Raw genomic sequence first — 57,671 nt, forward strand, 5'->3', positions numbered from 1 at the left:
CAGGCTTTCCTCCGGGCTTTTCCCTTCGGTCTTGCGTTTCCGACTCTATCAGACTCTTTCGTGTCCGATTCCCGGTCGAAGCGGGTTCGCCTTCCGGGTCCCACGCTTTCGCGCTTTTCCCTTTCGGCGGTTCCGACTCTATCAGATCCTTTCGGGCCTGATTCCCAGTCAGCGGGATTCGCCTTCCCGGCCGTTGGGCCGTTCCGACGCCGAAACTCTAGCGGATTTTCCCGGCGACTCATAATCGAGTCCTCGAAATTAATTTCGGCATGCCGAAATTGCCCCGAGTGGGAGATCGTGCTGGGTTTTGATTGCCGCGTCCGCGGCGGGATCGGTTGTCGCAGAACCGTTCCGGCCCCGTGACAACTCGAAGAACCTTACGGACCGAGGTGGAGCGTGTCAACCCCACCAGGTCAAGCGGTTTCCGGGCGGCCGGCCGGGCCGACGGTCGTCGGACCGGCCGCCGGGTCAGTCCAGATCGGTGAGGCGGCCGCCGGCGTCCGGCTGGGCGTGCTCCACCCGGCGCAGGACGCGGATCAGCATGTCGCCGAGGGCGCCCCGCTCCTCCGCCGTGAAGTCCTGGAGCAGGTCCTCCTCGAAGGCGGTGGCCATGCGCATCGCCTCCAGCCATTTCGTACGGCCCTCGTCGGTCACCTCGACGATCACGCGCACCCGGTTGCTCTCGTCACGGTCGCGGGTGACCAGGCCCTCGGCCGCCATGCGGTCGATCCGGTGGGTCATCGCGGCCGGGGTGAGGCCGAGGCGCTTCGCGAGCTCGCCCGGGCCCAGACGGTAGGGAGAGCCGGCCAGCACCAGGGTCTTGAGGACCTCCCACTCGGCGTTGCTGATGCCGAGGGCGGCCAGCTGGCGTCCGTACGCCACGTTCATCCGGCGGTTCAGTCGGCCGAGGGCCGAGACGACCTGTTCGACCTGTGGGTCGAGGTCGCGGAACTCCCGCTGATACGCGGCGATCTGCTCGTCGAGGCTCGGCTCCTGCGGGCCGGGCTGCTCGGTGGTGTCAGACATGGCGGGCAGTATGGCACGCCCGCCAAAGCCATCGAAGTCCTTCGGCCTGAATTGTTGACCTTCTAACTTTAGTGCTAAAGTCTTCGGGTTCGAGTCGTTGGTATGGCCCGGCATGTCGGCATGCCGGTTCGAGAGCTTGAGGCAGGTGAGTGTGACCAGGGAGATGGGGGCAGCGCTGCGGCGGATCCAGCTGGGAAGCGCGTTGAGCGCGTTCGGGCTGGGGTTCACCGTTCCGTACCTGTACGTCTACGTGGCGCAGGTGCGGGATCTGGGTGCGGGTACGGCGGGAGTCGTGCTGGCGGTCTTCGCCATGGCGGCGCTGGCCGTTCTGCCGTTCACGGGCCGTGCCATCGACCGGCGCGGGCCGTTGCCGGTACTGGTCGTCGCCTCGGCCGTCGCCTCTCTGGGCGCGGTGGCGCTCGGTCTGTCGTCCGGTGTGACCGCGTCCGTGCTGTCGGCCGCGGTCCTGGGCGCGGGTACGGCGGTCATGCAGCCGGCGCTCGCCACGATGCTCGTGTGGTGCTCCAGCACCGCCTCCCGCACGCGTGCCTTCGCCATGCAGTTCTTCCTGCAGAACCTCGGGCTCGGCATCGGCGGGCTGGTCGGCGGGCAGATCGTGGACACGTCCCGGCCGGGGACCTTCACCCTGCTGTTCCTCATCGAGGCCGCGATGTTCGTGGTGCTGGGTGTCATCACCTGCACCGTGCGGCTGCCCCGTACGCCGTCCTTCTCGGACGCCCGGCCCACCGACGGGTCCGGGTCGACGGGCGGGCTGCGGGCGCTGCTGTCGCACCGGGCCATGGTGCAGCTGTGCGTGCTGGGCTTCGTGCTGTTCTTCGCCTGCTACGGGCAGTTCGAGTCGGGTCTCGCGGCGTACGGCACCGAGGCCGCCGGGATCCAGCCCTCGACCCTCGGTGTCGCGCTGGCCGCCAACACCGCCGTCATCGTCGTGGCGCAGTTCGTCGTGCTGCGCATGGTGGAGCGTCGCCGCCGCAGCCGGGTCATCGCGCTGGTCGGCCTGATCTGGGCGTTCGCCTGGGTCGTGGCGGGCTTCGCGGGCCTCGGGCACGGCAGCCAGACCATGGCGACTGCCGCGATGATCTCCACGTACGCCCTCTTCGGGCTCGGTGAGTCGATGCTGTCGCCGACCGTCGCGCCGCTGGTCGCCGATCTCGCTCCGGAGTCGATGGTCGGGCAGTACAACTCCGCGTTCGCCCTGTGCAAGCAGCTCGCGCTGGCGGTCGGTCCGGCCGTGGGCGGGCCGATGGGGGCCACGCTGCACGGCCCGTACATCGTGACGTTCGTGCTGTTCTCACTGGGCATCACGGTGCTGGCGCTGCGGCTGGGCCGACGGCTCACCCCGGCGCAGGACCAGCCGTCGGCCGAGGTCACGCCGTCCCGGGTGGTGGCCGTCTCGCGACCGGAGCCCGAGCCCGCGCCCAGCTGCCACTGATTCACCGGGCCGGCCCATCGGGAGCGGACCGGACGCGCTGGACTGGAACGGAGGGGCCCTGTTGCGCACAGGGCCCCTCTGTTCGTGCTCACCTCTCCTGCGGCAGGTCTGTGCTCACCGCTCCCGCGGCAGGGTGAATTCGCACCAGACCGCCTTGCCTCCGCCCGGCCTGCGACGGCAGCCCCAGGACGTGGCGATCGTCGCGACGATGGAGATGCCGCGCCCCGATTCGTCCGCCGGATCGGCGCGACGGCGGCGGGGCAGGTGGTCGTCGCCGTCGGTCACCTCGATGATCAGGCGGCGGTCGGTGCGGCGCAGTCCCAGGCGCATCGGCGGCGTGCCGTGCTTGAGGGAGTTCGCGACGAGTTCGCCCGCGGCCAGGACGCCCAGGTCGCGGAGTTCGGCCGGGAACCGCCACGACGTCAGCACGCCGGTCGCGAAGGCGCGGGCGCGCGGGGCGGCCTCGATGCCGCCGAGGAGGTCGAGCGAGGCGTTGTGGAACAGCTCCGCGTCGGCCCCGGTCCGGGCGGGGTGCTGGACCACCAGCACCGCCACGTCGTCGTCGTGCTCCGCGGTGACGCCGAGGGAACGGATCAGCCGGTCGCAGACGACCTGGGGCGAGCCCTTGGCGCCCGAGAGGGCACGCTCCAGCGCGGCGACACCCTCGTCGATGTCCTCGCTGCGGCGCTCGACCAGGCCGTCCGTGTAGAAGACCGCGGTGGAACCGGGCGGCAGCTCGATCGTGCCCGACGTGTGGATCCAGCCGCCGGTGCCGAGCGGCGGTCCGGTCGGGTCCTCGGCACGGTGGACCGTGCCGTCCTCGTGGCACACCAGGATCGGCAGGTGCCCGGCGGAGGCGTAGACGAGCCGGCCCTCGTTCGGATCGTGGACCGCGTAGGCGCAGGTGGCGATCTGGCTGGCGTCGATCTCGGCGGCTAGACCGTCGAGGAGCTGGAGCACCTCGTGCGGCGGGAGGTCGAGCCGGGCATAGGCGCGTACGGCCGTGCGGAGCTGTCCCATGACGGCGGCGGCGCGCACCCCGCGGCCCATCACGTCGCCGATGACCAGGGCGGTGCGACCGGCGCCGAGCGTGATGACGTCGTACCAGTCGCCGCCGACCGCCGCGTCCGTGCCGCCGGGCTGGTAGGTGGCGGCGATCCGCAGGTCGTCGGGCTGCTCCAGTTCCTGCGGGAGCAGCGAGCGCTGGAGGGTGACGGCCGTTTCGCGGTGGCGGCGCTCGCTGGCGCGGAGCCGTTCGGCCGCTTCGGCGTGGTCGGTGACGTCGGCGGCGTACACGAGCACTCCGCGCCCGGCGTCGTCGCCCGCGCTCCCGTTCCTGCTTCCGGCCCTGCCTCGGTTCGTGCCCCTGTCCTTGTCCTTCCTCCGGTTCCTGCCCGGGGTCCTGCTCGCGTCGTCGGCCGTTCCGGAGTCGCCGTCCCGGTGCACGGGAGTACAGGTCACGGTGTACGAATTGCCGTTGCGGACCTTGCGGGACTTGACCGTGCGGGGCGTGCCGCTGCGCAGGACCTGGTCCATGAGGGGCAGCAGGCTGAGTTCGGCGAGTTCGGGCATGGCCTCGGCGGCGGTGGCGCCGATCGGGCGCGGGCCGAAGGCGGCGACGTAGGCGTCGTTGACGTACTCGATCCGGTGGTCGGGGCCGTGCACCAGGGCCACGAGAGCGGGCAGCCTGCCCAGCAGGTCCCGCGCGGAGAGGTCCTCCAGGGCGGGGCCGCCGGTCCCGGCGGGACGGCCGTCGTGCGCGTCGTCCCGCGTCTCGTCGCCCACACCGTCGCACGTCCCGTCCTGTCCGCCGTCGGGCAGGACGCCGGACGGGCCGTCGGGCGTGACCGTGCCCGGGTCGTCGTCCGGCGGGCGGGGTCCGGACTCGGGGCGCCCGTACTCGGCGCGCGCCGGGGGTACGGAGCTGCGGTCGTCCCGAGCGGCGGCGCGGCGCTGCGTTCCGGGTAGGCGGGCGCTCCAACGCGTGAAGTTCACGGAATTTCTGGCCTCGTGTGTCGGTGTGGTCCGCTCGGGCGGGCTGATTCCTCTGCCGGTCCCGGTTCCCCCTGCCGGATCCGGCCGTCCCGGCCGGATCCGTGGGATCCGGTGGTTCCGTCGGTTCGGGCGGATCGGGTGGTTCCGGTGGTGCCGGCGGTTCTGTCGGGGGCCGGACCCGGGAGAGCGCAGCCGGGCCTCATCGCGCTGATCGTGCCTTCGCGGCGTCAGAGGTGTCCGGCGCCCGTGACGCGCCCGGTTCCCCCGGCGCATCACACGCGTGTGATGCCTCTGGTGCTTCTGATACCTCTGACGTCTCTGATGCGTCTCGGACATCGGGGATGTCGCTGCTGTTCACTGTCTCGTCGCTGCCGGCCGGGGTCACTCTGCGCAGGTGTGGGCCCACCTATGGTCACACGTCCAGTGTGGCGGACCGTACTGACAGTTGTCGGTACGGCGATGCCGCGGTCGGGTGAGGCTGCGGGTCGACGGCCGGTCAGCGTCCGTGCCCCGGTGGGCCGTCGGGTCCGGCGGGGCGGCGGGGGCCCGGTGGACCGCCCGGCCCCGTGGGCCGACCAGGCCCCGGCGGGCCTCCGGTGGTCGGCGGGCCGCCCGGTCCGGGCCGTCCGCCTCCCGCGGCACGTTCGAATTCGGCCCGCGGATGTTCCAGTGAGCCGAGGGAGACGACCTCGCGTCTGAAAAGACCGGCGAGCGTCCATTCCGCCAGGACCCGGGCCTTCCGGTTCAGCGTCGGGACGCGGCTGAGGTGGTATGTGCGGTGCAGCAGCCACGCCGGACACCCCTTGAGCGCGCGACCGCGGACCTGGGCCACGCCCTTGTGGAGGCCCAGCGAGGCGACGGAGCCCATGGAGGCGTGGCGGTACTCCTCGAGGGGGCCGCCGTCGAGCGACGCGAGGACGTTCCCGGCGAGGACCTTGGCCTGGCGCACGGCGTGCTGGGCGTTGGGGGCGGTGCTGACGCCCTTCTCGGAGGCCGTCAGGTCGGGTACGGCCGCGGCGTCCCCGGCCGCCCAGGCGTGCTCGACGCCCTCGACGGCGAGTTCCGCCGTGCATCTGAGCCGGCCGCGCTCGTCGAGCGGCAGATCGGTGGCGGCGAGGACCCGTGCCGGTTTGACGCCCGCGGTCCACACGAGGGTGCGGGTCGGGATGCGGGAACCGTCGCTCAGCACGGCGACGCGGTGCTCGCAGGACTCCAGCCGGGTGTCGAGGCGCACGTCGATGTTGCGGCCGCGCAGCTCGCGGATCACGTACAGCCCGAGCACCTCGCCGACCTCGGGAAGGATGCGGCCGGACGCCTCGACGAGGATCCACTTCATGTCCTCCGCCTTGATGTTGCGGTAGTACCGCGAGGCGTGACGGGCCATGTCCTCCAGCTCGGCCAGCGCCTCGACGCCCGCGTAGCCGCCGCCGACGAAGACGAAGGTGAGGGCGGCGGCGCGAAGGGCCGGGTCGCGGGTGGTCGAGGCGATGTCCATCTGCTCGATGACGTGGTTGCGCAGCCCGATGGCCTCTTCGACGGTCCTGAAGCCGATGCCGTGGTCGGCGAGGCCGGGGACCGGGAGGGTGCGCGAGACTGAACCGGGCGCGAGGACGAGTTCGTCGTACGGGATCTCGACGGCGCCCGTGCCGTCCTCCATGGTGGCGAGCGTGGCCACGGTGGCCGTGCGCCTGGAGTGGTCGATGTGCCGCGCCTCGCCGATCACGATCCGGCAGTGCGCCAGGACCCGGCGGAGCGGCACGACGACATGGCGCGGCGAGATCGAGCCGGCGGCCGCCTCGGGCAGAAACGGCTGGTACGTCATATAGGGCTCGGGGGTGACGACGACGATCTCGGCCCGGCCTTCCCTGAGCCGCTGTTTCAGCTTCCGCTGGAGACGCAGCGACGTGTACATCCCGACGTAGCCGCCGCCGACGACGAGAATGCGTACGCACGCCGGGGGGCCGGGGGGTGTTCCCCCGGAATCTGAAGCCATCACCACCCCATGACGCAACGGGCTCAAGGGTTTGTCCACAGCCCCGGCAAATTGTGTGACCGGAGATCTCGGGCGGGGCGGCGCCGCCGGTGGCCGCGATGTCGAGTCAGCCGCGCAGGTCAGGGGCCGGGGTGGGGCGGCGGGCCGGGGTCGCCCGGACGGTCGGCCGGTCCTCGCACCGATCGGAGACGCTCCGTGCGGAACTACCCTCTTCTGAATTGACGCAGGCTCAACTATGTTCGTATGTCGTCGGAGTGCCGGGTCGGGACCAAGATCCACTCTCTGGCTCAGACTGCGGGAAGTCTCCGGGGGGAGACGTCATTACCGGGGGAACATCATGCATATTCAGGATCCTCATTGGCAGACCGCTGCGGCGGTTACGCCTCATTCGTCCGTTGGAAACGGCCGAGGCGGCGCCGTCGGAACCGTGGGGACGGTCGACGAGGTGACGCCGGTCGGCACGACGGGGACGACCACGACGGGCGTGACGAACGGGGGGATCGGGGCGAACGGGACGAACGGCCGGTCGACCCCTCTCCGTGTGGACGCCCAGCGCAATCTGGAACACGTGCTGCGCGCCGCGCGCGAGGTGTTCGGCGAGCTGGGGTACGGGGCCCCGATGGAGGACGTGGCGCGTCGCGCCAGGGTCGGCGTCGGCACGGTGTACCGACGGTTCCCGAGCAAGGACGTGCTGGTCCGGCGGATAGCCGAGGAGGAGACCGCCCGGCTGACGGACCAGGCGCGGACCGCTCTGGGGCAGGAGGAGGAGCCGTGGTCGGCGCTGTCGCGCTTCCTGCGCACGTCCGTCGCCTCGGGCGCGGGCCGGCTGCTGCCGCCGCAGGTGCTCCGGGTCGGCGTCGACGCGGACGCGGTCGTCGGCACCGACGCCGGTTCGGGGGCCGAGTCCGCGGCTGCCGGGGCGGAGGCCGGTTCCGGGGCCGGGAACGCGGGCGCGGACGGCTCGGCGCCGATCGGGGAGACGGGGGCCGTCGCGGCGATCCTGCCGGGCTCGGGCACCACGCGAGTGCCCCAGCAGCGGCAGGGCACGGGTCCGGACGACCTCCGGCCGGCCGAGGCGCGTGCCGTTCCGGAGGCCGGGCACGGCGGCATGGACGACACCGGGGCCGGTGAGCTGCTGGAGGTCGTCGGCCGACTCGTGGACCGGGCGCGTGCGGCCGGTGAGCTGCGCCGCGACGTGACGGTGGCGGATGTGCTGCTGGTCATCGCGACGGCGGCGCCTTCGCTGCCCGACGCGGCTCAGCAGGCGGCGGCTTCGAGCCGGCTGCTGGACATCCTGCTGGAGGGGCTGCGCTCCCGGCCTGCCGCCTGAGCCGGGGCCGCCCCGGTCCGTCGGAGGGCGGGGGCGGCCGGAGGTCCGGGCAGCCGTCCGAGGTCGGCTCGCGCTCCGGGGATCGGGAGCGATGAGGCGCCGCCCTGCCGTTCCCAGTCCTTCCACAACGGACCCACCGCCGGTCCGTGGCCCAGCCGCGGCCGATCCACTACCGATCCACCAGCGCTCCACTACCGGTCCACTACGGATGCGCCACCCGTCCACGGCAGTTCCGCCGACGTTCCACGATGGCTCCGCCGCCGATCCGCGGTGCTTCCGCAGCCGATCCGCGGTCGTCGCACGGCCGTTCCCGGCTCGTCGCACGGCTTTTCCGGAGCCCGTCGCACGGTCGGTCCACGGCTGACCGACGGCTCGTCCGTGGCCGAATTCCGTTTGGGCCGCGACCATTTCACGGCCGAATCCTGGCCGAATCTCGATCGAATCCTGGCGTTCCCCGGTGGTTCCGCATCGCCGTACGGGCCCGAACGGCCCTCGTCGACGGGGCCTTTGCCCGATGCCCGCCCTGCCCAGGTGAAATGGCGCTCGGATACTCTTCCCCGCATGAGCGGCGATCAGAGCTCATATTCGAGAGAACACCCCGGATGAGTGGTTGCCGGGGCTGAGGGTCCGGCGTGATTGCGCCATGTGGCACGCTTGCCCGGTGTTCGGGTCCGACAGCGCATACGGGGGCTATCGCGATGAGCGGTGACGGGCAGCAGGAAGAGCCCTTCGACGACGTCGCCGCCGCGGGCGGTGTGGCGGAGGCCGATGGTCCGTTCTCCCGCCAGGTGCCGCATCAGGGCGGCCCGGGACGATCGGGGGGCGGCGCCGATGCCGGCACCGTCCTGCCGGGCCCGTGGCCGGGGGCGCGAGACACCGGCGTCCACGCGGGCGTCGAGGCCGCGGTGCCGATGCAGCGGGAGGGCGGCAGCGCCACCGACGGTGCCGGTTCCGACGCCGATCTGATCAGGCAGATGCGGAACGGCGACAACCACGCGTACGCGGAGCTGTTCCGACGGCACTCGGACGCGGTGCGCCGCTACGCGCGCAGTTGCTGCCGGGACGCGCACACCGCCGACGACCTGACGGCCGAGGTCTTCGCGCGCACGCTGCAGGCGGTACGGAGGGGCAAGGGTCCCGAGGAGGCGGTGCGGGCCTACCTCATGACGGCCGTCCGGCATGTCGCGGCCGCCTGGACCAAGACCGCGAAGCGGGAGCAACTGGTCGAGGACTTCGCCGTGTTCGCCACGCAGGCCGCCGAGTCCTCGCAGGTGTCGGACATGGAGACGCTCGACCTCGGCGCGGATGTGCACGCGATGCACGAGGCCGAGCGTTCGATGGCGATGCGGGCCTTCCGCAGCCTGCCGGAGCGCTGGCAGGCGGTGCTGTGGCACACCACCGTCGAGGAGGAGTCGCCCAGCGAGATCGCCCCGTTGTTCGGGCTGACCGCCAACGCCACCGCGGTCCTGGCCAGTCGGGCCCGCGAGGGGCTCAAGCAGGCGTACCTCCAGGCCCATGTCAGCCAGGCGCTCACCTCCGGCGGCGACTGCGCACGCTACGCCGACCGGCTCGGGGCGTATGCCAGGGGCGGGCTCCGGATGCGGGCCGAGCGCGGACTGCGCGGACATCTCGAAGAGTGCGCGAAGTGCAGGCTCGCGGCGGGCGAACTGGCCCATGTCAATGCCGGGATTCCGGCGCTGCTGCCCGTCGCGGTCATCGGCTGGATCGCTGCCGGGTACTCGCTCAAGGCCGCCGGGATCGCCGCCGGTGGCGCTGCCGGTGCGGCCGGCGCGGGAGCCGCCGCGGCGGCGACCGGCGGGAGCTCCTCCGGGGGCGCGGGCGGCGGTGGCGCGTTCTCGGAAGGGCTCGGCACACCGGTGAAGGCCGGCATCGTGACGGCGGTCGTCGTGGCCGCGGCGGCCGGGCTGGCCTGGGCCATGGTCGGCAGCGACCAGCCGGGGCCCGACACCGGGCACGCCAACCAGCCCGCCGTCGCGGCACCCGCGGTGCCGCCGCCCGCCCCGCCGAATCCGACATCGTCCTCGCGTTCCAAGCCGCCGGCGCCCCCCGCACCGGTGCCGCCCGCCGCCGCGTCGTCCGACGCGACCCCGTCGGCGGCGGCGCCCTCGGCCCCGGCGCCGAATCCCCCGCCGAAGCCCACGTCCAAGCCCACGTCCGAGCCGACCACGACGACGGCTCCGGACCCCACGCGTCCGCCGACCGCGCCGCCTCCCGCGCCCGGACCGACGGCGACAGCGACCACGACCGGGAAGCCCAAGCCGACCGACCCCGGGTCGCCCCCCGACCCGACCCCCACCCCCACCCCGCCCACCGTCTACCGGCTCAGCGAGCTGCGCTACTCGACGACCGGCGACCACACCGAGCCCGAAGTGGTGGTGAACGAGAGCAACTGGCTCTGGCAGCGTTCCGGCCTGTGGATCGGCGGCAGGCAGTACGCCCACGGCGTGACCGTTCACAGCAAGTCCTCGGTCACGATCCAGTTGAACCGGCAGTGCTCGCGGTACGAGGCCGTGGTCGGGCTCGACGACATGTCACTGGGGCTGGGCGCGGTGCGCTTCTCCGTCCTCGGCGGTGACGGGTCGCTGCTGTGGCGGTCACCGGTGCTGCACGGCGGCGACCCGGCCGTACCCGTCGATGTCGGCATCGCCGGTCAGACCAGGATCCGGCTCGTCGTCGAGCGGATGCAGCACGGCAGCGGCGCGGCACTCGCCGACTGGGCGGATTCGGGCCTCAACTGCCGCTGAGACGGTCGCCCCGGAGCTTCGTCGAGGTGTCCGGGAGCTCCGCGCAGACACGGGTCAGCAGGTCGATGACGTCGTCGACCGTCAGCGTCCGGCCGCCGTCGTGCTCCGACTCGTACGCCTCAACTCCCAGTTCCGCGCGGGCCGACCGCTCGGCCTCGTCCGCCTCTGCCCGTTGCGCACCGGTCCGGGTGTCGGTGGGCCGCCAGCTGTCGGCCGCCGCCCGTATCCGTACGGCTTCGCCGTGGCGGCCCAGCTTCGGCAGCACCGCCGCCACTCCGTCCACCAGGTGTCCGGTGACGAGTTCGGCGCACTGGGCGTCCCGCGCCTCGCGCAGTGCCTGTGTCAGGCCGCGTATCCCGGCCTCCGGACCGCGCCCCGGCCCGTCCTCGTGCACCGAGATCCGCGAGTCCAGTCCCTTGATCACCGCCGTGAAGTGCGACGGCGGGCTGCCCCGTCCGGCCGCCGCCTCCACCTCCGTGATCAGCCGTCGCGCCTCCGCGATCTCACCGCGGTCCAGGGCCAGGGTGGCGCGCAGGAAGCGGGCGTAGGCGCGGGCGTCGTGCACCTGGAGGCGCTCCGCCCCGGTCTCGGCCTCGGCGAGCAGCCGTTCGAAGCCGGCCATGTCACCGGTCCGGTGGGCGAGTTCGGCGAGCCGGGCGAGCAGGAACGGCACCTCGGCGTGCGCCCCGACCTCGCGGGCGAGCGTCAGCGCCTCCTCGTACGCCGCGGCCGCCTCCTCGTACCGACCGCGCATGACGCCCGCCTCGGCGGTGGCGCTCGCGACCTGGGCGCGCAGCCAGCGGTCGCCGACCCGATGGGCCAGCTCGCGCAGCTCGGCGAGATCGTCGTCGACCCCGGGCATGCCGCCCGGCATGTCCACGGTCATGTGGGTGCGGAACATCAGCATGACGCCGTACTCCCAGGCGCCCCCATGGACCCGGGCGTTGGCGACCGCCGCCTCGACCCTGGCACGCGTTTCGGCGGTGGTGCGGGTCACGAACGCGGTCATCGGCCAGAGCAGCCCCGGGAAGCGGGCGCCCTGCGGGCCGGAGGACATGAAGACGTCGGCCACCCGCTCCGTCAGCTCCCACCACCCGTCGGCATGGTCGAAGTCGTCGGCCGGACCGTTCTCCACCGTGAGGAAGAACCTCAGCATCTGCAGCCGCATGCGCGGCCAGAAGCGGGGATCGCCGTCGTGCCGCGGCTCCGGTCCGAGCGTCATGGCCCGCTCGCACCAGCTCAGGCCCTCGGTGCGATGGTTGCGCAGCCACCAGAACCACCCCATGCCGAGGACCAGTCGCACCGCGTCCGCCTCCGACGGCTCGGTGACGACGCTGCGGGTGAGGGCGGCCCGGATGTTGTCCAGGTCGGTCTCCAGGCGTGCGATCCAGTGCAGTTGCTCGCCGGAACGCAGGCGGGGATCGGCCTCCTCGACGAGCGCGGCGAAGTAGGCGGTGTGCGCGTTCGCCGCGGCGGCCCGCAGAGCGGGGGTCTCGGCCGCACGCTCGTCGGCGTACTCGTGGATGGTCTCCAGGAGGCGGTAGCGCATCCCACCGGTGGCGGTCGGCGCGGCGACGACGAGGGACTTGTCGACGAGCGAGCCGATCAACGCAGCGGTCGAACCGGCCGACGCGGCGGTCGAACCGGCCGAAGGACCGGCCGAGCCGACCGACGAAGCGGTCGAACCGATCGGTTCCGCGGCGTCCGCCGCCACGTCCGGGCGCTCGACGACGCCTGCCGTCGCGGCCGGGCTCTCGGCGACGGCTTCCGCCGCGGCCAGGTCCCAGCCGCCCGCGAAGACCGAGATCTGCCGCAGCAGGGTGCGTTCGTCCTCGTCGAGCAGGTCCCAGGACCAGTCGACGACGGCACGCAGCGTCTGCTGACGCGGCAGGGCGGTCCTGGCTCCGCCGGTGAGCAGACGGAACCGGTCGTCGAGGCGGTCCGCGATCTGGCGCGGGCCGAGCATCCTCAGCCGGGCGGCGGCGAGTTCGATGGCGAGCGGCTGGCCGTCGAGCCGTCGGCAGATCTCCGCCACCGCGTCGGGGTCGCGCGCGGACTCCCGTACGAGGTCGAAGTCGGGGCGTACGGCTCGGGCGCGCTCGGCGAACAGCCGGTGGGCGGGGTCGGCCGGGAGCGGCCCGACCGGGCGTATCGATTCTCCGGGGACGCCGAGGGGTTCGCGGCTGGTGGCGAGGACACGCAGCCGCGGACAGCGGGTGAGCAGCGTTTCGGCGAGCGTGGCGGCCGCGTCGACGACGTGCTCGCAGTTGTCCAGGATCAGCAGGACGGGACCGACGCGGGAGCGGTGCGCCAGATGGTCGACGAGGATCTCGGCCGGGTCCCTGCGCGGCGGCTGCCCGTCGCGGGCGTTGTCCAGCAGAAGTGTCGTGCCGCGCAGCCCGAGGGCGGAGAGCACGGCTCCGGGGACATCGGCCGGGTCGTCCACGGGAGCCAGCTCGGCGATCCATGCCTCCGGGGGCGGGGGGCCCGGGAGCGAGCGGCCGGGGAGCCGCCGATCGGGCCCCGACAGGCTCGACCGGATCGCGGCCTCCTCGGCGAGACGGGTCTTCCCGGAGCCTCCGGGGCCGGTCAGGGTCACCAGCCGGGACCGGTTCAACTCCTCGCGTATGGATCGCAGTTCCGGCTCACGACCGACGAACGAGGTGAGCCGCGGACGGATGTTGCCCGGGACCGGCGCGGGACCGGAAGCGGCGGGAGTTCGTACCGGGTCCGGCGAGACGTCCGGAGGTCGGAGCAACTCCCGGTGCAGGGAGCGGAGTTCCGGACCGGGTTCGGCACCGAGCCCCTCGGCGAGAGCGCGGCGGGTCTCCTCGTACGCGGCCAGCGCGTCGGCCCTGCGACCCTCGGCACACAGGGCACGGATCAGCTGCCCCCGGAAGCGCTCGTCGTACGGGTGGGCGACGCTCAGCTCCCTCAGCTCCGGTACGAGAGCGCCGGGTCCCTGCCCCGGCCCGGATCCGGGACCCGGGCCGAGGTCCTGGCCCGGGCCTGAAGCGGACCCGTCGTCGAAAGCCGCGTCGCCGTCCCCGGCCACGCCAACTGTCCCGGCCCCGGTCGCGGCCGCGCCACCGTCCCCGGTGGCGCACCGCAGGTCGGCCTCGATACGGCGTTCCAGCGCGGTCAGGCGGTGGGCCTCCGGGCGCAGTCCGTACCCGTGGCCCCCCTCCGGCAGGTCGGCCAGGACGGGGCCGCGCCACAGCGCGAGGGCGGTGCGCAGCGTCCGGGCGGCCGCGACGGGGTCCCCCGCGTCGAGCTCCTCGGCACCCTGACGGGACAGCCGCTCGAACCTGTGCAGGTCGACCTCGTCGGACGCCGCCTCCAAGCGGTAGCCGCCCCGGGTACGGGTGATCGTGTCCCTGCCCAGCGCCCGGCGCAGCCGGCCCACGAGCGCCTGGAGCGCGGCGGGGGCGTCGGACGGGGGCTCACCGCCCCAGATGTCGTCGACGAGGACGTCCACGGGTACGGGCCGCCCGGCGCGCAGGGCGAGGGCGGCGAGGAGCGCGCGCAGCCGCGCACCGCCCACGGGCAGCACGTCGCCGTTCGTGTCTCGCGCTTCGGTGACGCCCAGGATCGAGTACCGCACCGGGCCATTCTGGCCCCGGGCCGGCCGAGGACCGGCACCGAAGAGGCACCGGACACGCCGGACGGCAGAATCCCCACCGCGCCCCGAGGCGATCCGGAGGCCGCAACCCCGGCCTTCGGGGCGGACCGGCCCCGGCCGCCCCGAGCTTCACGGCGGACCGGAGCCCCCGCCGCCCCGCTACGGCCGCAGGCTCCGCCGCGCCGGGACGACACCGTGCGCGACCGCGCGACGGCGAGGCGCCTCCGTACCCGTCCAGCAGGTGCCGCGCCGCGACACGAGGCGGCGCAGCCAGAGTTCCATGGACGCCAGATGGGCCAGGCCGTCCAGCGGGAGCGGTTCGCCGTCGGCGGCGGCGCGCAGGGCCTTGTGCACGACGCGGGCCTCGACCAGACCGGCGTCGGCGAGCAGCGGGGCGTCGAAGAGGGCCATCAGTTCGGGGAGCGCGGCGCGCAGACCGGTGCGGGCGGTCGCCTGGGAGGTGGCGTGCGAGGGGGTGCCCCAGCCGGGCGGCAGGTCGTGGATGCCCGCGCCCGCGAGCACCCGGCGCAGGATCGCGCCACGGGCGCCCGGCTGCACCCGGAGCGATTCGGGGAGCGCGCGGGCGGCGCGTACGACCTGGTTGTCGAGGAAGGGGGCGTGCAGGCGCTGGCTGCGGTTCTCGGCGGCCTGCTCCAGGATCCGGTGGTCGGCGGCGTACCGGGCGAGCGCCGCCCGTGCCCGGGCCTCGCCCGGCCGTTGGACGGAGACCGGCCGGACCGCCGCCTCCTGGAGACGAACCGATACTTCGGCGAGCGCCTCCCCCGTCAGCCAGTGCGCGGCCGGTCCGGGCCGTGACCAGGCGAGGGCAGCGAGCGAGGCGTCGGCGGGAGTGTCGAGGTCGGGGGCGTGGCGGTTGGCGCCCGGCAGCCGGTCGGCCGCCGCTTCCAGTCCCGTGCGGTACGAGGTACGGGACAGGCGCCGGGCCGCGCGGTACACGGTGAACGGGACGAAGAACGAGTGCGCGCTCGGGCCCTCGGCCTTGGCGAGTGCCGCGACCGGACGCAGCAGGTGTCGTCTGCGCCGGTCCATGAGCAGGTCGGCGAGGCGCGCGGGATGGGCGTCGAGGACCTGCCGGGCCCCGCCGCCGACGAAGTGGTCGGCGCTGCCCGAGGCGAGGCGGCGGCGGTGTCGCTCGGCGACGACGAGACAGGGCGCGGGTTCGTCGGTGAGCGGGCCGCCCAGGTCGGCGTAGGGCAGGGCCTCCTCACCTCCGGTGACGACGACGTGGTGCAGGCGCGGGTCGGCGGCGATGACGCGGGCGCGTTCGAGTTCGTCCTCGTGCCCGTGCGCGGTGAGGTCGTTGAAGGTGACGGCGAGCAGCCGTTCCCCCGCGCCCGCACCATGGCCGAGGAGGCTTCCGGGCAGACCGGGCAGCCCCGGCAGTCCGGCGGCGAGCAGGGCGAGCGTTGCGGAGGCGCTGCCCCCGGAGAGGTCGGCGCCGATGCCGGGAACGGGCGCGCCCCGCGCGGCGCGCCGGTCGGCGGGTCCCATTCCGGGGACCGGCCCCGGATCGGACGGCAGGGTTCCGGGGGCGTGACGCGGCGCGGCGAGTCTGGCGCGCACGGCGTCGACCAGCGCGTCCCGCACCCCGTCGACGGCACTCACCGGGTCGAGTTCGGGCGCGGCGACGGCCAGTGAGGCCACCGCCTCGTAGCCGGTGATCTCGCGCGAACCCTCGCGGAGGATGAGCGCGTGCCCCGGCGGGATGCGCTTCACCCCCTCGTACGGGGTGCCGTCGCGCAGCGCCTCCGGGGTTTCGGGGCAGGCGAGCAGCGCGGCCAGGTGGCCGATGTCCAGCTGGGCCTCGACGAGGTCGGCGAGCGGGAGCGCGGCGGTGGCGTACGCGGTGCCGCCCAGCCAGGGGGTGTGGAAGACCGGGCGGGCTCCCGCCAGGTCTCCGATGACGCCGATCCTGCGTCCGACCTGGACGACGGCCGTGTAACTGCCGGGCCAGGAGGTGAGATGGCGCAGGGCCCCGCCGCGCGCGGCGAGGAGGCCGACCCGCAGTTGTTCGTCCGTGGCGCCGCAGCAGCCGAGGACGGCGAGCCGCGCGGTGGGCGTGCCCTCGGCCGTCTCGACGGTGCTGACGCGGATCTCGTCCGGGCGCCAGTCGCCGACGGCCCACAGCGGATCCGGGTCGCCCCACAGGAGTTGGGAGCCGACCGGCTGTACGGTTCGCCCCGCGTCGATGCCACCGACCGCACCGGCGGTACCGACGGCACCGGAGCGCGCGGCGACACTGCTCCACCCCACCAACCAACGCATCGCCGCCTCCACGGACTGTGGACGAAACGGCGCAGCGGAAACACAGCGGGAGAACTCCGGTGGTGCGCGCCGTCGTTGCGAACATGCTGCCACGACGGACACGTGCCGGAGGGGCTGCGGAGGGCGCACGTCGTAGGGGCATGCGCCCCGGCCGGGGGCCGGACCGGGGCGGGCGACGACCGGGTCCGGGCGGACATCCAGCGGCCGACGGCCCGGGACCGGGGGCTCGGCGGTACGGGCGGCGCGCGGTCCGCGCGCGGCGCCCCGGGGCGCCAACAGCCTTACGTCCCGGGCGTGTTGCCTACCATGCGCGAGCCGGATCACGCGGCCGATATCCGGCCACTTTCCGTGGCGTGCGCGGATCCGCGACGGGCAGTCACGGACGCGTCGGCGGGGATGTCCGCGAATCGATCGGGCCAACCTCGGTCGATCGATGATTTTCGGCCATTCTCAGGGCATGACGGAGCCTGGCAACGGGGTACCCGCCGCCCTGGACGCCCTGTTTCACCCCGGTTCGCTCCCGGGCCCTTCCCGGGCTTCTCTCCCCGGCCTGTCTCCCGAAATCTCCCTTCGCGGCGGCATGCCTTCGGCACATGCCTCCGGAGAGGCCGCCGACGGCCCGACACCTGCTCGGGGCCCGTTTCCGGACCCGGCTCCACACCCGTCGCCGGGCCCGTGCCCACGCCCCGCGCCGCGCGGCCGGCACCGGGCACGCACCGCCCCGTACCGCCGCCGCACCGCTCCCCGCACCTCTCCCGGCCGACGGCCCGGGGACCGGCTTCCACGCACGGTCCGGGAGGCGTTCCGACGCCTCCCGGACCGGTCCACCGCCTGCGGGGAATGAGGCGGCAGTGTCCCCCAGCCCACTGGTTCCATCGCAGTGGGCCGACCCACGCAGCACCCATGGAAGCCCTTCCGAAACAGCCGGACGAGAGCGCACGGCCGGGCGCATGGCCACACACCAGGAGCACGCGTGAAACCCGTCGGACACCGCCTCCACGCTGTGCGAACACCACGCCCACGCTGCGCGGACGCCGCTCGCGGGAGCGCACGGACGGGGCATCGGCGGACACGGGACCGACCTTCGCGCGGCGCCGCACGAGCCCGGGAGCACACGTCCTCCACAGCCCGCCCACCGCGTCGCGCGACGCCCCCGTACCGCCGCGCACGACGGCCCGGCACCCGTTCCGCGCGCCCCGGCTCAGACCTCCGCACAGGCTCCGCGCCGGCGCCCGGTGCCGCCCCCACGGGCACCCGCCGGGGCGGCCGGCGGCACTCCTGTCCGCGCCTCCGTCCGCACGGACAACAATCCCGCCATACGGACGTCTGCCCCTTAACGGTAGGGATGCGGCGAACTACGCTGGGTTCACTGAGGTTCTCGGCAGGAGGCATATTCCTCGGGGCTCCGCCACATGCGTGTGCGGCCGGAGTGCCGGGAGTCGTCCCTGGGGAGGACACGGTACGAATGCCGCGCGCCGCAACGGTGACGCGGCGGCCGTCTGTGTGTCGAGGGGTGACGCATGTCCAGGGAGCAACGAGGACCGAACGAGAAGCTCGGAACCGTTCTCGCCCTCGCGGGAATCAGCAACGCCGGACTCGCCCGGCGGGTCAACGACCTGGGGGCGCAGCGCGGTCTGACGCTCCGGTACGACAAGACCTCGGTGGCCCGGTGGGTCTCCAAGGGCATGGTGCCGCAGGGGGCCGCGCCCCATCTCATCGCGGCGGCGATCGGCGCCAAGCTCGGCCGTCCGGTCCCGCTGCACGAGATCGGACTCGCGGACGCCGATCCGGCTCCGGAGGTCGGGCTGGCCTTCCCTCGCGACGTGGCCGAAGCGGTCCGTTCCGCGACCGAGCTGTACCGGCTGGATCTGGCCGGGCGCCGGGCGGGCAGTGGCGGGATCTGGCAGTCGCTCGCGGGTTCGTTCTCGGTGACCGCGTACGCGACCCCCGCGTCCCGCTGGCTGATATCCCCCGCCGACCCGTCGGTGGAGCGCGATGCGAACGCCGCCCGGGCGGCCGTTCTCGGCCCCCAGGGCGCAGAGGGCGCACACACCAGTGCGGGGGCGCACGACGCTGCGGGCGCGGCGGCCGGGGGCACCGACGCGGAAGCGACCGCCGAGTCCGCCACCACGTCCTCCACCGGGCCGGCCACCGATGCGGCCGGTCCGACCGGTTCAGCGGATCCGGCGGGTTCGGCGGGTTCGGCGGGGGCTTCCGGGACGCGGAGGCGGCCGGGGGCACCGACCGCGACCAGTACGCGTCCGGCAGCCGGGGCGCAGGCGGCGGGCCGCCCGGGTCTGGGAACCCTGGCTCCCGGAACCCCGCGCGCGACGTCCATCCCCGCCCAGCCCGGCCCGCAGAACGCGTCCGCGTCCCGGACCGCGCCGCCCGCCGCCTCCGCCAGGGCCGTCAGGAGCGACCGGGCCGCGAAGGGCACTCCGGCGCCGTCGGCCGGGCCCCGGCCCAACGGCGTCGGCACGAGCGCGACCACGGGCACCGGCACGGCCGCGCCCCCCGTCACCAGTGACATATCCCCCCTGCGGGTCGGCCACAGCGATGTCGCCAAGCTGCGCGAGGCGGCCCAGGACGCCCGCCGCTGGGACTCCAAGTACGGGGGCGGGGACTGGCGTTCCTCCATGGTTCCCGAGTGCTTACGGGTCGACGCGGCCCCCCTGCTCCTCGGTTCGTACAGCGACGAGGTGGGCCGGGCCCTCTTCGGCGCGGCGGCCGAGCTGACCCGGCTCGCCGGCTGGATGGCCTTCGACACCGGCCAGCAGGAGGCCGCGCAGCGCTACTACATCCAGGCGCTCAGACTCGCGCGGGCCGCGGCCGACGTTCCCCTCGGGGGATACGTCCTCGCGTCGATGTCGTTGCAGGCGACCTACCGCGGGTTCGCCGACGAGGGGGTCGATCTGGCCCAGGCGGCCGTCGAGCGCAACCGGGGACTCGCCACGGCCCGCACCATGAGCTTCTTCCGCCTGGTGGAGGCCCGCGCCCACGCGAAGGCGAACGACGCGCCGGCCGCAGGGGCCGCGCTGAAGGCCGCCGAGGGCTGGCTGGAGCGCTCCCGGGACGGCGACGCGGACCCGTCGTGGCTGGGCTTCTACTCGTACGACAGGTTCGCGGCCGACGCCGCGGAGTGCCACCTCGACCTGAAGGCGCCCCGGCAGGTGCGGCGCTTCACCGAGCAGGCGCTGTCCCGGCCCACCGAGGAGTTCGTCCGCTCGCACGGGCTGCGGCTCGTGGTCTCGGCGGTGGCCGAGCTGGAATCGGGGAACCTCGACGCTGCCTGTGCGGCCGGGACCCGCGCGGTGGAGGTGGCGGGCCGCATCTCCTCCGCCAGGACCACGGAGTACGTACGGGACCTGCTGCACCGGCTCGAACCGTACGGGCACGAGCCACGCGTGGCCGAGCTGCGCGAACGGGCCCGGCCGCTGCTGGTGGCACCCGCCTGACCGGCCCGCTGTCCCGGCCGTCGCCCCGCGTGCTCCGCACGTTCCGTATGACGGGGGTGGCGGCCGGACGCGCGTGAACGTGCGTACCGCCTCCCCCGTACCGACGTTCCCGGCCGACGTTGCTGGTCGGCACTGCTTGTTGCTGGTCGGCACTGCTTGAACAGGTGATCGACGAAAGAATGAGCGACGAAAGTACGCGCCACGCTGGTTCCACTGGTTTGAGTGCGGTGTCAGTGGGTCAGTGCACTATCGGGGTGGGAGGTGGCGTGGTGATGACGCACGCGGCGTACGACTGCGACGTGCTGGTGGTCGGCGGCGGGATCGTCGGCCTGTCGACGGCGTACGCCCTCACGCGCACCGCTCCCGGCACCCGGGTGACGGTGCTGGAGAAGGAGTCCGGTCCCGCCCGTCACCAGACCGGGCGCAACAGCGGCGTGATCCACAGCGGCATCTATTACCCTCCCGGCTCGCTCAAGGCCCGCTACGCGGTGCGCGGTGCCGCCGAGATGGTCGAGTTCTGCGCCGAGCACGGCATCGCGCACGCGGTGACCGGCAAGCTGATCGTCGCGACCGAGCGGTCCGAGCTGCCCCGGCTGCACGCGCTGGTCCAGCGCGGACGGCAGCACGGGCTCCCGGTGCGCGAGCTGGGGCCGGCCCAGATCGCCGCGTACGAACCCGATGTGCGCGGGCTCGCCGCCATCCGCGTCCGGACGACCGGGGTGTGCGACTTCCCGGCGGTGGCGGCACGGTTCGCCACCGAGGTGGTCGCCGCGGGCGGCGTGATCCGTCACGGCTCGGAGGTCGTCTCGGTCGACCGGCGCCCCTGGGGCGTGGCGGTGCGCACGGCGGACGGCGCGGTGGTGCGGGCTCGGGTGCTGGTCAACTGCGCCGGGCTGCACTCCGACCGGGTGGCGCGGCTCGCGGGCGACGACCCGGGGATGCGGATCGTGCCGTTCCGGGGGGAGTACTACGAGCTGACGCGGCCGGAGCTGGTGCGCGGTCTGGTCTACCCGGTGCCCGACCCGGCGTTCCCGTTCCTCGGCGTGCATCTCACCCGCGGCCACGACGGCGGTGTGCACGTCGGTCCGAACGCGGTGCCGGCGCTGGCCCGCGAGGGATACGCGTGGCCCGTCGTGCGCCCCCGCGAGCTGGCGGACACCCTGACCTGGCCGGGCACCTGGCGGATCGCGCGCAGACACTGGCGGTACGGGGCGGGCGAGGTGCGCCGCTCGTGGTCGAAGCACGCGTTCACGACGGCGGTGCGACGACTGCTGCCCGATGTCACGGAGGCCGATCTGCGGCCCGCCCCGGCCGGGGTCAGGGCCCAGGCGGTGCTGCGCGACGGCACCCTGGTGGACGACTTCCTGATCCGCGAGGCCCCGCACACCGTCCACGTGCTGAACGCCCCGTCGCCCGCCGCGACGGCCTCCCTGCCCATCGGGCGGGAGGTGGCACGCAGGGCGCTGCTCCAGGCACGGGAGACGGGGTGGAAGCCGCCCGCCGTAGAATCGGGTCATTGTGTCTGAGCCCTTGAACCCCTCCGCGAACCCTCCCGCAGACCTCGCCGCGGGCCCCTCGGGGGCGCCCTCGTCCCCCGCAGCCGGGACCTCCGCCGAGGCCACCTCCGGGACCTCCCCCGCAGAGGCCGCCTCCGCGACCCGTGTTTCCGAGGCCCCCGCCGAAACCTCCGCCGGAGCCGCCCCGTCCGAGACCTCCTCCGGGACCGGCTCCGGGATCCCGGACGATCTGCGCGCCGCGTCCTTCGAGCGGCAGCGCAGGCTGCGCCAGGAGCCGCGCTTCCCCGGCGGGCCCGCCGTCGATCCGGCCGGATCGCACCACGAGCGCCGGATCCGCAGCTTCCAGCCGCGCCGGAGCCGGGTCACGCCCGGTCAGGAGGACGCCCTGATGCGGCTCTGGCCCACGTGGGGCCTGGACATCGACGGGCAGCGGGTCCTCGACCTGCCCGAGCTGTTCGACGGGCTCCCGGTCGTGCTGGAGATCGGGTTCGGCATGGGCGAGGCCACCGCGCAGATGGCCGCGGACGACCCGGGAACGGGCATTCTCGCCGTCGATGTCCACACCCCCGGCCAGGGCAATCTGCTCGGCCTCGCGGAGCGGAACGGCCTGTCCAACATCCGTGTCGCCAACGGCGACGCGATCATCCTGCTGCGCGAGATGCTGAAGCCGGACTCGCTGGACGGGCTGCGGGTGTACTTCCCCGACCCGTGGCCCAAGAAGCGTCATCACAAGCGTCGGCTGATCCAGCCGGAATTCCTCGACCTGGTGGCCCAGCGGCTGAAGCCGGGCGCCCTGGTCCACTGCGCGACCGACTGGGAGCCGTACGCGGAGCAGATGCTGGAGGTGCTGACCGCGCACCCCCTCTTCGAGAACACTCTGCCGGAGGGCGGCTACGCGCCACGGCCCGCGTTCCGGCCACTGACCCGGTTCGAGGGCCAGGGACTCGACAAGGGCCACGTCGTGCACGACCTGCTCTTCACCCGCCACTGATCCGTCGCCGAACCCGCCCGGAGCCCTCGCCGAGCCCGCCGGAGAACCCGTCGCCGAACCCGCCGCAGACGGCGCCTCCCCGGCCACCGCCGACGTGCGGCGACCGGCTGCCACCGGCCATTCCCCGTGGCCGGTGTCGGTGCCGCTCGTTAGGGTCGTGGGGTGGTACACGAAGGGTCTGTCCAGCAGCGGCAGCCGCATCCGGCCGTCCCGGTGCTCGAGGAGCAGCGGGTCGGCGAGATCCTGGCCGCCGTGCCGGAGCGACGGCACTGGAGGTACCGGCCGCGCCGCGTCGGCATGGTGTGGCGCAGCAGGACGTTCCGCGTCGCGGCCGTGTGCACGGTGCTCGCGGTGTGCGCTCTGGCGATCCTGGCCCTGGTCCGCGACCAGACGGGCACCGAGGGCTTCCTCGTAGGTCTCGGCCTCGCGGTGCTGCCCGTGCCGCTCCTGATGGCGGCGTTCCGCTGGCTGGACCGGGTCGACCCCGCGCCCTGGCGGAACCTGTTGTTCGCCCTGGCCTGGGGCGCGTTCGCGGCCGCCCTGATCGCGATTCTCGCGAACTCGTTCGCGACCCGTTGGATTGCCACGACCACCGCCGACCCGACGAACGCGGACAACCTCGGTGCGACGGTCATAGCGCCGGTCGTCGAGGAGAGCGCCAAGGCCGCCGCGATCCTGCTGGTCTTCCTGTTCCGAAGACGTGAGTTCAGCGGAATCGTCGACGGCGTCGTGATCGCCGGTTTCACCGCGAGCGGTTTCGCCTTCACCGAGAACATCCTCTATCTGGGCAACGCCTTCGGGGAGGACCAGCAGGCCGGGGCCTCGGGCGTCGCCTCGATGACCGCCGCGACGTTCTTCGTGCGGGCGGTGATGTCCCCGTTCGCGCACCCGCTCTTCACGATCCTGACGGGGACGGGCTTCGGTCTCGCCGCCGCCAGTGCCCGCAACCGGCGGTTCCGCCGCATCGCGCTGCCGCTGCTGGGGCTCGTCCTCGCCATGGGCATGCACGCGTTGTGGAACGGGTCGGCCTCCTTCTTCGGACCACTCGCCTTCTACGCCGTGTACGCGGTGTTCATGGTTCCGGTCTTCGGGGTGGTGACCTGGCTGGTGATCTGGGCACGCCGACGCGAGCTGCGCGCACTCGCCGCGGAGCTGCCCGGCTACGCGGCGGCCGGCTGGCTGACCCCCGCCGAACCGCTCGCCCTCGCCTCCATGCGGGCCCGCGGCCTGGCCCGCGACGCGGCCCGCCGACACCACTCCTTCGGCACCGGGGCCGGCTGGGGCAACCCGTACGGCCCAGGCCACGCACCGGGCACCGGAGCGGTCCACGGTCCGGGCCACGGAGCGGTGCCCCCGGTCGGCGCACCCGTCCAGACGCCTGCCCAGGCCCTGCCCCCGGTGCAGGCCGTGGCACAGGCGCAGGGCGGGGCGCCCCGCAAGGAGCGCCGCAAGGCGCAGGCCAGGGCCAAGGCCCGGGGCAAGGCCGCCGCCCGTACCGTCGCCGAGTACGAGTCGTTCGCGATGTCGCTGGCCTCGCTCCGCCGACAGGCCCGCCTCGGGACGGCGGGCCCCGACTTCGCGGCACGTGAACTGGAGCTGTTGCACCACCTCTGGCAGCGCAGGGACGTGGCCGCTCCCGCCCTCGCCTACGCCGCGCAGGCGGCGGGCCTCCTGCGCCCCTACGCCTACCCGTTCCCACCCGCCCCGGCCGCGTACTGGCCGACGTCGGCCCCGGCCGCGTTCCCGCCGCCGCACCAGGTGTACGGCGGCTACAACCCGTACCAGTCGCCGCCCCGGTAGCTCCGGGCGCGCGCCGCGGACGCGCGAACGCCCCGGGAGCGCGATGCTTCCGGGGCGTTCGTGGAGACGGGCAGTTCGGCGGAGCGACCGGAGCGCGGCCGGACCCGAGCACGATCCGCCGCCGGTAACGGAACAGTCCGCCCCTCGGTCCGCCGGTCGGCCTGCCGAGGGCTGCCGTGCCCGCCGGTGGCGTCCGTCAGGCGGACGCCTCGGTGAGGTCGGCCAGCTCCCCCTCGGTCAGCCGGAGGTCGGCGACCGCTGTCAGGGCGGGCATCTGCTCGACCGTACGGGCCGAGGCGATCGGCGCGGCGACGGTCGGCCGGGACGCGAGCCAGGCCAGCGCCACGGTCGCGATCTGTGCGTCATGGGCCTGGGCGACCCGGTCCAGGGCGGCGAGGACGTTCCGCCCGCGCTCCGACTCCAGGTACTTCCCCGCGCTCTGCGCACGCGCGCTCTCCACCGGGGTGCCCGGGCGGTACTTGCCGGTGAGGAATCCGGAGGCCAGGGCGTAGTACGGGACGGCGGCGAGCCCGGCCCGCGCGGCCGTGTCCTGGAGCGGGCCCTCGTAGGTGTCGCGGGAGACGAGGTTGTAGTGCGGCTGCAGGGCGACGTAACGGGCCAGCCCCTCGCGCTCGGAGAAGTCCAGGGACGCCCGGAGCCGCTCGGGGCTGATGTTGGACGCGGCGATCTCGCGCACCTTGCCGGCCTTCACCAGCTCGTCGAGGGTGGTGATGATCTCCTCGACCGGCACGGTCTCGTCGTCGAAGTGCGTGTAGTAGAGGTCGATGTGGTCCCTGCCGAGCCTGCGCAGCGACTCTTCCGCCGCCGCCTTGATGGTGGCGGCGGAGAGACCCTTGTACGAGGGGTGGGCGCCGACCTTGGTGGCGACGACGACATCGGACCGGCCGGGCCGGGACGCGAGCCACTTGCCGATGACGGTCTCCGACTCGCCGCCCTCGTTCCCCGGCACCCAGGCGGAGTAGGCGTCGGCGGTGTCGACGAAGTTGCCGCCCGCCTCCGTGTATGCGTCCAGCACGGCGAACGACTGCGCCTCGTCGGCCGTCCAGCCGAAGACATTGCCGCCGAGGGCGAGCGGGAACACCTGAAGATCGGAAGAGCCCAGTTGGCGAAGGGAAGTCATGAATCGATCAACGTGTTCCCGCCAGAACGGTATTCCGCGCATACGCCGTTCGGCGGACGGCTGTTCGGTGTGGTCCGCGCGGTCGGCCGGCGCATCGTTGTCCGCCCGTGCATCGCCGACGCGGGTGCCTCAGATGTTGAGGCCCTTGCTCCGCAGCCAGCCCATCGGGTCCACGCCCGTGCCGTCGGCGGTGTGGATCTCCAGGTGGAGGTGGGGACCCGTCACATTGCCGGTCGCGCCGACCCGGCCGATGGTGTCCCCGGTGGAGACCTTCTGGCCGACCCCGACGCCGATCGAAGACTGGTGGCAGTACCAGACCTCCGTGCCGTCCTCCAGCTCCAGCACCGTGCGGTAGCCGTACGAGCCGGACCAGCCCGCCGACTTGATGGTGCCGCCGTGAACGGCCTTGACGGGGGTGCCCGTCGGCGCCGCGAAGTCGAGGCCGGTGTGGTGACCGGAGGACCACATCGTGCCGGCCTGGCCGTACGTCGAGGTGATCGTGTACGAGGTGGTCGGGACGGCGTAGCTGGCGGCGAGCTTGGCGAGCCGCAGGGCCTCGGCCTTCTTCTTCGCCTCCTCCTCCGCCTTCTTCTTCTCGGCGGCGGCCTTGACCTCGGCGGCGTCCTGCTGCTTCTTGGCCTCGGCCGCGGCCTTCTCCGCCGCGGCCTTCTCCTGGGCCTCCCTGGCCTCCGCGTCGGCGGCGGCCTGCTGCTGCTCGGCCTGCTGGAGGATGCGGGCACGCAGCGCCTCGCCCGCGTCGGTCGTGCCCTGCTCGGCCTCGGCGGTGGTGATGCCTGCGGTGGTGAGCGGGGCGGTGGCGGGCGCGGCCCCGTCGTCCTCGGACTTGTCGGAGAGGAGGGCGCCCACGCCGGGAAGGGACTTGGCGTCGGGCAGGTTGTCCGCGATGGAGTCGGGAAGGGAGATGGACACCGGCGGCTTGCCCTGCGCGGTGGCCATGCCGCCCGCGCCGACCGCCGCGATGACACCGACCCCGAGCACCGCGGAACTGCGGGCGAGTCCGTTGCGCTGCTTGGCGACCCGGTGCTTGCCGCGTACGGGGCGGACGGTCTCCTCGGTGGGGTTCCACTCGCCCCAGCCGCGCTCGTCGTCGACACCGAAGTCGGCGCCGGGCAGGGTCGCGGTGGCGGCCATGTCCGATCCGATTCCGTGGTCCATGCGATCCGCAGTGCCGGACACCGTCGTCATCCCGGCCGTTCCGTAGTCGGAGCCGTAGCCGGGGCCCGCACCGTAACCGGGGCCGAAGTCGGTGCCGAACTCGGAACCGTACGCGGAATCGAGCCGGGCGGGGGCCTCGGGGGCAGGCTTGTTGGACGCCACGGGGGCGCACTCCTTTCCTTCCTTCTCGCCTACCGGGTTAGCTGACGGGTTCGGAGCAGGAAGGTCTCCTACGGACACCGCGTCTCTCACGAGACCCGGATGCCCGATTCACCCCAGGGTGGTGGTTCCCCGGTTCCCTTTCGGGATTCGGCGCTCGCGCACGGTGCCGCCTCTGACGACGGCTGGGACGACCGCGCTGCGTTATCGAACGTTAATAGACACCGGGCCCTGATTCCAAGCCGCTCCCACTGATCGTTCACGTCTTTGGCCTGGACTTTACTGGACATCTCGGGGCGTATTCAGACGACTTGATCGGGTCTCAGCCAATACCCCGTAACTGACGTTGCGTCAAACGTTATGCGGAGCGGCGTCTTTCGATTACGTACGGTGGCACCCCGGTCCGCTCGGGCGCACCCGGCCGCCCGGACGGACGTCTGCGGCCTCACGGGCGCACCCGACCGAACCCCGTCACGGCCTCCTTGCACCCGCCCAACCGCTCGGGCGCACCCGGCGCCCTTGCGCCCGCCCAGCCGCCCCGGACCGTCCGTCATGCCGGGCCCGGCCCCACGATCCGGACGGTCCTGCGCCGCTCCGGCTGCCCCTCCGCGGGGCGTACGACCGCGAGCAGGGCCATGTCGTCGGTCGACTCGCCCCCCGTGTGCAGCCGTACGTCGTCGGTCAGCGCGGACAGCAGCTCCTCCGGCCCGGGAAAGATCCGCCCGCACAGCCGGGCCGCCGGATCATAGAAGTCCCCCTGGGCGTTCCGCGCCTCGGAGAGGCCGTCGGTGTAGAGGAGCAGTGTCGCCCCCGGCCGCAGATCCCACTCGTCCGTCCGGTCGGGCCACGCGCCCAGGTCCATCCCGAGCGGCAGCGCGGGCATCGAGGGCGCCAGCACGTCCAGCGCGCCGTCCGGGTGCAGCAGGATCGGCTCGGGGTGGCCGCGGTTGACGATCCGGACCCGGGACAGGCCGGCCGGGATCTCGGCCAGCACGGCGGTGGTGAAGCCCTCGACGACGTCGGGCCCGCCCCGGCGCGCCCTCCTCTCCCGCACCAGCGCCCGCTCCAGCCGACGCGCCACGCCCTCCAGCGAGCGCTCCTGTTCGGCCGCCTCCCGGAACGCCCCGATGACCACGGCGACCGTCTCCACGGCGTCGAGCCCCTTCCCCCGCACGTCACCGACCACCAGCCGCACCCCGTACGGGGTGTCCGTCACCGCGAACAGGTCACCGCCAACGAACTCGTCGGCCTGCGCGGCCTCGTACCGCGCCGCCACATGCAGCCCACCGATCCGGTCGAACGGCTTCGGCAGCACCGCCCGCATGGCCCGCTCCGCGATGACCCGCGCGGAGGCCAACTGCTCGTTGCTCCGCTGCACGACCCGGTTGATCACCACCGCGAGCACCGAGACGGTCGCCAGCGTGAGCAGCTCGATCAGCGGCACGGCCGCCGGCAGCGAGTCGGTGGCCAGCCGGAGCGCGACGACGGCCAGCATCGAGGCGATGCCGGTGCGCACGGTGTTGGACAACGAGAAGAACGGCGCGGCGATCAGCGGCGCCGCGACGAACAGCGGGATGGCGGTGAAGACCGGCGGGGTGAGCAGGTCGAACAGCAGCCCGCCGACGATCATCAGGGTCGGCAGCATGCGCACGAACCGACGGGCACCGGCGCCGCCGGCAACCCCTCCGGCATGTCCGCCCCCGGCATGTCCGCCGCGCCGCTTCAGCCGCTTCCACACCTGTGGTCTCCTGCCCGGTACACGCACGGCTGCGGACGGTACCGCGCCCCGCCCCCAGGCTCACCGGAGCTCAGCCGCGCGGCGAGTCCGCATCGCCCAACAGAGGTACGTGCGTGGCACACCTCACACACCGCCCACGCACCTCGCGCCATCCAGCGACGGCACGAAAAAACCCCGGGTCCGGCACGCTGTACGCGCCGGACCCGGGTCTTCAGTAGCGGGGACAGGATTTGAACCTGCGACCTCTGGGTTATGAGCCCAGCGAGCTACCGAGCTGCTCCACCCCGCGTCGGTGAACACAACTCTACGCCATGTCCGGCCGTGCTCGTGACCACCCGGAGACGACGGGCGGGATCGAATATGCGGTGATATGACTGATTTACCCGCCAATGGGTCGATGTGACGGGACAGCGGCGACCGGGAGCGACCGTGGACAACTACCCCTTGCTCAGTCTCTTCTGGACCATGCTCTGGTTCTTTCTCTGGATCATGTGGCTCTTCCTGCTGTTCAAGGTCATCACGGACATCTTCCGCAGCGACGACCTGGGCGGCTGGGGCAAGGCCGGCTGGCTGATCGTGGCGCTGCTGCTGCCGTACATCGGCGTGCTGCTGTACGTGATCGTGCGCGGCAGGTCCATGGGCGGACGGGACATCGAGGCGGTGCGGGAACGCGAGGCGGCCTTCAAGGCGTACGTACGCGAAGCCGCCGGGGGCGAGCCGAAGCAGGGCAGCCATGTGGACGACCTGGCGAGACTCGCCGAGCTGAGGGACCGGAACGCCCTCACGGACGAGGAGTACCAGCGGGCGAAGACGAAACTCCTGGCCTGAGCCGAGGTGCCCCTGACCCGAGGTACCCACCCCGAACCGGCCACCGCGGAACCGTGAAGCCGAGAAGTCGGGAGAACCCGGGAAGTCGGGAAACCGGGAAGCTCGCGGACCGCGAGGCCGGGGCCCGGTGGGCGGGAGGTCCGGAAACGGATTCAGCCCCGACCGGATGTACACCGGACCGGGGCTGAGACGGTAGGCCGTGTGGGACTCGAACCCACAACCAACGGATTAAAAGTCCGCTGCTCTGCCAATTGAGCTAACGGCCCTCGCCGAACCACCCCTGAGCATAGCCCGCCGCGGCCGGGCCGCCGATCGGGTATCGGCAGCCGGGCCCCGTCGTGGCGGGATCGCCCCCGTCATGGCGGAATCGAGGGGGGTGGGACCGGGGCGGGAAGGGGGCGGGTCAGAAGACGCCCTCGTACCGCTGTCGGCCCGTGGCGGTCTTCGCGCGCGAGCCGAAGGAGTCCTTGCCGTTGCCGTTGTTGCGGTAGGGGTTGCCGGAGGAGTCCCACTCGGCGAGGCCGGCCTTCCCGTCGCCGGTGATGTCCCTCCCCCACCCCGATCACGCGGGGCGCGCCGGTGGCGACCGTCTCGATCTTCTGACGCGCAGCGGTATGCAGTCACCGGCATCGCACGGGACCCCGCTTGGCCTGCGCGCCGTTCGCGTAGGGGCCCACGTACCCCATGAAGGAGCGGGCGCCCGCCGTGGAGCCCTCCGGGGCGATCTGCCGGACGTAGACGGACCGCTCGCTGCTCGCGGTGCGTTCCACCGTGTTCAGCGTGCCGCCCGCGAAGTCGACGCCCCGGACCCCGTCCGTCGGCACGAGGGCCGACGCCTCCGCGGCGCCGGCCGCCGGCGTCGCGCCGAGGCCTGCCGCGGCCACGACGAGTACGGCCGGGGCGGCGCTCCCGCGCCCGGTGGTCGGCGGCGTCGTCCCGCCGCCGAGGGATCGCGCGGAGACCCCCTCCTCGTCCCCCGGCGGCACCCCTCCTCCTGCCCAAGTCGCCTGATCCTGACGGCGGTTGCACATGCGGGGGGAAGCGAAAAGAAAAGCGGGCCCGCTCGTGAAGAGCGGACCCGCCTTCCGGAGAACTCCGGCCGACGCGGCGGACCCTCAGCGGTCCGCCTCATCGTTCAGCGCGTTCAGCCGTTGCGCTTCCAGCGCGGCTTGTCGTCGCGGCGGCCGAAGGAACCGGCGCCGCGGTGGTCGTCACGCCGGCCGTACGGTCGGTCGCCGCCGGACCGGAAGCCGCCCGACGGACGGTCGTCGCGACGGTCGCGGTTGAACGGGCGGTCGCTGCCGCCCGAGCGGAAGCCGCCGGAGGGACGGTCGTCGCGACGGTCCCGGCCGAACGACGGGCGGTCGTTGTCACGGCGGTCGAAGGAAGGACGGTCGTTGTCACGACGCTCGAACGAGCGGCCACCGCGGTCGTCGCGACGGTCGTGGGAGCGGTAGCCGCCCGACGAACGGTCGTCGCGACGGTCGCGGCCGAAGGACGGACGGTCGTTGTCACGGCGGAAACCGCCCGACGAACGGTCGTCACGACGCTGGAAACCACGGTCACCGCCACGGTCGTCACGCCGGTCGTCGCGACGGTCGCGGCCGAAGGACGGACGGTCGTTGTCACGGCGGAAGCCACCCGACGAACGGTCGTCACGACGCTGGAAACCACGGTCACCGCCACGGTCGTCACGCCGGTCGCGGTACCCGCCGCGGTCGCCGCCCCGGTTGTCCCGGCGCTCGAAGTTGCCCCGCTCGTCGCGACGGTCGTCCCGCGCCGTGGGCTGCTCCGGTACGGAGACGACAGCCTCGATCGCGGCCTCGGCCTCCGCGGCGGCCTCGGCGATCGCGGCCTCGGGGTCCTCGCCGCGCTCGCGCGCGGCCCGCGCGACCAGGCGGTCCGCCTCCTCGCGCAGCTCGCCGGCGCGGCGCTGGACACGCTCCAGCTGCCTGGTCAGCTCGACGACCTCGCGCTCGGCCTGCTTGGCGGCGTTGGTCGCGGAGTCGGCCTGAACCTCGGTCAGCGAACGGGCGCCGGTGATCTCGGCGACCTCCGGGTCGAAGGCACCCGCGCCGCCCACGATGTGGCGCGAGGCCTCGACGCCCGCGTCCTCCATGAGCCGGAAGATCTGGCGGCGCTGGTGCGGCAGCGCCAGCGAGACGACCACACCGGACTTGCCGGCCCGGGCCGTACGGCCCGAACGGTGCAGGTAGTCCTTGTGGTCACCGGCCGGGTCCACGTTCAGCACCAGGTCGATGCCGTCGACGTGGATGCCGCGAGCGGCGACGTCGGTCGCGACGAGCGCGTTGACGTAACCGTCCTTGAAGTCGGCGAGCACGCGGGTGCGGGCGCCCTGCGTCATGCCGCCGTGGAGGGCGTCCGCCTTGACGCCCGCCGCGAGGAGCTGCTCGGCGATGCGGTCGGCGCCCAGCTGGGTGCGGACGAAGATGATGGTGCGGCCCTTGCGGGCGGCGATGGCGGAGGTGACCGGCGCCTTGTCCTTCGGCTTCACGACGAGGACGTGGTGCGTCATGGTCGTGACGTTGCCCTGGGCACTGTCGACCTCGTGGCTCACCGGGTTGTCCAGGTAGCGCTGGACCAGGGTGCCGATCTCGTTCTCCATCGTCGCGGAGAAGAGCATGCGCTGACCGCCGGCCGGGATCTGGTCGAGCAGCTCGGTGACCTCGGGCAGGAAGCCCAGGTCGGACATCTGGTCGGCCTCGTCGAGGACGGCGACCTGGACGTTCTCCAGGGAGCAGGCACCCCGGTTGATGATGTCGCGCAGTCGGCCCGGGGTGGCGACGAGGATGTCGACGCCGCGCTCCAGGGCGTAGATCTGGTTGCCCATCGACGTACCGCCGCAGACGACCTTCATCCGCAGGCCGAGCACGTCGCCGTACGGCTGGAGCGCGTCCGCGACCTGCATCGCGAGCTCACGGGTCGGGGTGAGGATGACCGCGCGGGGCTTCTTCTTCTCCGTGTGGCCGTCGGCCAGCGCGGCCAGCGTCGGCAGACCGAAGGAGAGGGTCTTGCCGGAACCGGTACGGCCGCGGCCCAGGATGTCCTTGCCGGCCAGGGCGTCCGGGATGGTCGCGGCCTGGATCGGGAAGGGCGTGGTCACGCCGTTCTGCGCGAGCTTGCGGACGATGCCCTCGGGCAGGCCCAGGTCGGCGAAGGTGACGGCCGGCCCGGCCTCGTCGGCGGAGTCGTCGTCGGCCCGCTGCGTGCGGGAGTCGGCGGCGTCCTCGGCGAGCCCTTCGCCGCTCTCGACGAACTCGCCGGCACCGGCGAACTCCTCGTCAGCGACGTTCTCGACGTCCTGGATGTTCTCGACGCTCTCGGGCATGACGGCGCGGTCAGAACTGGAAATTGACATGCGAAATGCGAAACCTTCCGGAGTCTCGGCACGCGCCCGTAACTCCGTGATTCGCAATTTCGACCGCCTCAATGCGGTCCAGCCACGGCAAGGGAGAGTACGCGCCACACGGCGCGCTTCTGTTTCGGCGCCGGGCAATGGGATCAAACGATCTACCACCATACGCACTCACCCCCACATCACGCAAACCGCCCTCCATCCGCCCCCACCGCGCCTCCTCGCTCCCGGCCGCCCGCTCCCCCGGAACGGCGGTTTCTCCGGGGCGTCCGTCCCTCCGCCGGAACGACCCGGCTATGCCGGTTCCTCCTGGGCCGCGGCCTCCGGCGTCCGCAGCTCCGCCGCCTCGCTCGGCAGGCTCATCGCGTAGGCACGGAGCTCGACCGCCGAGGAGGCGGACGGCTGCGGCGCCGGCTCCGAGGGCTCCGGTCGGGGCGAGGCAGGCGGTTCGGGGGCGGGCGGCTCGGACGGCGACGGCGTGGGCTCGGGCCGCTGCGGCACCTCGGAGCCCGGCTGCGAGGGCTCGGGCTCCGGCTGTCCGCCGCCCCACCCCGGCGCCGGAGCGCCCGGCTCGGCCGGTACGCCCGCCTGCTCGCTCCGCTCCGCCCTGGGCCGGGCGCCCGGCGAACCCGAAGGAGCGGCGGAACCGCTCGGCCGCGCGGACTCGGCCGCCTCCCGCTCGGAGTGCGCCTCGGCGCGCCCGCCCCCGGCACGGGAGCCGCCCGTGCCGGACACCGTGTCGCCGTCCGGCTCGGCCGCGCTGCCCTTCGGGTCGGACGAGGGCTTCGACGGCGGCTTGCCCCCGTCGTCGCCGATGCTCATGCAGCCGGCGGACGTGGCGACCGTCACCGCGATGACGGCCGCCCAACGGGCGGAAGAGGACAACTGGCGCACGGGCGGTACCTCCGGAGGTGCGGGGAGAGTCGAGGAGGAGACACGGAAGAGGAAGCGGGACGGGGAGGGAGAAGAAGGGCGAGGAGGAAAGGGGCAAAGAGGCACGGGCGGAGCGGCACGGCGGAGCCGCGGCTCCGCGCCCAACGTGCTCAACTCCCGTTGCCCCGCCGGGGACACGCCTCTCACCCCGCCCACGTGCCTCCCGCACGTCACCTGCACGTCACCCGCACCGCACGCGTGTTTCACCGCCGCCCGCGCGGACTCACCGCCTGCCCGCCGCGCCCCGGCCAACCTCGACGCGCGACCGCGCGCTCGTCCCTACACGCCACACACCGCACACACCGCGCGTACGCCCGCATACGCGACGTGGTGCGCCTCCGCGCGCCCGGCGGACACTCCCTCGGCGGACACACCCCCGGTGGACGCGAGCTCACCCGTAACCGAGCGCGTGCAGCCTCTCGTCGTCGATGCCGAAGTGATGGGCGATCTCGTGGACGACGGTGATCTCCGTCTCCGCGACCACGTCCTCGCGCGACTCGCACATCCGCAGCGTCGGCCCGCGATAGATCGTGATCCGGTCCGGCAGCACTCCCGCGTACCACTCGCCGCGCTCGGTGAGCGGCGTGCCCTCGTACAGTCCGAGCAGTTCCGGATCGGCCGGGTCCGGTTCGTCCTCGACGAACACCGCGACGTTGTCCATCAGCCGCGTCAGCTCCGGTGGGATCCGGTCCAGGGCCTCGGCGACCAGTTCCTCGAACTCCTCGCGCGTCATCTCCAGCACGCCGCCATTCTCCCGGTTCTCCCGTACGGTCGCCCACCGCGCCCCGGACGGACGACGGCACGCGACGACGACACGCGGCGGCGAGCGATGGCGGCGGGCGACGGACGAGGTCAGCGGCCGTCCGCCACCGGACCGCTGCCACACCTATTCGGTTTGGCCGACGCCGAAACGCCGTAGTACAGTCTGCGTCGTGCCCAAGGGCGCCGGTCAGGGCTTGACCGTTCTGAGGTCCCGGAGATCATCTGCCGAAGATCGAAGAAGAAGCGGAACCCCTTGGGGTGAAGCAGCAGTGCCAGTAGTTAGGCCCTCATCGTCTAGTGGCCCAGGACGCCGCCCTTTCAAGGCGGTAGCACGGGTTCGAATCCCGTTGGGGGCACGCACAACCTTGTGCGACACTTAGTCGCACAACAGCTTGGTCCTGTGGAGCAGTTTGGAGTGCTCGCCACCCTGTCAAGGTGGAGGCCGCGGGTTCAAATCCCGTCAGGACCGCTGCAGCTCCTGTGAGCTGCGTGGCTGGGTAGCTCAGTTGGTACGAGCGATCGCCTGAAAAGCGATAGGTCGCCGGTTCGATCCCGGCCCCAGCCACCACCCGAAGGCCCCGTCCGATGGACGGGGCCTTCGCCGTGTCACGCCTCTTCGTGGTCGGCCGCGTTCATGCCGCCCGGTCCGGTCTCGCTTCCCCGTCCGGCCTCTTCGGCCGGTCCCTTCGCGTCGGCCGTACGTCGGCCGCGCCAGGCCCGTACCGCCAGGAACAGCAGCACCACCACGACCACGGCCACCAGGGCCGAGCCGTCCGACACCCGTTCCCCGACGCGCTGGGCCCACTGCTCGACGGCGAACGACTGGTCCACGCCCAGCAGCCCGGGCAGCGCGGTCGTCCCGTCGTACACCAGGAACAGCACGCCGAGACCGATGAAGAAGAGCCCGGACAGCAGCGTCGTGGTGTGCAGCTCGAAACGGCCGAGCCGGAAGGCGCGGCCACGCAGCCAGGCCCGGCGGCCCAGCTCGAACCGCTCCCAGAGCAGGGCGAGCAGGAAGAGCGGGACCGCCATGCCGAGGGCGTAGACGGCGAGCAGCAGCCCGCCGTAGACCGGGCTGCCGCTGACCGCCGCCACGGTGAGGACGCTGCCGAGGATCGGTCCCGCGCAGAAACCGGCCAGTCCGTATACGGCGCCCAGCGCGTACACCGAGACGGCGGTGGTCGGACGGATCCGGCCGCTGAGCGCGGCGATCCGGCGCGAGGCGAAGCCCAGGCCGACGATCTGCGCGGCGCCTAGCGCGATGATCAGCCATCCGGCGCCGAGGACGAGCGCGTCGCGGTGGCCGTAGAAGAGCCGTCCGGCGTACGAGCCGGCGGCACCGAGCGGGACCAGGGTGGTGGCCAGACCGGCGTAGAAGATGCCGGTGCGGGCCAGCAGCCGCGAGGCGGAGTCGATGGAGTACGCGAAGAAGGCCGGCAGCAGCAGGGCGCTGCACGGACTGACCAGGGCGAGCAGCCCGCCGAGGAAGGCCGCGAAGTAACCGATGTCGGCCGTCATTCCGTGCCGCTTCCGGTGCCGTCGGTCCCGGTGCTCTGGGGCCGGGGCGTGGCGGCGCGGGCCTTCTCGGCCGCCGCCTCGATCGCCTGGACGAAGGTCTCCATCGGCTGGGCCCCGGCGATCGGACGGCCGTTGACCAGGAACGACGGAGTGGAGGTCGCGCCGATCCCGTACCCCTGTTCCTGGTCCTTGCTCACCGCTTCGGAGGCGGCCGGGCTGTCCGCGTCGCGCGCGAACCGTTCGAGGTCGGGAACCCCGGCCTGCTCGGCGAGGGCCTTCAGCCGGGCCTTGCCGAACCCCTTCTCCTTCGCCCCCTCGGCGTACGCGGCGCTGTGGAACTGCCAGAAGCGGCCCTGTTGCCCGGCGGCCCAGGCCGCACGGGCTGCGGCCTCGGACTCGGCCCCGAAGATCGGGAAGTTGCGCCACTCGATGCGCAGCGTGCCGTTGTCGACGTACTTCTTCACCAGGGCTGGCTCGGTGTCGCGGGCGAACTTGCCGCAGTAGCCGCACTTGAAGTCGGCGTACTCGACGAGGACGACGGGCGCGTCCGCCCGGCCCAGCGCGAGCCGGTCGTCGGCGTCGCGCCGGGCGAGCTTCTCCAGCTCCGGGTAGACCTCGGCGTCCGGGTCCGTGGTGACGTCGGCGACCGATGAGGCGGAAGAGGACTTGGAGTGGTCGGGGGCGGTGGCCCGGTAGGAGACGAAGCCGAGCGCCGCGGCGGCGATCACGACCGCGGCCCCGTAGAGCAGCGGCTTCCTGGACGACGGCGTGCGTGACGACTTGGCTCCGGGGCGGGGAGCGGACTTGGACTTGGACGCGGGCGTGGGCTTGGAATTCGAACTGGACGTGGACATGCGGAACTCCGTACGGATGGCATGGAAGGAGAACGAGGGCGGCGGGCGGGGCCGCCGTCTACACCCTCAGTACGGAGAGCTCCACGGGGGTGGGCGCGGCGGCTGCCGGACCTCTCGGTCGTATCCGGATGCGCGGACCGACCGGCTCCGGGCCGGTGGCGGCGGGCAGGCCCCATTCGGCGAGGCCGGGCGCCTGGTCGGCCCCGGCGCGGGCCCGCCCCGGCAGGGCGGGCGCGTCGTCCGCGTTCCTGCTCTTGCCGCATCCAGGGACGGGGCCGGGGCGCGAATCCGAGTCCGGGGCCACGACCACGTCAGTGTCGGTGGCAGTCGGGGTGACAGTGGCAGTGGCAGTGGCAGTCGCGGGCGCGCCCACCGCCCCTGCGTCCGCGGGAGGCCTCGCGCCCGCGGAAGCCCCTGCGTCCGCGACGGTCTCCGCGCCCATGGCCGCCGGCGCGACCGGGCGGCCGTCACCCGCGGCAGTCCTTCCCTGGCCGCAGAACAGCGCCAGTACGACCGCGAGCACCGCCGTCAGGCAGCACCACTGCGCACGGGACACGGACACGGACACGGCGACCGGCCTTTCCGGACGGGGGCGACGGGGGCGACGGGGGCGACGGGAAACGACGCGCGGCAACAGGTGATCAGCTGCCGAAATGGTACGTGCTGCGGTCCCACGCCCCCGTGCCGAACCGTACGGCTCCCGCACCGCCGGACCGTCCGCTCGCGCCCGGGCCGCACGCCGCCGGACCGTCCGGCTCGCATGCCGCCGCGCCACGCCGGTACCGATGCCGACACCGTGACCCGGACCGCACGAAATACGTTCGCCGTTCCTCGGGCCCGAATGAGATCCTGGGGTCCGTATGTCTACTTCCTTCGCCGATCTCCAGTCCCGGCTCGAAGAGCTCTCGCTCCGCGACGCCCACCGGCTCGGCCGCCGTCTCGATGGGGCGCGCCGCATCCGCAAGCCCGAGGCCCGGCAGGCGGTGCTGGACGAGATCGCCACCGAGGCCGGAAAAGCGGCCGAACGGCTCGTGCTGCGCGCCGGGCGGGTCCCCGCCGTCTCGTACCCGGAACAGCTCCCGGTCAGCCAGAAGAAGGACGAGATCCTGGAGGCGATACGCGATCACCAGGTCGTGATCGTCGCCGGTGAGACGGGCTCCGGCAAGACCACGCAGATCCCGAAGATCTGCATGGAGCTGGGGCGCGGTGTCCGGGGCATGATCGGGCACACGCAGCCGCGCCGGATCGCGGCCCGTACGGTCGCCGAGCGCGTCGCCGACGAACTGCGGACCCCGCTGGGCGAGGCGGTCGGCTGGAAGGTCCGCTTCACCGACCAGGTGAACCCCGACGCGACGTTCGTCAAGCTGATGACGGACGGCATTCTGCTCGCCGAGATCCAGACGGACCGCGAACTGCGCGCGTACGACACGATCATCATCGACGAGGCCCACGAGCGCTCGCTCAACATCGACTTCCTGCTCGGCTATCTGGCCAGGCTGCTGCCCAGGCGTCCGGACCTGAAGGTCGTCATCACCTCGGCGACGATCGACCCCGAGCGGTTCGCGCGCCACTTCGGCGAGGCCCCGATCATCGAGGTCAGCGGGCGTACCTACCCCGTCGAGGTGCGCTACCGCCCGCTGCTGGAGGAAGCCACCGAAGACTCTGCCGACGCCGACCGGGACCAGATCACCGCGATCTGCGACGCCGTCGACGAGCTCCAGTCCGAGGGCCCCGGCGACATCCTGGTCTTCCTCTCCGGCGAGCGCGAGATCCGCGACACCGCGGACGCCCTGAACAAGCGGAACCTCCGCCACACCGAGGTGCTGCCGCTCTACGCCCGCCTCTCGCACGCCGAGCAGCACCGGGTCTTCCAGCGCCACACCGGCCGGCGGATCGTGCTGGCGACGAACGTCGCCGAGACCTCGCTGACCGTCCCCGGCATCAAGTACGTGATCGACCCGGGCACCGCCCGGATCTCCCGCTACAGCCACCGCACCAAGGTCCAGCGCCTCCCGATCGAGCGGATCTCGCAGGCCAGCGCCAACCAGCGCAAGGGCCGCTGCGGTCGTACGTCGGACGGCATCTGCATCCGGCTGTACTCCGAGGACGACTTCCTCACCCGCCCGGAGTTCACCGATCCCGAGATCCTGCGCACGAACCTCGCCTCCGTCATCCTCCAGATGACCGCGGCCGGCCTCGGCGACATCGAGCGGTTCCCCTTCATCGACCCGCCGGACCACCGCAACATCCGCGACGGCATCCAGCTCCTCCAGGAGCTCGGCGCGCTGGAGCAGGGCGAGAAGCCGGCCCGGGAAGCCCGCGCGGGCGAGCGGGAGGAACGGCCCGAGGGGAAGAAGGGGCAGCGCCTCACCCCGCTGGGCCGCAAGCTCTCGCAGCTGCCGGTCGACCCGCGTCTGGCGCGCATGGTCATCGAGGCCGAGCGCAACGGCTGCGTCCGCGAGGTCATGGTGATCGCCGCCGCGCTCTCCATCCAGGACCCGCGCGAGCGGCCCGCGGAGAAGCAGACGCAGGCCGATCAGCAGCACGCCCGCTTCAAGGACGAGACCTCCGACTTCCTCGCGTTCCTGAACCTGTGGCGGTACATCCGCGAGCAGCAGAAGGAGCGCGGCTCGTCCAGCTTCCGCCGGATGTGCAAGCAGGAGTACCTGAACTTCCTGCGCATTCGCGAATGGCAGGACATCTACGCGCAGCTGCGCACGGTCGTGAAGCAGATGGGCGTCCAGCCCAACACGGAGGACGCGCCCGAGCAGTCGGTGCACGTCTCGCTGCTGGCCGGGCTGCTCTCGCACATCGGGCTCAAGGACACGGAGAGGAACGAGTACCTGGGCGCCCGCAACGCCAAGTTCGCGGTCTTCCCCGGTTCGGCGCTCTTCAAGAAGCAGCCGCGGTTCGTGATGTCGGCCGAGCTGGTCGAGACGTCCCGGCTGTGGGCGCGGGTCAACGCCAAGGTCGAGCCGGAGTGGATCGAGCCGCTGGCCCAGCACCTGCTGAAGCACACCTACAGCGAGCCGCACTGGGAGAAGGACCGGGCGGCGGTGATGGCGTACGAACGCGTCACGCTGTACGGAGTGCCGATCGTCGCCCAGCGCAAGATCAATTTCGGCCGGATCGACGCCGAGACCTCCCGCGATCTCTTCATCCGCCACGCCCTGGTCGAGGGCGACTGGCGGACGCACCACCAGTTCTTCCACGACAACCGCAAGCTGCTCGGCGAGGTCGAGGAACTGGAGCACCGCGCCCGCCGCCGCGACATCCTCGTGGACGACGAGACGCTCTTCGACTTCTACGACCAGCGCATCCCCGAGCACGTGGTCTCCGGGGCGCACTTCGACTCCTGGTGGAAGCACAAGCGCCGCGACGAGCCGGACGCGCTGGACTTCGAGCGCTCGATGCTCATCAACGAGAAGGCCGGGGCCGTCACCAAGGACGACTACCCGGACTCCTGGCGGCAGGGGAAGCTCAAGTTCCGGGTGACGTACCAGTTCGAGCCCGGCGCGGACGCCGACGGCGTGACCGTCCACATCCCGCTCCAGGTGCTCAACCAGGTCACCGCCGAGGGCTTCGACTGGCAGATCCCGGGCCTGCGCGAGGAAGTGGTCACGGAGCTGATCCGCTCGCTGCCCAAGCCGATACGCCGGCACTACGTCCCGGCGCCGAACTACGCGGAGAAGTTCCTGGGCCGGGCCGTTCCGTCCGCCTCTGACGGCCCGATGTCACAGCAGGAGCCGCTGACGGTCACGCTCGCGCGCGAGCTCCAGCGGATGGTCGGCGTCCCCGTCGCGGCGGGCGACTTCGACCTGAGCCGCGTCCCGGATCACCTGAAGATCACGTTCCGGATCGTCGACGAGCGGCGCCGCAAGGTGGCCGAGGACAAGGACCTGGAGGCGCTGAGGCTCCGGCTGCGCCCCAAGGCCCGTCAGGCGCTCTCCAAGGCCGCGGCGGCCACCGCGGGCCCCTCGGGCGAGTCCGTCGAGCGTTCGGGCCTCACGGACTGGACGATCGGCACGCTGGACCGGGTCTTCGAGACCCGGAGGGCCGGCCAGCCGGTCAAGGCGTACCCGGCCCTGGTGGACCAGGGCGCGACCGTGGCCGTGCGTCTCTTCGACACCGAGGCCGAGCAGCAGCGAGCGATGTGGCTCGGCACCCGCAGGCTGATCATGCTGAACGTGCCGGTGAACCCGGCGAAGTTCGCCTCGGACAGGCTCTCGAACCAGCAGAAGCTGGCACTGTCCGCCAATCCGCACGGTTCCGTGCAGGCGCTGTTCGAGGACTGCGCGACGGCTGCCGCCGACCGGCTGATCGGCGCGCACGGCGGCCCCGCCTGGGACGAGGAGTCGTACCGCAAGCTGTACGACAAGGTGCGCGCCGACCTCGTCGCGCTGACCGAGCACACGGTCAAGCAGGTGCAGCAGGTGCTGGCCGCCTGGCAGGCGTGCGAACGGCGGCTGAAGGCCACGAACAGCCCGGCCCTCGCCGCCAACGTCGCCGACGTGCGCAAGCAGCTCGCGGATCTCGTGCCCGCGGGCTTCATCACCGCGAACGGGCTGCGCAGACTGCCCGACCTGATGCGGTACCTGGTCGCCGCCGACCGTCGGCTCCAGCAGATGCCGACGGCCGTCCAGCGCGACACCACGCGCATGGAGAAGGTCCACGAGATGCAGGACGAGTACGCCTGGCTGCTCGAACAGCTGCCGCAGGGCAGGCCCGTTCCGCAGGAGGTCCTGGACATCCGCTGGATGATCGAGGAGCTCCGGGTCAGCTACTTCGCGCACGCCCTGGGGACGGCCTACCCCGTCTCCGACAAGCGGATCGTGAAGGCGATCGACGCCGCGGCCCCCTGAGCAGCCGCGGCCCCTGAGCCGGAGCGGGCAGCCGGAGCGGGCGGCCGGACCGGTGACGGAGTGATCACCAGGAGCGAAGTCGACCGGACCCTCCGACCTGCTGTACAGTCTGTCTTCGCAGCCAGCCGCAAGGCAGCAGCGAAAACCTGGTCCTGTGGAGCAGTTTGGAGTGCTCGCCACCCTGTCAAGGTGGAGGCCGCGGGTTCAAATCCCGTCAGGACCGCAGTACGAAAGCCCGGATCCCTCGGATCCGGGCTTTCGCGCGTTCCGGCACGGTCACACCGACGACCACCCGGCCAACGGATCCACCCCACCCGCCCCGTCGTCCGCCATTCCCCGCCCCACCACATCGGCCATGAGCCACCACGCCGACCGGTCACGGCCACGGCGACGACCCCGGCTGCGGTCGCAGCAGTAGCCGACGCACCGTCAGGACCACCTGAAGGCCGCCACGGGGTCCGTGACGGCCTTTGAGGGCGGGGCGGCAGAATTCCTCCACCCCGCCCCCGCGGGGCGCCAGAACGGCGATTCCTGGATCCAGGACGAAAGTCCCCCGACCGAGTGACCAACAGCAGGGCAATCCACACCCCGAAGGTGGCAGGCTCGAAGTGACGCGACTCATATGGTGTGACGGGAGTCACTAAATGAGTTTCGCGAAGAGGTGACCTTACACCCTTCCTACAACTGCCGAATTTAATATGTGCAATTGCACCTGCCTGATGGCGGCGACGAAGGAGAGTGGCGGGTGCGGCACGAAAGCCGCCCGGGGGATGCCACCGAATACCCCCGACCACCCCGGCCCGACTTCTCCGGAAAGCCCGGCAACGGCCCCCGGAATCCCGTACCGAGGCACACGGGCCGACCCGCGTTCCCACTCCGTAGCCAACCGGCCGCCCGGTTTTCAACAACCCGGAACAGGCGCCTCGATCCCCGGGCGACCCGGCACCGGCGCAACGGCCGGCACCTCAGGAATCACGGGACTCCAGAGCTCCCGGCCCGCGCAGTTCCGAGACCTGGGAACCCCGGGAGCGGCACGGGCGGAACGCACGACGCCGCCCCGGAGAAGAAGCCCGAAGGGGCCTCTCCCGAGGCGGCGGAGCACAAAAAGAGATCGCGCCAGACCCGGCGGAGTCCAGCGCGATCGAACGACGTACCCGTATTGCACAGGTATGGCGCCCGTTGGGGCGGGCGCCCGTCATGTGGAGCCATAGGCGGGTCTGTACGGGTTGGGGGACCCGGGAACCCGGTTGTGACGCGACGGCAGGGGGCGTGTCAGGCCTCGCTGCGCTGCTGCGGAATACCCGCCAGCAGTGCGCGGACCTCTGCCTCGCGATAGCGGCGATGTCCACCGAGCGTCCGGATGGACGTGAGCTTCCCCGCTTTCGCCCAGCGGGTAACCGTCTTCGGGTCCACGCGGAACATCGTGGCGACCTCAGCCGGGGTCAGCAGCGGCTCGGCATCAGGGGTGCGAGCGGTCATGAGCGGCCTCCTCGGGAGAACCGAACCAATCTCGGTTCTTTCCTCTAAATTCTGCACCTTGACCCGCGTTGCCCGAAATGGCAGACGCGGGCCGAGTCGGTTATAGGACGAACGGCTTGTCCTCGGCACTACAACTACACCATCCGTCCAGCCACGTCGGCCAAACCGATGGAATTGCCCTCCCAGGTGTTCATCAGCGACGGAAGCCGATGGACCATGCCATAGCGGACAGTCACACCACCGTGACGATCAGTCACAGAGCGATCAGGAGTCACCAGACCCCCCATAGCGTGCAATGCAGAGCAATCCGCCCCCAGTTGGGCGGAAGGAGCCCTCCCCGGACTCCTTGTCCTATTTTGGCACGAGGGGTAGGGAAGGGCGCAAGGGCCCAGTTAGTGCAATCCATCACGCTTGAGAGAAAGGCCCGGTTCAGGACGTAGGTCCCATCAGCCTTTGAGGTATTGTTCCGCCTCTTCATCCCCACGTGTCACACGCCACAAAGGTTCAGACGCGGCAAGGTCGCATTCAGTTCGCGAATTGACGATCTCTTACGGCCCGCCAGCGTTCCGCCAGCCTCCCGTACGCCTCGCTCGCCCGATCGGTGTCACCGGCCCGCAGCGCCTCCACCCCCTCGGCCACGTCGGCGGCCGAGTGGTCCGCGGCGAGCCGTTCCGCCGGCAGGGCATGCACCAGCCCCGCGTAGTCCAGCTCCACCAGTGCCCGCGGATGGAACTCCTCCAGCCAGCGCCCCACCTCCACCAGCCCCTCGGTCAGCGGCCCCTCGTCCACGGTCTCTCGCAGGGTCCGCAGCGCCCTGGCCAGCCGGCGGCGGGCCTGGACCATCGGCGTCCGGTAGCGCAGCACCGGCGGCTCCCCGCCCTTGCCCGCCGCCGCGTACTCCCGCTCCTCGTCGGAGAAGAGCACGAACCAGCGCACCGGCACCTGCCACAGCGAGGTCAGGATCCAGGGCCTGGCGTCCGGGTTGCGCTCCGCCCACCGCTCGTGGTCCGCGACCGCCTGTCCGCGCACCACCGGCGGCAGCACCGCGTCCAGCACCGGCTCCGGGAACAGGTCCGCCAGCTCCCCCAGGGCCAGCCAGCCGCGCAGCCTGGTCCGCCACGGGCAGACGCACACCACGCCGTCCGCCTCGGCGACGAACGCGTCCGCGCTCTCGTGCGCCGGCACCCCGACCGGCGGCGTGGCCACCAAGTCCGCGAGCGAACGGCGCAGTTCGTCCTGGGCCGTGGGGATGTGGGCGCGCCCGGCGTAGCGGGCCCAGTGGCTCCGCTCGGGTTCCGGGAAGGCGGCGAGCGGTTCGTACACCCGGAGGTAGGACGCGTACGGGACGAGCACCGAGGACACCACCGACATGCCGTAGATCGTGTCATGCCCGTACTCCTCCGGGGGGTGATCCTCGGCACCGGACCTGATCTACCTACGCGTAGGACTTACGCTCTTGCCCAGTCGGACCCGCCTGCCGGCCGGTCCACGGCCCTCCCCACCTTCAGGAGGGTCCTCCGCCGCTTCGTACTTGGGAGTCACCACAGTGACCGATGTGACCGGCGCGCCTGTCGATGTACTGCACACCCTGTTCCACTCGGACCAGGGGGGCCACGAGCAAGTCGTGCTCTGCCAGGACCGTGCCAGCGGCCTCAAGGCCGTGATCGCCATCCACTCCACCGCCCTGGGCCCGGCCCTCGGCGGTACCCGCTTCTATCCGTACGCCTCCGAGGAGGAGGCCGTCGCGGACGCGCTGAACCTGTCGCGCGGTATGTCCTACAAGAACGCCATGGCCGGCCTCGACCACGGCGGCGGCAAGGCCGTGATCATCGGCGATCCCGAACGGATCAAGTCCGAGGAACTGCTGCTGGCCTACGGCCGGTTCGTGGCCTCGCTCGGCGGCCGGTACGTGACCGCCTGCGACGTCGGCACCTACGTCTCCGACATGGACGTCGTCGCCCGCGAGTGCCGCTGGACCACCGGCCGCTCCCCCGAGAACGGCGGCGCCGGCGACTCCTCGGTGCTCACCGCGTTCGGTGTTTTCCAGGGCATGCGGGCCTCCGCGCAGCATCTCTGGGGCGACCCGACCCTCCGTGGCCGAAAAGTAGCGGTCGCCGGAGTCGGCAAGGTCGGTCACCACCTGGTCGAGCACCTGCTGTCGGACGGTGCCGAGGTCGTGATCACGGACGTGCGCGAGGAATCCGTGCGCCGTGTCACCGACAAGCACCCCGAGGTGGCCGTCGCCGCGGACACCGAGGCGCTGATCCGCACCGAGGGCCTGGACATCTACGCCCCGTGCGCGCTCGGCGGCGCGCTGAACGACGACTCCGTACCCGTGCTCACCGCCAAGGTGGTGTGCGGCGCGGCCAACAACCAGCTCGCGCACCCCGGCGTGGAGAAGGACCTCGCGGACCGGTCGATCCTGTACGCACCCGACTACGTGGTGAACGCGGGCGGCGTGATCCAGGTCGCGGACGAGCTGCACGGCTTCGACTTCGACCGGTGCAAGGCCAAGGCGTCGAAGATCTTCGACACCACGCTCGCCATATTCGCACGTGCGAAGGCGGACGGCATTCCGCCGGCTGCCGCGGCCGACCGGATCGCCGAGCAGCGGATGGCCGAGGCGCGCCGCGCCTGACGGCCGGGAACGGCGTGGGGCTACAGAGCCCGACACGAGGTGACGAGGCGTGACGGGGGCGTGACACTGCGTTCCGCGGCCTGCGATCCGTCGGTCGGCGTGAGACTTCTCTCGCCGGTCGGCGGGTCGCATGCCAGGAAGAGGTTAAAATCGCAGTTGACCAGCGAGGACAGGGCTTCTCGCAGGTCCTCTTCCGGGGCGCCCGATACGGGCGGCGTACCGTATGGCCGCGGAAGCAGGTACCGTTAAAGCCCTACGGGCACGGTCTCTCGGATGAGAGTCCGTCCTGAAACATGAACGCGTGTCAAGACTCTGGGGCCGTCGAGCCCCGTCACCGAGGGGGTCGAGCCATGGGGCGCGGCCGGGCAAAGGCCAAGCAGACAAAGGTCGCCCGCCAGCTGAAGTACAGCACCGGCGGGACTGACCTGTCGCGTCTGGCCAATGAGCTGGGCGCATCGTCTTCAAGTCAGCCACCGAACGCGGAGCCGTTCGAGGACGAGGAAGACGACCCGTACGCGCGGTACGCGGATCTGTACAACACCGACGACGAGGACGAGGACGAGGACGACAAGTCCGGTCCTGCGTCAAAGCGCCGCGGCGCTTGACCTCGCGCTGACACATCAACCCGGTCCGGGCTTCCCGGACCGGGTTCTGTGCTACCCCGATCCGGAGACCGCTGGTTCGGTGGCTGCCGGGATCCGGCGGCCATGGGCACGACGGCCGACCGGGTGACCAGGTAGCCCCGGTCACCGGCCCGCTCCCGCACTACGCTGCGTAGTCACCCACCAGCTCCGCACCGGAGGCGTGCTCGCCGCGTTCGACGATCTCGCCCGCGACCCAGGAGTCGACCCCGCGGTCGGCCAGTGTGGTCAGGGCCACGTCGACGGATTCGGCGGGGACGACGGCGATCATGCCGACGCCCATGTTCAGCGTCTTCTCCAGCTCCAGCCGCTCGACCCGGCCGAGGGTGCCGACCAGGTCGAAGACCGCGCCGGGCGTCCAGGTGGAGCGGTCCACCCGGGCGTGCAGGTGGTCGGGGACGACCCGGGCCAGGTTGTTGGCCAGGCCGCCGCCGGTGACGTGGCTGAAGCCGTGCACCTCGGTCGTGCGGGTGAGGGCCAGACAGTCCAGCGAGTAGATCCGGGTGGGCTCCAGAAGCTCCTCGCCGAGGCTGCGGCCGAACTCCTCGACCTCGCGGTCCAGCGCCCAGCCGGCCCGGTCGAAGAACACGTGCCGGACGAGCGAGTACCCGTTGGAGTGAAGACCGGACGACGCCATGGCGATCACCACGTCACCCTTGCGGATGCGTTCCGGGCCGAGCAGCCGGTCGGCCTCGACCACGCCCGTACCGGCGCCCGCGACGTCGAAGTCGTCCGGGCCCAGCAGTCCGGGGTGCTCGGCGGTCTCGCCGCCGACCAGGGTGCAGCCCGCGAGGACACAGCCCTCGGCGATGCCCTTCACGATCGCCGCGACCCGCTCGGGGTACACCTTGCCGACGCAGATGTAGTCGGTCATGAAGAGCGGCTCGGCTCCGCAGACGACCAGGTCGTCGACGACCATGCCGACGAGGTCGCGGCCGATGGTGTCGTACACGCCCGTCTTGCGGGCGAGGTCCACCTTGGTGCCGACGCCGTCGGTGGCGGAGGCGAGCAGCGGACGCTCGTAGCGCTTGAGGGCGGAGGCGTCGAAGAGGCCGGCGAATCCGCCGAGACCGCCGAGACCCTCGACCTCGGGACGGCGGGTCTTCTTCACCCACTCCTTCATCAGCTCTACGGCGCGGTCGCCGGCCTCGATGTCGACGCCCGCTGCCGCGTAGGAAGCACCTGTTGTCTCAGACATGGCCTGGGATCTTTCGTGTGGAGATACGGGGCTGGTGGGCCAGGGGGTACGACCGGCCGTCACGGACGACGCAGGGCGTCGGACGCGGCGGTCGCCGCAGGGCCTGCCGCCAGCTCGGTCTCCAGCAGTTGCTTGCCGAGCAGCTCCGGGTCGGGCAGCTCCATCGGGTACTCACCGTCGAAGCAGGCGCGGCACAGGTTCGGCTTGGCGATCGTCGTCGCCTCCACCATCGCGTCGAGGGAGATGTACGCGAGCGAGTCCGCGCCCATCGACGCGCCGATCTCCTCGACCGTCATCCCGTTGGCGATCAGCTCGGCGCGGGTCGCGAAGTCGATGCCGAAGAAGCAGGGCCACTTGACCGGTGGGGACGAGATCCGGATGTGGATCTCGGCGGCGCCCGCCTCGCGGAGCATCCGGACCAGGGCGCGCTGGGTGTTGCCGCGGACGATCGAGTCGTCGACGACGACGAGACGCTTGCCCTTGATGACTTCCTTGAGCGGGTTCAGCTTGAGGCGGATGCCCAGCTGGCGGATGGTCTGCGACGGCTGGATGAAGGTCCGGCCGACGTAGGCGTTCTTCACCAGACCGGCGCCGAAGGGGATGCCGCTGGCCTCCGCGTAGCCGATGGCGGCGGGGGTGCCGGACTCCGGGGTCGCTATGACCAGATCGGCCTCGACCGGGGCCTCGGCGGCCAGCCTGCGGCCCATCTCCACGCGGGAGAGGTAGACGTTGCGCCCGGCGATGTCGGTGTCGGGGCGGGCCAGGTAGACGTACTCGAAGACGCAGCCCTTGGGCTTCGCTTCCGCGAAACGCGAGGTGCGCAGTCCGTTCTCGTCGATGGCGACGAGTTCGCCCGGCTCGATCTCGCGGACGAAGCTGGCGCCGCAGATGTCGAGGGCGGCGGTCTCGGAGGCCACCACCCAGCCGCGCTCCAGGCGGCCGAGGACCAGCGGACGGATGCCCTGCGGGTCACGGGCGGCGTAGAGGGTGTGCTCGTCCATGAAGACGAGCGAGAACGCGCCCTTGACGTCCGGGAGCACTTTCGCGGCCGCCTGCTCGATGGTGAGCGGCTTGCCGTCGTCGTCGGTCTGGCCGGCGAGCAGCGCGGTCACCAGGTCGGTGTCGTTCGTCGCGGCGACCTGGGTGGCGCGGCCGTCCTTGCGGGGAAGGTCCGCGACCATCTCGGCGAGCTGGGCCGTGTTGACCAGGTTGCCGTTGTGTCCCAGGGCGATCGAGCCGTGCGCGGTGGCACGGAACGTCGGCTGCGCGTTCTCCCAGACCGAGGCTCCGGTCGTGGAGTAGCGGGCATGGCCGACCGCGATATGGCCCTGGAGGGATCCCAGGGATGTTTCGTCGAAGACCTGCGAGACCAGTCCCATGTCCTTGAAGACCAGGATCTGGGACCCGTTGCTCACTGCGATGCCCGCGGACTCCTGTCCACGGTGCTGCAGGGCATACAGTCCGAAATAGGTGAGCTTGGCGACCTCTTCGCCGGGAGCCCAGACACCGAAGACGCCGCATGCGTCCTGGGGGCCCTTCTCTCCGGGGAGCAGGTCGTGGCTGAGTCGTCCATCACCACGAGGCACGCCACCGAGTGTAGGCGAGATCGACCACTGGTCCGAATTCGGGATACCGCGGCGGACCACAGCGGAAGTGCTTCCGGGCGTGGCCCGGAGCCCCTACCGGCCGGTTACGCGGAGTGAGCATCCGGCCTTGTGAGGGGCACGCGGGACTAGGTACGGATCGGCCACAGGGCGGCGGCAGCGCGGATCAGCGCGGCGATAGCAGCGATTTCCGGCCACCCGGGCCGGGGGTGCGCCGGGACCGGATGGTGGCGCTCGGTGAACCGGCCGACGGTCCGGCGCGGAATCCGGCCGAACGCGCGTTTCGTGGCGAGGCTCACACCACAAGGCGGTCGGACGTGTCGGATCCCGGCGCGTCCGGGACCGCTTCGCGGCCGTCGGCCCGCGCGGCGGCCGGTTCCGGGGCGGGTGTTTCCCGGGCGGGTGCATCCCGGGCCGAGGGGTCTCGGGACCGGCGCTCACCGCACCGGACGGGTCCGGGGCCGGCGCCTCCCGGTCCGTCGGAGAGCGCGGATCACCTGCCGGGTTCCCGGGCCGTGGCGCCGAGCGACGCGTCGTTCTCCGAGGCGAGGGTCAGGGTGCGCTCGTCGACCCGGTACGTCGTCCGCCCGTCCAGGATCGCCAGCAGTGTCCGTTCCAGCTTCGCCCGGGGCGTGGGGCACGACATCTTGGTCGTCTCGACGGCGTCGAACGTGATCGTGGAACCGGAGACGGTGGCGCCAGCGCGGAACCGGTTGCAGCCGAGAGTCCCCGTGGCGCCGCCCTTGGTGTCGATCGTGAAGTGGGCGCCGTCCGGGACCTCGGCCCGTTTCCCCCCGACCGTCACCGAGTCCACGTCCCAGCGGACACCCGTGACGGGCGGGCCGGTCCGTGTCGCGCCGCCGCCCTCACCCGCCGCCCCGGGGCCGTCACGGTCGTCGGAGGGGTCGGCCGTCCGCGTGCCGCAGGCGGCCAGGGCGGCGAGGAGGACCAGGGTCACCGAGGCTGCACGTCGAGTACGCATGGCCCTGTGACGGGCGGGGCGGCGGGCCGGTTCCCGGCGAGGAGCGGACCTCGCGCGCCGACGCGCGGGCCCTCGCCCCGGTGAACGGGCTCCTCACCTCATCAGGGGCAGGAGGGCGGAGAGGTCGGCCCGCTCGCCGCTCGCGGCCACCCGCGCCTCGTCAAGGGCGTGCGCCCATTCCGTACGGCCGGTGGCGAGCCTGATCCAGGTGAGCGGATCGGTCTCGACGACGTTGGGCGGCGTACCGCGGGTGTGCTTGGGGCCCTGCACGCACTGGACCACGGCGAAGGGCGGGACACGCACCTCGACCGAGCCGCCCGGTGCCTTCTCCGCGAGAGCGTCGGCGAGCAGGCGCGTGCAGGCGGCGAGCGCCTGCCGGTCGTACGGGATGTCGAGGCCGGTCGCCGCGTTCAGGTCGTCGGTGTGCACGACGAGCTCGACGGCGCGGGTGACGAGGAAGTCCGTCAGCCGCATCGCCCCGGCCGGTGTGGGCAGCAGCCGTTCGTCGCCCGTGCACGGCACCCGTTCCTCGAACCGCTCGGCGGCCTCGCCGAACAGGGCGTCCAGGTCGGAATGCTCGGCGGCGAGCGCCCTGGTACCGGCGGCGATCCGCTCGGCGTGATCGGCCGTGGTGAGCGGCCAGGCGAGGAGCGTCGGTGCGGGTTTCGGGGCGGCGGGTGCGGACCGCTCCGGCTCCCGGGCGGCCTGCGAGAACGCCAGGACCACGTGGGCGGCGAGTTCGCGCACGGTCCAGTCGCCGAGCCGGGTCGGCAGCGCGAGCTGCTCGGGCGTCAGGGTACGGACGGCTTCCCGGACATGGCCGAACTGCGCCAGGACCGCTTCGCGGGTCCGGGCCTGGTCGTAGCGGCGGGCACGTTTCTGGGACGGCGGCATGTCAGGGAGCCTACGGCCCTCGACCGGCCTACGGGGGGGCCACGGCCCGCGGGCCCGGGCGCCGACGGCGGAGGGGCGGCGGGTGACGACGGGCCGGGGCGGGGCGACGGACCGGAGCGGCGGCCGTCTCAGCGCCGGATCGCGAAGGCGCCCAGACCGTGCGCGAGCAGGTCGAAGCCCCGCTCCGCGAGCGCGACGGCGTCCGCGGCGATCGCGTCCGCCGGTTCGCCCGCCAGCAGCCGCAGTTGGTTCGCGTGGATGAGGGAGTTGCGCGTGCTGATCAGCTGGGCCGCCGCGATCCGGGCGATGGGCGGCTCCTCCCCCTCCTCGGTCAGGACGTGGGCGAGCAGCTCGTGGGAGCGCAGGGAGAGCGCGTGCGCGCGGATCAGGAGGGCCGGCGTCTCCTGGATCAGCCGACGCATGTCGAGCACCATCGGCACGTCGCTCATGCCGACCGAGGGGTCGCGGCACTCGATGGCGGCCAGGAACTGCGCGCGCACGGCGGACAGGGCGGATTCGCCGGGGGCCCGGTCCCGCACCACCCCCGCGACATCGCCGATGTGTTCCGCCATCGGCGCGAGGACCAGGTCCTCCTTGCCCGCGAAGTAGTTGAAGACCGTCATCTTCGACACCTCGGCCGCCTCGGCGATCTCGGCGACCGACACCTTGTCGAAGCCGCGCTCGGCGAAGAGTTCGGTGGCCGCGGCCAGCAGACGGTGGCGCGTCTGGAGCTTCTTGCGCTCCCGCAGGCTCATCCCCTCGGTCATGCCGTCACTGTACCAGGATGAATATTAAACCGAGAGTAATTATTGCCCAGGTAAATCTCTACTTGTCCGCGCCGCACGTACGGAACTCGTACGCACCCGCGTACGGACCGGGGCTGCGGCCCCGCCCCCGGTGACGGGGCGGGGCCGCAGCCCTCGGAAACGGACCGCCGTCAGGCGAGCAGACCCGGAATGGTCTCCTCGTGCGCGGTGCGCAGCTCGCTCAGCGGGATGCCGAACTCGCCCTGGACCTCGATCTCGTCGCCGTCCACGACACCGATCCGGGCGACGGGCAGACCGCGCGCCCCGCACATGTCGTTGAAGCGGAGCTCCTCGCTGCGCGGCACGGAGACGATCGCGCGCCCCGCCGACTCGGAGAAGAGGAACGTGAACGCGTCCAGACCGTCCGGCACGACCAGTCGGGCGCCGTTACCGCCGCGCAGGCAGGACTCCGTGACCGCCTGGATCAGACCGCCGTCGGAGAGGTCGTGCGCCGCGTCGATCATGCCGTCGCGGGAGGCCGAGATCAGGATCTCGGCGAGCAGCTTCTCGCGCTCCAGGTCCACCTGGGGCGGCAGGCCGCCCAGGTGGCCGTGGACGACCTCGGACCACGCCGAGCCGCCGAACTCCTCGCGCGTCTCGCCCAGCAGGTAGAGGAGCTGGCCCTCCTGCGCGAACGCGACCGGCGTGCGCCGGGAGACGTCGTCGATCACACCGAGCACCGCGACGACCGGCGTCGGGTGGATCGCCGTCTCGCCGGTCTGGTTGTACAGCGACACGTTGCCGCCGGTGACCGGGGTGCCCAGCGCCAGACAGCCGTCCGCGAGACCACGGGTGGCCTCGGCGAACTGCCACATGACGTCCGGGTCCTCCGGCGAGCCGAAGTTCAGGCAGTCCGAGACGGCGAGCGGCTTGGCGCCGGTGGCGGCGACGTTGCGGTACGCCTCCGCCAGCGCGAGCTGCGCGCCGGTGTACGGGTCGAGCTTGGCGTACCGGCCGTTGCCATCGGTCGCCATGGCCACGCCCAGGTTCGACTTCTCGTCGATCCGGACGATGCCGGCGTCCTCGGGCATCGCGAGCACGGTGTTGCCCTGCACGAACCGGTCGTACTGGTCGGTGATCCAGGACTTCGACGCCTGGTTCGGGTGCGCGACCAGCTTGAGGACCTGCTCGCGCAGCTCGGCGCCGTCCGCCGGACGGGCCAGCTCGCCCGCGTCGTCCGCCTGGAGCGCGTCCTGCCAGGACGGGCGGGCGTACGGGCGGTGGTACGTCGGGCCCTCGTGGGCGACGGACCGCGGCGGGACGTCCACGATCTGCTCGCCGTGCCAGAAGATCTCCAGGCGCTCGCCCTCGGTCACCTCACCGATGACGGTGGCGATGACGTCCCACTTCTCGCAGATCTCCAGGAAGCGGTCGACGTGCTGCGGCTCGACGATCGCGCACATGCGCTCCTGCGACTCGCTCATGAGGATCTCCTCGGGCGAGAGCGAGGAGTCGCGCAGCGGCACGGTGTCCAGCTCGACGCGCATGCCGCCGGAGCCGGCGGAGGCCAGCTCGGACGTGGCACAGGAGAGCCCGGCGCCGCCGAGGTCCTGGATGCCCGCGACGAGCTTCTCCTGGAAGACCTCCAGGGTGCACTCGATGAGGAGCTTCTCCTGGAACGGATCGCCGACCTGGACGGCGGGGCGCTTGGCGGGCTTCGTGTCGTCGAAGGTCTCGGAGGCCAGCACCGAGACGCCGCCGATGCCGTCGCCGCCGGTGCGGGCGCCGTAGAGGATCACCTTGTTGCCGGGGCCGGACGCCTTGGCCAGGTGGATGTCCTCGTGCTTCATCACGCCGATGCAGCCGGCGTTGACCAGCGGATTGCCCTGGTAGCAGGCGTCGAAGACGACCTCGCCGCCGATGTTCGGCAGGCCGAGGCAGTTGCCGTAGCCGCCGATGCCCGCGACGACGCCCGGCAGGACGCGCTTGGTGTCGGGGTGGTCCGCGGCGCCGAAGCGCAGCGGGTCGACGACCGCGACCGGGCGGGCGCCCATGGCGAGGATGTCGCGGACGATGCCGCCGACGCCGGTCGCCGCGCCCTGGTAGGGCTCGATGTACGAGGGGTGGTTGTGCGACTCGACCTTGAAGGTGACCGCGTAGCCCTGGCCGACGTCGACCACACCGGCGTTCTCGCCGATGCCGACGAGCATCGCGTCGTTGGCGGGGGCCTTCTCGCCGAACTGCTTGAGGTGGACCTTGCTGCTCTTGTACGAGCAGTGCTCGGACCACATCACGGAGTACATGGCGAGCTCCGCGCCGGTGGGACGGCGGCCCAGGATCTCGCGGATCCGGGCGTACTCGTCCTCCTTGAGGCCGAGCTCCTGCCAGGGCTGCTCGACGTCCGGGGTCCCGGCCGCGTGCTTGACCGTATCCAGGCTCATGCGTTGACCAGCTTCTTGATGATCGAGGTGAAGAAACCGAGACCGTCGGTGCGACCGGTTCCGATCAGCGGCTCGACGGCGTGCTCCGGGTGCGGCATCAGGCCGACGACGTTGCCCTCGGCGTTGGTGATGCCCGCGATGTCGCGCAGCGAGCCGTTCGGGTTCGTGTCCAGGTAGCGGAAGGCGACCCGGCCCTCCGCCTCCAGCTCGTCGAGCACGCGCTCGTCGGCGACGTACCGGCCGTCCATGTTCTTGAGCGGTACGGAGATCTCCTGGCCCGCCTCGTAGTCCGAGGTCCAGGCGGTCTCCGCGTTCTCGACGCGGAGCTTCTGGTCGCGGCAGATGAAGTGCAGGTGGTTGTTCCGCAGCATCGCGCCGGGCAGCAGGTGCGCCTCGGTCAGGATCTGGAAACCGTTGCAGATGCCGAGCACCGGCATCCCCGCACGGGCCTGCTCGATGATCGTCTCCATGACGGGCGAGAAGCGCGAGATCGCACCGGCCCGCAGATAGTCGCCGTAGGAGAAACCACCGGCCAGGATGACCGCGTCGACCTGGTGCAGGTCCTTGTCGCGGTGCCACAGCGACACGGGTTCGGCGCCCGCGACACGTACGGCCCTCAGGCCGTCCTGGTCGTCGAGCGTGCCGGGAAAGGTGACGACTCCGATACGAGCAGTCACTTGGACTCCTCGGCCTTCTCGGCCTTCTCGGTCTTCTCCACCTTCACGGTGAAGTCCTCGATGACGGTGTTGGCGAGGAAAGTCTCGGCCATCTCATGAATGCGACCGAGGGCGGCGTCGTCGACCGGCCCCTCGACCTCCAGCTCGAAACGCTTTCCCTGACGAACGTCCGCGATTCCCTCGAAGCCGAGACGGGGCAGTGCGCGCTGCACCGCCTGTCCCTGCGGATCGAGGATCTCGGGCTTGAGCATGACGTCGACTACGACGCGTGCCACTGGCACTCCCGTGTGGTGTGGTGCGACTGGTTCTACGGAGGGCTCCCCTGACCCCCGCAGCTTCCCTCAGCGTACCTGGCCCGAAATTCTACGCGAGTAGATGTCTGCGTGTCAGATCACGACGGGATATCGGTCACGACAACACCCGAGGAAAAATCTGCGAAAAGATTCCTCACCGAAGACACACATAGAAGTGTGACACGCGGAGAGAATTAGCCCGACTTCACAATGCGGTGCCGACCGCTGTACAAATGATTACCGGGGAATGCAGCATTGCCTCCCGAACAGTCGACACCGGTCGGCCGAACGGTCGATACCGGCGATACCGGTCGACACGTATCCGCCCGAAGGGCTCACATCCGCCCGACGGCCGGAAGGCCGACATCGGCGCACGCCAAACGCGCCGACGCCGTAGGAAAGGACCGATATCCGTGGCTCAGCGCGTAGTGGTCACGCTCTTCGACGACATCGACGGGGGCGCAGCGACGGAAACGGTCACCTTCGCCCTGGACGGGAAGTCGTACGAGATCGACCTCAATGCTTCCAACGCAAAGAAACTGCGCAAGGCCCTGGCGCCGTACGTGTCGGCGGGCCGGAAGCAGACAAATGTCGGCAAGCGCGGCAGGAAGCCCGTGTCGTACCGGCACACCTCGCTCGAACCCGACCCGGCGGCCGTCCGCGCCTGGGCCCGCTCGCACCAGATGGAGGTGCCGGCCCGCGGCCGGATCCCCAAGAAGGTCTACGAGGCGTTCCGCGCGGCCGGTTGAGAAACCCGGGCGGCCCGGGCGGGACATCCGGACGACCGGCCGGCCGGGCCGCGGGGGTGCCTCACGGCCCGGTCGCACGGCCCGGCCGGGCGTCGGGGCGCGACGGACCGATGGCCGCCGGACCCGCCCCGCGCGACCGTCGGGACGACCTGCGGGGCCGTCCCGACGAGCCCTCGCGGCCACCGACTTGCGCTGCACCCCCGCAGGTCGGCTAAAGTCTGGAGCACGCCGAAGGGCAAGGCCAAAAAGCCAAACCCCAAGCAGCGTGCGGGTGTAGTTCAGTAGTAGAACATCCCCCTTCCAGGGGGAAGGCGCAGTGTGCAATTCCTGTCACCCGCTCTGCACCACTCCTACCAGCCATTGCAGTGGATCAGGTAGAGTAGTGCTCGCACCGCCCGGAAGTACTTCCTGCAAGGAGTACAATGGCGGAAGCAATGCGGACGTGGCTCAGTTGGTAGAGCATCACCTTGCCAAGGTGAGGGTCGCGAGTTCGAATCTCGTCGTCCGCTCTTGATGGGAATGAAGGCCCCGGTCGAAGTCGACCGGGGCCTTCTTCGTGATCTCTTTCAAGAAGCACCCGATTCCGGTACGGGCGTCCGATCCCGGCAGCGCCATGACGTTTGTCATGACCAGTGATGACAGCTCGCACCGCTCACGGCGATGGACCTGCGGAAGCCTGTGGGCATGAAGCCTGTAGGTACGAGGAGAGACCACAAGGCCGACGCCCGCGCGGGTGCCGGCGACCACGCGGGCGGCTCCGGAACAGACATCACCGCGACGGACGGCGCCATGGCGGACATCACATCGGCCACCGGGGCCACGACCGGTGGTGCGACCGCTTCGGCGAGCGGTGCCGCGACCAGTGTCGGCGCGATGTCCGCGGCCGGTGCCGCGGCGCCCGGCTCCGCGATCGAGGCGAGCGGGGTGCGGCGGCGCTACGCCGACGGCTTCGAGGCCGTCGCCGGCGTCTCCTTCTCGGTCGGGCACGGCGAGCTCTTCGCCCTGCTCGGCACGAACGGCGCCGGGAAGACGTCCACCGTCGAACTCCTGGAGGGGCTGGCGGCTCCCGACGGCGGCACCGTGCGTGTGCTCGGCCACGACCCGTACCGCGAGCGCGCCGCCGTCCGGCCGCGGATCGGGGTGATGCTCCAGGAGGGCGGCTTCCCGTCCGAACTGACCGTCACCGAGACCCTGCGGATGTGGGCGGGCTGCACCAGCGGCGCCCGGCCGACCGGCGAGGCGCTGGACCTCGTCGGGCTCGCCCACCGGGCGCGCGTACGGGTCAAGCAGCTCTCCGGCGGCGAACGGCGCCGTCTGGACCTCGCGCTGGCGCTGCTCGGCCGGCCCGAGGTGCTGTTCCTGGACGAGCCGACCACGGGACTCGACGCCGAGGGGCGGCGCGAGACCTGGGAGTTGGTACGGGAACTGCGCGACGGCGGCACCACCGTCCTGCTCACCACGCACTATCTGGAGGAGGCGGAGAGCCTCGCCGACCGGCTGGCGATCATGCACCGGGGCCGGATCGTGACGGCCGGCACGCCCGCCGAGGTGACGGCCTCCCGCCCCGCCCGCATCCGTTTCGAGCTGCCCGAGGACGTACCGGCGGCCCGGCTCCCGCTGTCCCTGCGGGCGGCGGCCGACGGGCGCAGGATCGAGATCCGCACCCACGCCTTGCAGGACTCGCTCACCGAACTGCTGCTCTGGGCGCGGGAGTCGGACGTGCTGCTGCACGGGCTCGACGCCCGGTCG

Annotated in this window: 38 protein-coding genes, 8 tRNA genes and 1 riboswitch (1 of these 47 running past the window's edge); of the genes, 19 read left to right on the top strand and 27 right to left on the bottom strand. The window is 72.1% G+C overall.

What is annotated here, in order from left to right:
- Positions 1–468: 468 nt before the first annotated feature.
- Positions 469–1,026, bottom strand: a complete 558-nt coding sequence (locus AB0E67_RS18255; RefSeq protein ID WP_362027587.1) for a MarR family transcriptional regulator — start codon at positions 1,024–1,026, stop codon at positions 469–471.
- A 163-nt stretch (positions 1,027–1,189) separates the two neighbouring features.
- Between AB0E67_RS18255 and AB0E67_RS18260 the strand changes: the two genes are divergently transcribed.
- Positions 1,190–2,479 carry an MFS transporter gene (locus tag AB0E67_RS18260; protein ID WP_362027940.1) on the top strand — a complete coding sequence of 430 codons (1,290 nt, stop codon included), beginning with the start codon at positions 1,190–1,192 and terminating at the stop codon, positions 2,477–2,479.
- Positions 2,480–2,593: 114 nt separating this feature from the next.
- Here AB0E67_RS18260 and AB0E67_RS18265 read toward each other — a convergent pair whose 3' ends face one another.
- Positions 2,594–4,474, bottom strand: a complete 1,881-nt coding sequence (locus AB0E67_RS18265) for a SpoIIE family protein phosphatase (protein WP_362027590.1) — start codon at positions 4,472–4,474, stop codon at positions 2,594–2,596.
- Between the two features lie 496 nt (positions 4,475–4,970).
- Positions 4,971–6,467, bottom strand: a complete 1,497-nt coding sequence (locus AB0E67_RS18270; protein WP_362027593.1) for an FAD-dependent oxidoreductase — start codon at positions 6,465–6,467, stop codon at positions 4,971–4,973.
- A gap of 337 nt (positions 6,468–6,804) precedes the next feature.
- Here AB0E67_RS18270 and AB0E67_RS18275 point away from each other — a divergent pair, with 337 nt between their 5' ends.
- Positions 6,805–7,797, top strand: coding sequence for a helix-turn-helix domain-containing protein (locus tag AB0E67_RS18275; protein ID WP_362027596.1), 993 nt, complete (start codon positions 6,805–6,807; stop codon positions 7,795–7,797).
- Between the two features lie 698 nt (positions 7,798–8,495).
- The gene (locus AB0E67_RS18280) at positions 8,496–10,562 is read left to right on the top strand and encodes a sigma-70 family RNA polymerase sigma factor (RefSeq protein WP_362027599.1); all 2,067 of its coding nucleotides are present in this window, start codon (positions 8,496–8,498) and stop codon (positions 10,560–10,562) included.
- Here AB0E67_RS18280 and AB0E67_RS18285 read toward each other — a convergent pair.
- A complete protein-coding gene (locus AB0E67_RS18285) occupies positions 10,549–14,166 on the bottom strand; it encodes a BTAD domain-containing putative transcriptional regulator (RefSeq protein WP_362027602.1) in 3,618 nt (1,205 codons plus the stop codon). The genes AB0E67_RS18280 and AB0E67_RS18285 overlap by 14 nt on opposite strands.
- Before the next feature lie 177 nt (positions 14,167–14,343).
- A complete protein-coding gene (locus AB0E67_RS18290; protein ID WP_362027605.1) occupies positions 14,344–16,470 on the bottom strand; it encodes an asparagine synthase-related protein in 2,127 nt (708 codons plus the stop codon).
- Positions 16,471–17,990: 1,520 nt separating this feature from the next.
- Here AB0E67_RS18290 and AB0E67_RS18295 point away from each other — a divergent pair.
- From AB0E67_RS18295 to AB0E67_RS18310, 4 genes are all read left to right on the top strand, one after another.
- A complete protein-coding gene (locus tag AB0E67_RS18295; protein WP_362027607.1) occupies positions 17,991–19,925 on the top strand; it encodes a sporulation protein in 1,935 nt (644 codons plus the stop codon).
- A 269-nt stretch (positions 19,926–20,194) separates the two neighbouring features.
- On the top strand, positions 20,195–21,451 hold the full coding sequence (gene lhgO, locus AB0E67_RS18300; protein WP_362027943.1) for an L-2-hydroxyglutarate oxidase: 1,257 nt from the start codon (positions 20,195–20,197) through the stop codon (positions 21,449–21,451).
- A complete protein-coding gene (gene trmB / locus AB0E67_RS18305) occupies positions 21,444–22,433 on the top strand; it encodes a tRNA (guanosine(46)-N7)-methyltransferase TrmB (RefSeq protein WP_362027610.1) in 990 nt (329 codons plus the stop codon). The genes lhgO and trmB overlap by 8 nt, the downstream gene beginning before the upstream one ends.
- A gap of 213 nt (positions 22,434–22,646) precedes the next feature.
- Complete coding sequence (locus AB0E67_RS18310; RefSeq protein WP_362027946.1) at positions 22,647–24,233, top strand: PrsW family intramembrane metalloprotease; 1,587 nt, start codon at positions 22,647–22,649, stop codon at positions 24,231–24,233.
- Positions 24,234–24,429: 196 nt separating this feature from the next.
- Here the strand turns inward: AB0E67_RS18310 and AB0E67_RS18315 are convergent, their stop codons facing one another.
- From AB0E67_RS18315 to AB0E67_RS18330, 4 genes are all read right to left on the bottom strand, one after another.
- Positions 24,430–25,374, bottom strand: a complete 945-nt coding sequence (locus AB0E67_RS18315) for an aldo/keto reductase (protein WP_362027613.1) — start codon at positions 25,372–25,374, stop codon at positions 24,430–24,432.
- Between the two features lie 129 nt (positions 25,375–25,503).
- Complete coding sequence (locus AB0E67_RS18320; RefSeq protein ID WP_362027949.1) at positions 25,504–26,526, bottom strand: M23 family metallopeptidase; 1,023 nt, start codon at positions 26,524–26,526, stop codon at positions 25,504–25,506.
- A gap of 197 nt (positions 26,527–26,723) precedes the next feature.
- Positions 26,724–26,875, bottom strand: a riboswitch (cyclic di-AMP (ydaO/yuaA leader).
- Between the two features lie 384 nt (positions 26,876–27,259).
- Positions 27,260–28,360 carry a PP2C family protein-serine/threonine phosphatase gene (locus AB0E67_RS18325; protein ID WP_362027616.1) on the bottom strand — a complete coding sequence of 367 codons (1,101 nt, stop codon included), beginning with the start codon at positions 28,358–28,360 and terminating at the stop codon, positions 27,260–27,262.
- A 302-nt stretch (positions 28,361–28,662) separates the two neighbouring features.
- Positions 28,663–28,736: transfer RNA gene (locus AB0E67_RS18330), tRNA-Met, on the bottom strand.
- 140 nt (positions 28,737–28,876) lie between these two features.
- On the opposite strand from AB0E67_RS18330, the gene AB0E67_RS18335 reads away from it, so the two are divergent.
- The gene (locus AB0E67_RS18335; protein ID WP_362027619.1) at positions 28,877–29,275 is read left to right on the top strand and encodes an SHOCT domain-containing protein; all 399 of its coding nucleotides are present in this window, start codon (positions 28,877–28,879) and stop codon (positions 29,273–29,275) included.
- A 193-nt stretch (positions 29,276–29,468) separates the two neighbouring features.
- Here AB0E67_RS18335 and AB0E67_RS18340 read toward each other — a convergent pair.
- The 5 genes from AB0E67_RS18340 to AB0E67_RS18360 all read right to left on the bottom strand — a co-directional run bounded on the left by AB0E67_RS18340 (position 29,469) and on the right by AB0E67_RS18360 (position 34,326).
- A tRNA-Lys gene (locus AB0E67_RS18340) sits at positions 29,469–29,541 on the bottom strand.
- A 354-nt stretch (positions 29,542–29,895) separates the two neighbouring features.
- Positions 29,896–30,261 (bottom strand): hypothetical protein, encoded by a 366-nt coding sequence (locus AB0E67_RS18345; protein ID WP_362027622.1) that lies wholly within the window; start codon positions 30,259–30,261, stop codon positions 29,896–29,898.
- A 158-nt stretch (positions 30,262–30,419) separates the two neighbouring features.
- Positions 30,420–32,654 (bottom strand): DEAD/DEAH box helicase, encoded by a 2,235-nt coding sequence (locus AB0E67_RS18350; protein ID WP_362027625.1) that lies wholly within the window; start codon positions 32,652–32,654, stop codon positions 30,420–30,422.
- Between the two features lie 291 nt (positions 32,655–32,945).
- Positions 32,946–33,545 carry a hypothetical protein gene (locus AB0E67_RS18355; protein WP_362027628.1) on the bottom strand — a complete coding sequence of 200 codons (600 nt, stop codon included), beginning with the start codon at positions 33,543–33,545 and terminating at the stop codon, positions 32,946–32,948.
- A 430-nt stretch (positions 33,546–33,975) separates the two neighbouring features.
- Positions 33,976–34,326 (bottom strand): metallopeptidase family protein, encoded by a 351-nt coding sequence (locus AB0E67_RS18360; protein ID WP_351517974.1) that lies wholly within the window; start codon positions 34,324–34,326, stop codon positions 33,976–33,978.
- A 303-nt stretch (positions 34,327–34,629) separates the two neighbouring features.
- Here AB0E67_RS18360 and AB0E67_RS18365 point away from each other — a divergent pair.
- The 3 genes from AB0E67_RS18365 (at position 34,630) to AB0E67_RS18375 (ending at position 34,914) form a co-directional block, all read left to right on the top strand.
- Positions 34,630–34,702, top strand: a tRNA-Glu gene (locus AB0E67_RS18365).
- A 38-nt stretch (positions 34,703–34,740) separates the two neighbouring features.
- Positions 34,741–34,815, top strand: a tRNA-Asp gene (locus AB0E67_RS18370).
- Between the two features lie 22 nt (positions 34,816–34,837).
- Positions 34,838–34,914: transfer RNA gene (locus AB0E67_RS18375), tRNA-Phe, on the top strand.
- A 38-nt stretch (positions 34,915–34,952) separates the two neighbouring features.
- On the opposite strand, the gene AB0E67_RS18380 is transcribed toward AB0E67_RS18375, so the two are convergent.
- From AB0E67_RS18380 to AB0E67_RS18390, 3 genes are read right to left on the bottom strand one after another with little or no spacing between them, the layout of a single operon-like run.
- Positions 34,953–35,864 carry a cytochrome c biogenesis CcdA family protein gene (locus AB0E67_RS18380; RefSeq protein ID WP_362027631.1) on the bottom strand — a complete coding sequence of 304 codons (912 nt, stop codon included), beginning with the start codon at positions 35,862–35,864 and terminating at the stop codon, positions 34,953–34,955.
- Positions 35,861–36,718, bottom strand: coding sequence for a DsbA family protein (locus AB0E67_RS18385; RefSeq protein ID WP_362027634.1), 858 nt, complete (start codon positions 36,716–36,718; stop codon positions 35,861–35,863). The genes AB0E67_RS18380 and AB0E67_RS18385 overlap by 4 nt, the downstream gene beginning before the upstream one ends.
- A gap of 58 nt (positions 36,719–36,776) precedes the next feature.
- Complete coding sequence (locus tag AB0E67_RS18390) at positions 36,777–37,286, bottom strand: hypothetical protein (RefSeq protein WP_362027637.1); 510 nt, start codon at positions 37,284–37,286, stop codon at positions 36,777–36,779.
- 292 nt (positions 37,287–37,578) lie between these two features.
- On the opposite strand from AB0E67_RS18390, the gene hrpA reads away from it, so the two are divergent.
- Both hrpA and AB0E67_RS18400 read left to right on the top strand, forming a co-directional pair.
- Positions 37,579–41,580: an ATP-dependent RNA helicase HrpA gene (gene hrpA / locus AB0E67_RS18395; protein ID WP_362027640.1), complete on the top strand. Its 4,002-nt coding sequence runs from the start codon at positions 37,579–37,581 to the stop codon at positions 41,578–41,580.
- Between the two features lie 148 nt (positions 41,581–41,728).
- Positions 41,729–41,803, top strand: a tRNA-Asp gene (locus AB0E67_RS18400).
- A 1,049-nt stretch (positions 41,804–42,852) separates the two neighbouring features.
- Here the strand turns inward: AB0E67_RS18400 and bldC are convergent.
- Both bldC and AB0E67_RS18410 read right to left on the bottom strand, forming a co-directional pair.
- On the bottom strand, positions 42,853–43,059 hold the full coding sequence (gene bldC, locus AB0E67_RS18405; RefSeq protein ID WP_003949541.1) for a developmental transcriptional regulator BldC: 207 nt from the start codon (positions 43,057–43,059) through the stop codon (positions 42,853–42,855).
- A gap of 525 nt (positions 43,060–43,584) precedes the next feature.
- Positions 43,585–44,430: a hypothetical protein gene (locus AB0E67_RS18410; RefSeq protein WP_362027643.1), complete on the bottom strand. Its 846-nt coding sequence runs from the start codon at positions 44,428–44,430 to the stop codon at positions 43,585–43,587.
- A gap of 175 nt (positions 44,431–44,605) precedes the next feature.
- On the opposite strand from AB0E67_RS18410, the gene AB0E67_RS18415 reads away from it, so the two are divergent.
- Together AB0E67_RS18415 and AB0E67_RS18420 are read left to right on the top strand one after the other, a co-directional pair.
- Positions 44,606–45,697: a Glu/Leu/Phe/Val dehydrogenase dimerization domain-containing protein gene (locus AB0E67_RS18415; protein WP_362027646.1), complete on the top strand. Its 1,092-nt coding sequence runs from the start codon at positions 44,606–44,608 to the stop codon at positions 45,695–45,697.
- A 350-nt stretch (positions 45,698–46,047) separates the two neighbouring features.
- Entirely contained in the window at positions 46,048–46,302 is a 255-nt protein-coding gene (locus AB0E67_RS18420; protein ID WP_073786650.1) for a DUF3073 domain-containing protein, read from the top strand.
- A gap of 160 nt (positions 46,303–46,462) precedes the next feature.
- On the opposite strand, the gene purM is transcribed toward AB0E67_RS18420, so the two are convergent.
- From purM to purS, 8 genes are all read right to left on the bottom strand, one after another.
- Positions 46,463–47,536 (bottom strand): phosphoribosylformylglycinamidine cyclo-ligase, encoded by a 1,074-nt coding sequence (purM, locus tag AB0E67_RS18425; RefSeq protein WP_362027650.1) that lies wholly within the window; start codon positions 47,534–47,536, stop codon positions 46,463–46,465.
- Between the two features lie 59 nt (positions 47,537–47,595).
- Entirely contained in the window at positions 47,596–49,122 is a 1,527-nt protein-coding gene (gene purF, locus AB0E67_RS18430; RefSeq protein ID WP_351517961.1) for an amidophosphoribosyltransferase, read from the bottom strand.
- Positions 49,123–49,633: 511 nt separating this feature from the next.
- Positions 49,634–50,122, bottom strand: a complete 489-nt coding sequence (locus AB0E67_RS18435; RefSeq protein WP_362027653.1) for an META domain-containing protein — start codon at positions 50,120–50,122, stop codon at positions 49,634–49,636.
- A gap of 93 nt (positions 50,123–50,215) precedes the next feature.
- A complete protein-coding gene (locus AB0E67_RS18440; RefSeq protein WP_362027655.1) occupies positions 50,216–51,016 on the bottom strand; it encodes a sterol carrier family protein in 801 nt (266 codons plus the stop codon).
- Positions 51,017–51,144: 128 nt separating this feature from the next.
- Entirely contained in the window at positions 51,145–51,783 is a 639-nt protein-coding gene (locus tag AB0E67_RS18445; protein WP_362027658.1) for a helix-turn-helix domain-containing protein, read from the bottom strand.
- Between the two features lie 170 nt (positions 51,784–51,953).
- Complete coding sequence (gene purL, locus AB0E67_RS18450; protein WP_362027660.1) at positions 51,954–54,203, bottom strand: phosphoribosylformylglycinamidine synthase subunit PurL; 2,250 nt, start codon at positions 54,201–54,203, stop codon at positions 51,954–51,956.
- A complete protein-coding gene (gene purQ, locus AB0E67_RS18455; RefSeq protein WP_362027663.1) occupies positions 54,200–54,880 on the bottom strand; it encodes a phosphoribosylformylglycinamidine synthase subunit PurQ in 681 nt (226 codons plus the stop codon). The genes purL and purQ overlap by 4 nt, the downstream gene beginning before the upstream one ends.
- On the bottom strand, positions 54,877–55,155 hold the full coding sequence (purS, locus tag AB0E67_RS18460; RefSeq protein WP_362027666.1) for a phosphoribosylformylglycinamidine synthase subunit PurS: 279 nt from the start codon (positions 55,153–55,155) through the stop codon (positions 54,877–54,879). The genes purQ and purS overlap by 4 nt, the downstream gene beginning before the upstream one ends.
- A gap of 431 nt (positions 55,156–55,586) precedes the next feature.
- On the opposite strand from purS, the gene AB0E67_RS18465 reads away from it, so the two are divergent.
- The 4 genes from AB0E67_RS18465 to AB0E67_RS18480 form a co-directional block, all read left to right on the top strand.
- Complete coding sequence (locus tag AB0E67_RS18465; protein ID WP_362027669.1) at positions 55,587–55,922, top strand: Lsr2 family protein; 336 nt, start codon at positions 55,587–55,589, stop codon at positions 55,920–55,922.
- A 267-nt stretch (positions 55,923–56,189) separates the two neighbouring features.
- A tRNA-Gly gene (locus AB0E67_RS18470) sits at positions 56,190–56,261 on the top strand.
- Between the two features lie 97 nt (positions 56,262–56,358).
- Positions 56,359–56,431 (top strand) — tRNA-Gly (locus AB0E67_RS18475).
- A gap of 364 nt (positions 56,432–56,795) precedes the next feature.
- Positions 56,796–57,671: the 5' portion of an ABC transporter ATP-binding protein gene (locus AB0E67_RS18480; RefSeq protein ID WP_362027952.1), read on the top strand. It continues 108 nt past the right edge of the window; 876 of the gene's 984 nt are visible here — the first part of the coding sequence; its start codon is at positions 56,796–56,798; its stop codon lies beyond the right edge, outside the window.

This window comes from Streptomyces sp. NPDC032161 (genome assembly GCF_040636995.1).
Lineage (GTDB): Bacteria > Actinomycetota > Actinomycetes > Streptomycetales > Streptomycetaceae > Streptomyces.

Bases quoted from the DNA above. Each gene is read 5' to 3' on its own strand.
- AB0E67_RS18255 (WP_362027587.1), bottom strand. From the start codon at position 1,026: ATGTCTGACACCACCGAGCAGCCCGGCCCGCAGGAGCCGAGCCTCGAC.
- AB0E67_RS18260 (WP_362027940.1), top strand. From the start codon at position 1,190: ATGGGGGCAGCGCTGCGGCGGATCCAGCTGGGAAGCGCGTTGAGCGCG.
- AB0E67_RS18270 (WP_362027593.1), bottom strand. From the start codon at position 6,467: ATGGCTTCAGATTCCGGGGGAACACCCCCCGGCCCCCCGGCGTGCGTA.
- AB0E67_RS18275 (WP_362027596.1), top strand. From the start codon at position 6,805: ATGCATATTCAGGATCCTCATTGGCAGACCGCTGCGGCGGTTACGCCT.
- AB0E67_RS18280 (WP_362027599.1), top strand. From the start codon at position 8,496: ATGAGCGGTGACGGGCAGCAGGAAGAGCCCTTCGACGACGTCGCCGCC.
- AB0E67_RS18290 (WP_362027605.1), bottom strand. From the start codon at position 16,470: ATGCGTTGGTTGGTGGGGTGGAGCAGTGTCGCCGCGCGCTCCGGTGCC.
- AB0E67_RS18295 (WP_362027607.1), top strand. From the start codon at position 17,991: ATGTCCAGGGAGCAACGAGGACCGAACGAGAAGCTCGGAACCGTTCTC.
- AB0E67_RS18315 (WP_362027613.1), bottom strand. From the start codon at position 25,374: ATGACTTCCCTTCGCCAACTGGGCTCTTCCGATCTTCAGGTGTTCCCG.
- AB0E67_RS18320 (WP_362027949.1), bottom strand. From the start codon at position 26,526: ATGGCCGCCACCGCGACCCTGCCCGGCGCCGACTTCGGTGTCGACGAC.
- AB0E67_RS18350 (WP_362027625.1), bottom strand. From the start codon at position 32,654: ATGTCAATTTCCAGTTCTGACCGCGCCGTCATGCCCGAGAGCGTCGAG.
- AB0E67_RS18380 (WP_362027631.1), bottom strand. From the start codon at position 35,864: ATGACGGCCGACATCGGTTACTTCGCGGCCTTCCTCGGCGGGCTGCTC.
- AB0E67_RS18385 (WP_362027634.1), bottom strand. From the start codon at position 36,718: ATGTCCACGTCCAGTTCGAATTCCAAGCCCACGCCCGCGTCCAAGTCC.
- hrpA (WP_362027640.1), top strand. From the start codon at position 37,579: ATGTCTACTTCCTTCGCCGATCTCCAGTCCCGGCTCGAAGAGCTCTCG.
- bldC (WP_003949541.1), bottom strand. From the start codon at position 43,059: ATGACCGCTCGCACCCCTGATGCCGAGCCGCTGCTGACCCCGGCTGAG.
- AB0E67_RS18410 (WP_362027643.1), bottom strand. From the start codon at position 44,430: ATGTCGGTGGTGTCCTCGGTGCTCGTCCCGTACGCGTCCTACCTCCGG.
- AB0E67_RS18420 (WP_073786650.1), top strand. From the start codon at position 46,048: ATGGGGCGCGGCCGGGCAAAGGCCAAGCAGACAAAGGTCGCCCGCCAG.
- purM (WP_362027650.1), bottom strand. From the start codon at position 47,536: ATGTCTGAGACAACAGGTGCTTCCTACGCGGCAGCGGGCGTCGACATC.
- AB0E67_RS18435 (WP_362027653.1), bottom strand. From the start codon at position 50,122: ATGCGTACTCGACGTGCAGCCTCGGTGACCCTGGTCCTCCTCGCCGCC.
- AB0E67_RS18440 (WP_362027655.1), bottom strand. From the start codon at position 51,016: ATGCCGCCGTCCCAGAAACGTGCCCGCCGCTACGACCAGGCCCGGACC.
- AB0E67_RS18445 (WP_362027658.1), bottom strand. From the start codon at position 51,783: ATGACCGAGGGGATGAGCCTGCGGGAGCGCAAGAAGCTCCAGACGCGC.
- purL (WP_362027660.1), bottom strand. From the start codon at position 54,203: ATGAGCCTGGATACGGTCAAGCACGCGGCCGGGACCCCGGACGTCGAG.